At 64.1% G+C, this 56,308-nt stretch carries 52 protein-coding genes, 1 tRNA gene and 1 riboswitch (2 of these 54 only partly in view); of the genes, 14 read left to right on the top strand and 39 right to left on the bottom strand.

The genetic code is table 11. The features are described 5' to 3' along the window. On the bottom strand, positions 1 to 113 hold the beginning of the coding sequence (locus CIK76_RS08005; RefSeq protein WP_096285176.1) for a methyltransferase domain-containing protein. 679 nt of this gene lie to the left of the window's left edge; only the first 113 of its 792 coding nucleotides appear in the window; it begins with the start codon at positions 111 to 113; its stop codon lies beyond the left edge, outside the window. 77 nt (positions 114 to 190) lie between these two features. Between CIK76_RS08005 and CIK76_RS08010 the strand changes: the two genes are divergently transcribed. Together CIK76_RS08010 and CIK76_RS08015 are read left to right on the top strand one after the other, a co-directional pair. Beyond that, entirely contained in the window at positions 191 to 2,719 is a 2,529-nt protein-coding gene (locus CIK76_RS08010) for a DEAD/DEAH box helicase (protein WP_096285178.1), read from the top strand. Between the two features lie 244 nt (positions 2,720 to 2,963). Next, complete coding sequence (locus tag CIK76_RS08015) at positions 2,964 to 3,167, top strand: hypothetical protein (protein WP_096285180.1); 204 nt, start codon at positions 2,964 to 2,966, stop codon at positions 3,165 to 3,167. Between the two features lie 59 nt (positions 3,168 to 3,226). Here the strand turns inward: CIK76_RS08015 and CIK76_RS08020 are convergent, their stop codons facing one another. Next, positions 3,227 to 4,231 (bottom strand): NAD-dependent epimerase/dehydratase family protein, encoded by a 1,005-nt coding sequence (locus CIK76_RS08020; RefSeq protein ID WP_141393507.1) that lies wholly within the window; start codon positions 4,229 to 4,231, stop codon positions 3,227 to 3,229. A 150-nt stretch (positions 4,232 to 4,381) separates the two neighbouring features. On the opposite strand from CIK76_RS08020, the gene CIK76_RS08025 reads away from it, so the two are divergent. After that, positions 4,382 to 4,954 (top strand): dihydrofolate reductase family protein, encoded by a 573-nt coding sequence (locus tag CIK76_RS08025; RefSeq protein ID WP_096285184.1) that lies wholly within the window; start codon positions 4,382 to 4,384, stop codon positions 4,952 to 4,954. Here CIK76_RS08025 and CIK76_RS08030 read toward each other — a convergent pair. Beyond that, on the bottom strand, positions 4,951 to 5,703 hold the full coding sequence (locus tag CIK76_RS08030; protein ID WP_096285186.1) for a metal-dependent hydrolase: 753 nt from the start codon (positions 5,701 to 5,703) through the stop codon (positions 4,951 to 4,953). The two genes, CIK76_RS08025 and CIK76_RS08030, sit on opposite strands and share 4 nt — an antisense overlap. A gap of 62 nt (positions 5,704 to 5,765) precedes the next feature. Between CIK76_RS08030 and CIK76_RS08035 the strand changes: the two genes are divergently transcribed. The 3 genes from CIK76_RS08035 (at position 5,766) to CIK76_RS08045 (ending at position 8,391) form a co-directional block, all read left to right on the top strand. Continuing rightward, the gene (locus CIK76_RS08035; RefSeq protein WP_096285188.1) at positions 5,766 to 6,242 is read left to right on the top strand and encodes a GNAT family N-acetyltransferase; all 477 of its coding nucleotides are present in this window, start codon (positions 5,766 to 5,768) and stop codon (positions 6,240 to 6,242) included. Continuing rightward, positions 6,239 to 7,525, top strand: a complete 1,287-nt coding sequence (locus tag CIK76_RS08040) for an alpha/beta fold hydrolase (protein WP_096285190.1) — start codon at positions 6,239 to 6,241, stop codon at positions 7,523 to 7,525. Before CIK76_RS08035 ends, CIK76_RS08040 begins: the two co-directional genes overlap by 4 nt. Before the next feature lie 194 nt (positions 7,526 to 7,719). Further along, positions 7,720 to 8,391, top strand: coding sequence for a hypothetical protein (locus tag CIK76_RS08045; protein WP_096285192.1), 672 nt, complete (start codon positions 7,720 to 7,722; stop codon positions 8,389 to 8,391). Between the two features lie 74 nt (positions 8,392 to 8,465). Here the strand turns inward: CIK76_RS08045 and CIK76_RS08050 are convergent, their stop codons facing one another. The 6 genes from CIK76_RS08050 to coaE all read right to left on the bottom strand — a co-directional run bounded on the left by CIK76_RS08050 (position 8,466) and on the right by coaE (position 14,722). Beyond that, entirely contained in the window at positions 8,466 to 9,743 is a 1,278-nt protein-coding gene (locus tag CIK76_RS08050; protein ID WP_096285194.1) for an MFS transporter, read from the bottom strand. Positions 9,744 to 9,793: 50 nt separating this feature from the next. Beyond that, on the bottom strand, positions 9,794 to 10,246 hold the full coding sequence (locus CIK76_RS08055) for a MarR family transcriptional regulator (protein WP_096285196.1): 453 nt from the start codon (positions 10,244 to 10,246) through the stop codon (positions 9,794 to 9,796). A gap of 133 nt (positions 10,247 to 10,379) precedes the next feature. Beyond that, positions 10,380 to 11,438, bottom strand: coding sequence for a TerC family protein (locus CIK76_RS08060; RefSeq protein ID WP_096285198.1), 1,059 nt, complete (start codon positions 11,436 to 11,438; stop codon positions 10,380 to 10,382). A 292-nt stretch (positions 11,439 to 11,730) separates the two neighbouring features. Then, positions 11,731 to 13,812, bottom strand: coding sequence for an excinuclease ABC subunit UvrB (uvrB, locus tag CIK76_RS08065; protein ID WP_096285200.1), 2,082 nt, complete (start codon positions 13,810 to 13,812; stop codon positions 11,731 to 11,733). A 62-nt stretch (positions 13,813 to 13,874) separates the two neighbouring features. Then, entirely contained in the window at positions 13,875 to 14,132 is a 258-nt protein-coding gene (locus CIK76_RS08070; protein WP_096285202.1) for a hypothetical protein, read from the bottom strand. Continuing rightward, complete coding sequence (gene coaE, locus CIK76_RS08075; protein WP_096285204.1) at positions 14,132 to 14,722, bottom strand: dephospho-CoA kinase; 591 nt, start codon at positions 14,720 to 14,722, stop codon at positions 14,132 to 14,134. Before coaE ends, CIK76_RS08070 begins: the two co-directional genes overlap by 1 nt. A gap of 26 nt (positions 14,723 to 14,748) precedes the next feature. Here coaE and CIK76_RS08080 point away from each other — a divergent pair, with 26 nt between their 5' ends. The 3 genes from CIK76_RS08080 (at position 14,749) to CIK76_RS08090 (ending at position 18,217) form a co-directional block, all read left to right on the top strand. Further along, positions 14,749 to 15,420: a YigZ family protein gene (locus CIK76_RS08080; RefSeq protein WP_096285206.1), complete on the top strand. Its 672-nt coding sequence runs from the start codon at positions 14,749 to 14,751 to the stop codon at positions 15,418 to 15,420. Then, on the top strand, positions 15,417 to 16,535 hold the full coding sequence (locus tag CIK76_RS08085; RefSeq protein ID WP_176484133.1) for a methyltransferase: 1,119 nt from the start codon (positions 15,417 to 15,419) through the stop codon (positions 16,533 to 16,535). Before CIK76_RS08080 ends, CIK76_RS08085 begins: the two co-directional genes overlap by 4 nt. 62 nt (positions 16,536 to 16,597) lie before the next feature. Next, the gene (locus tag CIK76_RS08090; protein WP_096285210.1) at positions 16,598 to 18,217 is read left to right on the top strand and encodes an HNH endonuclease signature motif containing protein; all 1,620 of its coding nucleotides are present in this window, start codon (positions 16,598 to 16,600) and stop codon (positions 18,215 to 18,217) included. Here CIK76_RS08090 and CIK76_RS08095 read toward each other — a convergent pair. From CIK76_RS08095 to polA, 5 genes are all read right to left on the bottom strand, one after another. Further along, entirely contained in the window at positions 18,214 to 19,527 is a 1,314-nt protein-coding gene (locus tag CIK76_RS08095; RefSeq protein ID WP_096285212.1) for a hypothetical protein, read from the bottom strand. The genes CIK76_RS08090 and CIK76_RS08095 overlap by 4 nt on opposite strands. Before the next feature lie 227 nt (positions 19,528 to 19,754). Further along, entirely contained in the window at positions 19,755 to 21,236 is a 1,482-nt protein-coding gene (gene rpsA, locus CIK76_RS08100; RefSeq protein ID WP_096285214.1) for a 30S ribosomal protein S1, read from the bottom strand. A 218-nt stretch (positions 21,237 to 21,454) separates the two neighbouring features. Continuing rightward, the gene (locus CIK76_RS08105; protein ID WP_096285216.1) at positions 21,455 to 22,768 is read right to left on the bottom strand and encodes a GNAT family N-acetyltransferase; all 1,314 of its coding nucleotides are present in this window, start codon (positions 22,766 to 22,768) and stop codon (positions 21,455 to 21,457) included. A gap of 67 nt (positions 22,769 to 22,835) precedes the next feature. Then, entirely contained in the window at positions 22,836 to 23,738 is a 903-nt protein-coding gene (locus tag CIK76_RS08110; RefSeq protein ID WP_096285218.1) for a polysaccharide deacetylase family protein, read from the bottom strand. A gap of 101 nt (positions 23,739 to 23,839) precedes the next feature. After that, positions 23,840 to 26,542, bottom strand: coding sequence for a DNA polymerase I (gene polA / locus CIK76_RS08115; RefSeq protein ID WP_096285220.1), 2,703 nt, complete (start codon positions 26,540 to 26,542; stop codon positions 23,840 to 23,842). Here polA and CIK76_RS08120 point away from each other — a divergent pair. Then, a complete protein-coding gene (locus CIK76_RS08120; RefSeq protein ID WP_096285222.1) occupies positions 26,541 to 27,026 on the top strand; it encodes a hotdog fold thioesterase in 486 nt (161 codons plus the stop codon). The genes polA and CIK76_RS08120 overlap by 2 nt on opposite strands. Before the next feature lie 7 nt (positions 27,027 to 27,033). Here CIK76_RS08120 and CIK76_RS08125 read toward each other — a convergent pair whose 3' ends face one another. The 4 genes from CIK76_RS08125 to CIK76_RS08140 all read right to left on the bottom strand — a co-directional run bounded on the left by CIK76_RS08125 (position 27,034) and on the right by CIK76_RS08140 (position 30,053). Then, positions 27,034 to 27,579: a dihydrofolate reductase family protein gene (locus CIK76_RS08125; protein WP_096285224.1), complete on the bottom strand. Its 546-nt coding sequence runs from the start codon at positions 27,577 to 27,579 to the stop codon at positions 27,034 to 27,036. Between the two features lie 71 nt (positions 27,580 to 27,650). Further along, complete coding sequence (locus CIK76_RS08130) at positions 27,651 to 27,887, bottom strand: hypothetical protein (RefSeq protein WP_096285226.1); 237 nt, start codon at positions 27,885 to 27,887, stop codon at positions 27,651 to 27,653. Beyond that, positions 27,884 to 29,125, bottom strand: a complete 1,242-nt coding sequence (locus CIK76_RS08135) for an inorganic phosphate transporter (protein ID WP_096285228.1) — start codon at positions 29,123 to 29,125, stop codon at positions 27,884 to 27,886. Before CIK76_RS08135 ends, CIK76_RS08130 begins: the two co-directional genes overlap by 4 nt. A gap of 310 nt (positions 29,126 to 29,435) precedes the next feature. Further along, the gene (locus tag CIK76_RS08140; protein ID WP_096285230.1) at positions 29,436 to 30,053 is read right to left on the bottom strand and encodes a response regulator; all 618 of its coding nucleotides are present in this window, start codon (positions 30,051 to 30,053) and stop codon (positions 29,436 to 29,438) included. A gap of 188 nt (positions 30,054 to 30,241) precedes the next feature. On the opposite strand from CIK76_RS08140, the gene CIK76_RS08145 reads away from it, so the two are divergent. After that, a tRNA-Leu gene (locus CIK76_RS08145) sits at positions 30,242 to 30,323 on the top strand. 184 nt (positions 30,324 to 30,507) lie between these two features. Here the strand turns inward: CIK76_RS08145 and pyk are convergent. The 11 genes from pyk to hisI form a co-directional block, all read right to left on the bottom strand. Continuing rightward, positions 30,508 to 32,019, bottom strand: coding sequence for a pyruvate kinase (pyk, locus tag CIK76_RS08150; RefSeq protein WP_096285232.1), 1,512 nt, complete (start codon positions 32,017 to 32,019; stop codon positions 30,508 to 30,510). Positions 32,020 to 32,102: 83 nt separating this feature from the next. Beyond that, complete coding sequence (locus CIK76_RS08155) at positions 32,103 to 33,572, bottom strand: glutamate synthase subunit beta (RefSeq protein WP_096285234.1); 1,470 nt, start codon at positions 33,570 to 33,572, stop codon at positions 32,103 to 32,105. After that, the gene (gltB, locus tag CIK76_RS08160; protein WP_096285313.1) at positions 33,565 to 38,172 is read right to left on the bottom strand and encodes a glutamate synthase large subunit; all 4,608 of its coding nucleotides are present in this window, start codon (positions 38,170 to 38,172) and stop codon (positions 33,565 to 33,567) included. The genes CIK76_RS08155 and gltB overlap by 8 nt, the downstream gene beginning before the upstream one ends. Positions 38,173 to 38,687: 515 nt before the next feature. Next, positions 38,688 to 39,665, bottom strand: coding sequence for a prolipoprotein diacylglyceryl transferase (gene lgt, locus CIK76_RS08165; RefSeq protein ID WP_096285236.1), 978 nt, complete (start codon positions 39,663 to 39,665; stop codon positions 38,688 to 38,690). Positions 39,666 to 39,667: 2 nt separating this feature from the next. Further along, entirely contained in the window at positions 39,668 to 40,450 is a 783-nt protein-coding gene (gene trpA / locus CIK76_RS08170; protein ID WP_096285238.1) for a tryptophan synthase subunit alpha, read from the bottom strand. Then, the gene (gene trpB / locus CIK76_RS08175; protein WP_096285240.1) at positions 40,451 to 41,713 is read right to left on the bottom strand and encodes a tryptophan synthase subunit beta; all 1,263 of its coding nucleotides are present in this window, start codon (positions 41,711 to 41,713) and stop codon (positions 40,451 to 40,453) included. Between the two features lie 86 nt (positions 41,714 to 41,799). Beyond that, positions 41,800 to 42,624, bottom strand: a complete 825-nt coding sequence (gene trpC / locus CIK76_RS08180; protein ID WP_096285242.1) for an indole-3-glycerol phosphate synthase TrpC — start codon at positions 42,622 to 42,624, stop codon at positions 41,800 to 41,802. Position 42,625: 1 nt separating this feature from the next. Further along, positions 42,626 to 42,874: an HGxxPAAW family protein gene (locus CIK76_RS08185; protein ID WP_096285244.1), complete on the bottom strand. Its 249-nt coding sequence runs from the start codon at positions 42,872 to 42,874 to the stop codon at positions 42,626 to 42,628. A 146-nt stretch (positions 42,875 to 43,020) separates the two neighbouring features. Beyond that, positions 43,021 to 43,605: a Trp biosynthesis-associated membrane protein gene (locus CIK76_RS08190; protein WP_176484134.1), complete on the bottom strand. Its 585-nt coding sequence runs from the start codon at positions 43,603 to 43,605 to the stop codon at positions 43,021 to 43,023. Further along, positions 43,602 to 45,164, bottom strand: a complete 1,563-nt coding sequence (locus CIK76_RS08195) for an anthranilate synthase component I (protein ID WP_096285249.1) — start codon at positions 45,162 to 45,164, stop codon at positions 43,602 to 43,604. The genes CIK76_RS08190 and CIK76_RS08195 overlap by 4 nt, the downstream gene beginning before the upstream one ends. Positions 45,165 to 45,239: 75 nt before the next feature. Next, positions 45,240 to 45,641 (bottom strand): phosphoribosyl-AMP cyclohydrolase, encoded by a 402-nt coding sequence (gene hisI / locus CIK76_RS08200; protein WP_096285251.1) that lies wholly within the window; start codon positions 45,639 to 45,641, stop codon positions 45,240 to 45,242. 134 nt (positions 45,642 to 45,775) lie between these two features. On the opposite strand from hisI, the gene CIK76_RS08205 reads away from it, so the two are divergent. The 3 genes from CIK76_RS08205 to CIK76_RS19055 all read left to right on the top strand — a co-directional run bounded on the left by CIK76_RS08205 (position 45,776) and on the right by CIK76_RS19055 (position 48,102). Then, complete coding sequence (locus CIK76_RS08205) at positions 45,776 to 46,417, top strand: TIGR03085 family metal-binding protein (protein WP_096285315.1); 642 nt, start codon at positions 45,776 to 45,778, stop codon at positions 46,415 to 46,417. 134 nt (positions 46,418 to 46,551) lie between these two features. Then, positions 46,552 to 47,184: a DUF6318 family protein gene (locus CIK76_RS08210; protein WP_141393508.1), complete on the top strand. Its 633-nt coding sequence runs from the start codon at positions 46,552 to 46,554 to the stop codon at positions 47,182 to 47,184. Between the two features lie 78 nt (positions 47,185 to 47,262). Next, complete coding sequence (locus tag CIK76_RS19055; protein WP_141393509.1) at positions 47,263 to 48,102, top strand: hypothetical protein; 840 nt, start codon at positions 47,263 to 47,265, stop codon at positions 48,100 to 48,102. Positions 48,103 to 48,179: 77 nt separating this feature from the next. Here the strand turns inward: CIK76_RS19055 and hisF are convergent, their stop codons facing one another. The 10 genes from hisF to CIK76_RS08260 all read right to left on the bottom strand — a co-directional run. After that, a complete protein-coding gene (gene hisF, locus CIK76_RS08215; RefSeq protein WP_096285255.1) occupies positions 48,180 to 48,950 on the bottom strand; it encodes an imidazole glycerol phosphate synthase subunit HisF in 771 nt (256 codons plus the stop codon). Positions 48,951 to 48,976: 26 nt separating this feature from the next. Then, positions 48,977 to 49,825: an ATP phosphoribosyltransferase gene (hisG, locus tag CIK76_RS08220; protein WP_096285257.1), complete on the bottom strand. Its 849-nt coding sequence runs from the start codon at positions 49,823 to 49,825 to the stop codon at positions 48,977 to 48,979. A gap of 135 nt (positions 49,826 to 49,960) precedes the next feature. Then, positions 49,961 to 50,224, bottom strand: a complete 264-nt coding sequence (locus tag CIK76_RS08225) for a phosphoribosyl-ATP diphosphatase (RefSeq protein WP_096285317.1) — start codon at positions 50,222 to 50,224, stop codon at positions 49,961 to 49,963. Positions 50,225 to 50,295: 71 nt separating this feature from the next. Next, entirely contained in the window at positions 50,296 to 50,772 is a 477-nt protein-coding gene (ribH, locus tag CIK76_RS08230) for a 6,7-dimethyl-8-ribityllumazine synthase (protein ID WP_096285259.1), read from the bottom strand. Between the two features lie 30 nt (positions 50,773 to 50,802). Then, positions 50,803 to 52,026, bottom strand: a complete 1,224-nt coding sequence (gene ribB / locus CIK76_RS08235) for a 3,4-dihydroxy-2-butanone-4-phosphate synthase (RefSeq protein ID WP_096285261.1) — start codon at positions 52,024 to 52,026, stop codon at positions 50,803 to 50,805. Then, positions 52,026 to 52,649, bottom strand: coding sequence for a riboflavin synthase (locus CIK76_RS08240; protein WP_096285263.1), 624 nt, complete (start codon positions 52,647 to 52,649; stop codon positions 52,026 to 52,028). Before CIK76_RS08240 ends, ribB begins: the two co-directional genes overlap by 1 nt. A 12-nt stretch (positions 52,650 to 52,661) precedes the next feature. Further along, complete coding sequence (ribD, locus tag CIK76_RS08245; RefSeq protein WP_096285265.1) at positions 52,662 to 53,720, bottom strand: bifunctional diaminohydroxyphosphoribosylaminopyrimidine deaminase/5-amino-6-(5-phosphoribosylamino)uracil reductase RibD; 1,059 nt, start codon at positions 53,718 to 53,720, stop codon at positions 52,662 to 52,664. Further along, a complete protein-coding gene (gene pnuC / locus CIK76_RS08250) occupies positions 53,717 to 54,427 on the bottom strand; it encodes a nicotinamide riboside transporter PnuC (protein ID WP_096285319.1) in 711 nt (236 codons plus the stop codon). The genes ribD and pnuC overlap by 4 nt, the downstream gene beginning before the upstream one ends. Before the next feature lie 113 nt (positions 54,428 to 54,540). Continuing rightward, a riboswitch (FMN riboswitch) is annotated at positions 54,541 to 54,678 on the bottom strand. Positions 54,679 to 54,710: 32 nt separating this feature from the next. Further along, on the bottom strand, positions 54,711 to 55,373 hold the full coding sequence (rpe, locus tag CIK76_RS08255) for a ribulose-phosphate 3-epimerase (RefSeq protein WP_096285267.1): 663 nt from the start codon (positions 55,371 to 55,373) through the stop codon (positions 54,711 to 54,713). A gap of 41 nt (positions 55,374 to 55,414) precedes the next feature. Then, positions 55,415 to 56,308 carry the 3' portion of a transcription antitermination factor NusB gene (locus tag CIK76_RS08260; RefSeq protein WP_096285269.1) on the bottom strand. It continues 621 nt past the right edge of the window, so the window shows 894 of its 1,515 coding nt (coding positions 622–1,515); its start codon lies beyond the right edge, outside the window; the stop codon is at positions 55,415 to 55,417.

Below are 56,308 nucleotides of genomic sequence, written 5' to 3' on the forward strand. Positions count from 1 at the left end.
CCCAGATCGACAATCTGCTTGGGGATGATTCCGCCTAGCTGGCCCAGCAGGTCTTCGTAGGGTCGTCCGCGGTAATCCGCGAATTCAGCGTATTTGTTCGGGTTCCACTTCATATTTCCGAGCCTAGTACCACGGCTCAGCGTTCAGCTAGCCTCCGGTCGCAGTTCTCAACGGATAGGCTTAGAACATCATGTTGCTCACCGATTACCTGCCTGCAGATGCGAAGAACGTTTCCGACGACGAGATTTACGAGTCCTTTGGCCGCTGGGTAACCACCCGCGGCATCGACCTATACCCTGCCCAGGACGAGGCTTCGATGGCCTTGGCCGCCGGAAGCAACGTCATTTTGGCGACGCCCACCGGCTCGGGCAAGTCGCTGGTCGCCATTGCCGCGCACTTCTACGCGATGTCCCGCGACCAGATCAGCTTCTATACCGCCCCGATCAAGGCCCTGGTGTCGGAGAAGTTCTTCGACCTGTGCAAGATCTTCGGCGCCGAAAACGTCGGCATGGTCACCGGCGATTCCTCGGTGAATGCCGACGCGCCGATCATCTGCTGCACCGCCGAGATCCTGGCCAACATCGCCCTGCGCGAAGGCTCGCGCGCAGATGCGGGTGTGGTCATCATGGACGAGTTCCACTTCTACGCAGATCCGCAGCGCGGCTGGGCCTGGCAATTGCCGCTCATCGAGCTGCCGCAGTCGCAGTTCCTGCTGATGAGCGCCACCCTGGGCGACGTCAGCCGTTTCGAGAAGGAGCTTGAAGACCGCACCGGCAAAACCACCGTGACGGTGGCGCACTCCGAGCGTCCCATCCCGCTGCACTTCTACTACTCGATGGAACCGGTCCAGGAAGCCGTCGAGGAACTGATCAAAACCCAGCAGGTCCCGATCTACATCGTGCACTTCTCCCAGCTGGACGCCATCGATCGCGCCACCGGCTTGATGAGCGTCAACGTGTGCACCCGCGAGGAAAAGGACCGCATCGCCGAGCTGGTGGCCGGATTCCGCTTCGCCGCAGGGTTCGGCAAGACGCTGAACCGGCTGGTGCGCCACGGCATCGGCGTGCACCACGCCGGCATGCTGCCCAAGTACCGCCGGCTGGTCGAACAGCTCGCCCAGGCCGGACTGCTCAAGGTCATCTGCGGCACCGACACCCTGGGTGTGGGCATCAACGTGCCGATCCGCACGGTGCTGATCACCGCGCTGTCCAAGTTCGACGGCACCCGCACCCGCACCCTCAACGCCCGCGAATTCCATCAGATTGCCGGCCGCGCCGGGCGCGCCGGCTTCGACACCGCCGGCACCGTGCTGGTCCAGGCCCCCGAGCATGCGATCGAAAACCACAAGGCCATGGAAAAGGCCCTGAAGAAGCACGGCGAGGGCTCCTCAAAGCTCAAGCAGATCCCGAAGAAGAAGCCGCCGCAGAACTTCGTCACCTGGGGCGAGAAGACCTACGACAAGATCGTGCATGCCGATCCGGAAACGCTGAAGTCCTCCTTCCAGGTCTCCCACTCGATGCTGCTGAACCTGCTCGAACGCGAGGACAATGCCTTCGAAGCGGCCATGCGCCTGCTCACCGAGAACCATGAGACCCCCGCCTCGCAGCGCAAGCTGAAGCTGCGCGCCCTGGGCATTCTGCGCGAGCTGATCGCCACCGGCGTGGTGGTGCGGCGCGCGGAACCCGATGAATACGGCAACTACTACGAGCTGACCGTGCATCTGCAGCAGAACTTCGCGCTGAACCAGCCGCTGTCGCCATTTGCCCTGGCGGCCTTGGAACTCTTCGAACCAGAATCCCCCAGCTACGCGTTGGATGTCGTCTCGGTGATCGAGGCGACCCTGGAGAAGCCGCGCCAGGTACTTTCGGGCCAGGAGAAGAAAGCCCGCGGCGAGGCAATTGCCGCGATGAAGGCCGACGGCCTGGACTACGACGCGCGCATGGCGGCCCTGGATGAGGTCACCTACCCGCAGCCGCTGGCGGAGAAGCTCGAGGCGGCCTTCGAACAGTACCGTTCCGGTGCCCCCTGGTTGGCGGACTTCGAGCTTCAGCCCAAGTCCGTCGTGCGCGACATGTACGAACGCGCCATGGGATTCTCGGACTTCGTCCAGTACTACCAGCTGGCTCGTTCCGAAGGTGTGCTGCTGCGTTACCTCACCGACGCGTACAAGGCCCTGCGCCAGACCGTGCCGCAGGATTCGCTGCGCGAAGACCTCGAAGACCTCATCGAATGGCTGGGCGAGCTGATCCGCCAGATTGACTCTTCGCTGCTCGACGAATGGGAGGAGCTCTCCCGCGGCGAACTGCACGAGGAAACCGAGATCGCTCCCCCCGCCCCGGAGAAGTTGACCACAAATATGCGTGCCTTCCGGGTGATGGTGCGCAATGAGATGTTCCGCCGGGTCAAGCTCTTCGCCGATGAACAAGATCAGGCCTTGGGCGAACTCGATGGGCATAGCGGTTTTGCTGCCGAGGCGTGGGCCGAGGCCATGGATGACTACTTCGAGGAACACGAGGACATCGATGACGGCCCGAACGGGCGCGGCTCGAACCTTTTTGTGGTCACCGAGAAGCCGAACCGGATCTGGGAGGTCCGCCAGATCTTCGCCGATCCGGAAGAGCACCATGACTGGGGAATCAACGCCACCATCTCCTTGGACGACTCCGATGAACTCGGCGCCCCGGTAGTTACGGTCACCGCGGTCGGACGAATGGACTAGTTCTCCTCGGCAGTCGATTGCCTTGCCTTTAGCTCACCTAGTGGCGGTTGTCATACACCTGATTCAGGTGCATGAGAACCGCCACTTTTGTGGCAGCAGGGTTTTTCATATCTCCTAGTCCGACTGGTTATTAAACAAGGCTGGCCGGCTCTTGCCCCAGGGCAAACGCAGCCGATAAAAGTTTGGTGAAAATTAACCCGTCACGGCTAACCTTTTACGTGGATTCGACGGTATTGTTTGTCCCATGAATCCAATCAGGCTGCGCAAGATCGGCAGTTTCGTCATGTTCCTCGCATGGCTGAGTCTCATTAGCAATCACGCGGTGATGTTCACCGCCGAAGGTCTGCTGGCCACAGTGCTGCAGGTGGCGTTGACCGCGGCGGGTACGTGGCTGCTGTACCAGAGCTGGAAACCACGGTCCCAGGCGCAAGCGTTGCCTCAGCCCTAAACCGGCGAACCGCCCCCGTCCGGGGAAGAAATATTTCGTGGTTCGCTACGGCGCCTGGCCTAGCGGCTGGTTCCGCGCGCGGCGGCAGCCAAATTTTCCAGGACGCCTGCCTCCTCTTCACGGCTCAGACCGGTCCGTGCGCGGTCGGTTCCGTTGAGCCATTGAAGCGTGTCAAGACTCGTCCGCGCCAAAGGCCGGGTGCGCAGCCCCGCTTGCCGAGCCGGACGATGATCGCGATCAAGCATGCCGGCCACCGCCGGATCCGGGAGCCACAGCGGAAGCGAGTGTTCCCCGCTCCATGGCACGACGCCCTGCTCGTGCAGCAACGCAGCGTCGGCCCAGTGCACCCTTGGTTCGCCTTCCAGCGCCTCGAAGATCTGTGTGATGAATTCGCGGCGCGAGGTTGCCGGGCCCACCGCGTCAATGGTTCCGGTGCATTTATTCTCGGCGAGCTCGATGAGCCAGGTGGCCAGATCGCGCGCGTCCAGCACCTGCACCGGGTCTTCGGCGGCAAGCGGCACCAATAGTTCCAAGCCGTCCGCTAGGCTGCGCGCCGCATGCTCTGGCCAATAGCTGAACCTGCCGGTGGGATCCTTGGGCCCGATGAGCAGTCCCGGCCGGATGATCGCGGCCGGCGCGTGAAGTTCTCCAATGAGTTGCTCGCAGGCAACCTTCATCGCCCCATAGGACTCGGCCGTTGATTGCCCTCCGTCGCTTTCCAGCGGATCGAGCAGCTTGGTGTCGGCTGGTGTTCCGCCGGGGTGCGACAGATCGGCATACGCGGAAATGGTGGACACGAAGACCCAATGATCGGCGCGGAGCTCTTGCGTGGCCCGGCGCACGTGCGCCGGAATCCGCGACACATCGATCACCGCATCGTATTGCCGGGAGGCAAGTTCGGCTGGCGCCGGGTCGTTCCGGTCCCAAAAAATGAACTCGCTGCCCTGCGGAGCCACCCCGCTTTCCCCGCGGGCCGCGCAAGTCACCTGGTGCCCGGCATCCAACGCGAATTGGGCTACGTACTGCGATAGGAACATCGTTCCGCCAAGCACAAGAAGTTTCATGCTCCCAAGTACAGCAGTGGCAGAGACCACAACCAAGGGCTTTCACTCTGGGCACACCGCCAAGGCCCAGCTCCCTAGCCTCCGTATACCGTGCGTGTTAACATGTGAAAATTACCGGGCCGAGAAATGGTTCGCAGGAGGGTGTGCGCGATGAGTCGAAAGCTTGTTTATTATGTGGCGGTGAGCCTGGACGGTTTTATCGCGGCGCCCGATGGAGACTTTGCGGCGTTTCCCACCGAGGGAGACCACATGCAGACGATCCTTGGCGAATACGCCGACGCGGTACCCGCACATATTCACCGCGCCCTTGGTACCAGCGCTCCAGGCACCAAATTCGACACCGTGCTGATGGGCTGGAATACCTACAATCCCGAAATCTACGGCGGCCTCGACAGCCCCTACACCCATCTTCACCAGATTGTGGCGTCTCGTTCCGCGCGCTCGGTCCCGGAGCACATTGAACTCACCGGCGACCCGGTGGGCAAGGTACGCGAATTGAAACAGGAAGCCGGGCTGGACATCTACCTCTGCGGCGGCGGGCAATTGGCCGGAGCGCTCAGCGAGGAAATCGACACGCTCATCCTCAAGCGCTATCCGCTGGTCTTCGGCTCGGGAATTGCGGTGTTCGGCGCCGCCGGCTACGCAGCCTTGCCCTTTAGCCCGGTGCACACCCGGAGTTTCGACTCGGGCGTGAGCATCACCGAGTACGAGCGCAGGCGCTAAGCCAAGATCACCGCGACGGCTACATAGGAAGTCATCAGGCTGGCAAGGATCCATTCGGCTTTCGAACCGGTTTCGGCGAGGATCGGCAAGGCGACCCGCCCGTTGGCTTTCCAGCAGTCCCCGATGACCGGTATTCTGCGGAACCAACGCGGGGCACCGATCTTGATCGGCCACAACAGATTGCACCCGCCGATGGTGAGCATATCCCCCAGAATGTGCACGATCACCCCGGCGGTGACCGCCAGCGGGAACCAGGCCCGTTCGAGCGGAGCATTCATGCCGACGAACGCCCCGGCGGCCAGGGCAATCACCCAGCAAAGCAAGGGAGGCATGAATTTCACGCTTTTCACGGCGAAGGAAATCAGCAGGATCGCAAAGAGCGCTGCGCCGGGATACACCACCCCGAGCTGGGCGACGTCCATCGACCACGAGTCGGCCAGCCAGGCCACAAAAATGAAGAACAAGATGCCCAGGATCGAGTGCGTCCCGTTGCGGTGTCCGCCGGCGACCTTCCCGATGATCCGCGTGAGGATATTGGAGATCGGCGGCAGGGAACGGGCGATCGTGGCGTTGTGATGGTCGGCGTCGGGCAGCAGGGCCGCCCCGGCGCAGACGATCGCCCCCGCGAGGGTTTCCCACCGCTCCATGTGCAATGTGCCGAATCCCAGGTTCACGGATCCTACGGTCACCGGAGTTGTTATTGCTAGCCATGCGGCTGCGCCGCTCATGGCGTGGTGTCCACCCATCATGGATTCCACCTTAGGACTGGTCACCGACGTTATAGCCGCACGACGGCGGTAAGCTTAAGCACATGTCACGAATCAGAGAAGCGCGCCTCGCGGACTGCCCGCGAATCCTCGACTTGATCCACGAGCTGGCGGTGTATGAAAAAGAACCGGATGCCGTGAAGAACACCGTCGCGGACTTGGAAGAACACCTCTTCGGCGCGGATCCAAAGGTCTTCACCCACGTCGCCGAGGACGAGTCCGGGCAGCTTGTCGGAATCGCGATGTGGTTCCCGACCTACTCCACCTGGGAAGGACGCCACGGCATCCACCTGGAGGATCTGTACGTGCAGGAAAGCGAGCGCGGCAAGGGCACCGGCACCGCGCTGCTCAAAACCTTGGCGCAGATCTGCGTGGCGCGCGGCTACCGCCGGCTGGAGTGGGCGGTACTTGACTGGAACGCCCCGGCGATCGCCTTCTACGATTCGATTCTTTCGTCCACCATGGACGGTTGGAGCACCCGCCGCCTAGACGGCCCCGCACTAGAGGAGATGGCCCGATGATTCACTACCGAGGCATGGACGTCACCGAGCACCGCATCGAAGTCCCGCTGGAGCATGGGACCGCAGGCGGGGAGAAGATCACCGTCTTCGCCCGTGAAATCAGCACCGATGCGGGCAAGCCATGGTTGCTGTTCCTGCAGGGCGGCCCGGGCGGGAAAGCCCCGCGCCCCGGCTCCCTGTCCGGCTGGCTGGCCGAAGCGACCAAGCACTTCCGGGTGCTGCTGCTCGATCAGCGCGGCACCGGCCTGTCCACCCCGGCGACCCACCAGACGCTGGGTTTGCGGGGCGACGCGGCCGCCCAAGCGCGCTACCTCACGCACTTCCGCGCCGACTCGATCGTGCGCGACGCCGAGGCGCTGCGTGAGCAGCTGGGCATCGAGAAGTGGAGCACCTTCGGGCAGAGCTACGGCGGGTTCTGCACGCTGACCTACCTGTCGATGTTCCCCGAATCCCTCGAACGCAGCCTGGTCACCGGCGGGCTCGCCTCCCTGGATGCCGATGCGCAGACCGTGTACCGGGCCACCTACCAGCGCATGGCCGAACGGAACCGCGAATACTTCTCCTGGTACCCGCAAGACTTCGAGACCCTGCACAAGATCTACGAGCACCTGCGGCACAATGACGACGAGCTGCTGCCTGACGGGCGCAAGGTCACCGTGCAGCTAGTGCAAATGCTCGGCATGTTCCTAGGCGGCAACACCCGCGTACACCTGCTGCACCACGTCTTCGAGGAGGCCTTCGCACCGACTCCGGGAGGCCCCCGGCTCTCGGATGCCTTCCTGTCGACCCTGTACGCCCAGGCCTCCTTCGCCGCCAATCCGCTCTACGCGCTGATGCACGAAACCATCTACGCCCAAGGTTCGGCGACCCATTGGGCCGCGGAACAGGTGCTGGAGGAGTATCCGGACTTCGCCGAGCAGGCGGACACCCCGCTGCTCACCGGTGAGATGGTCTACCGCTGGCATTTCACCGAAGATCCCGCGCTGCGCCCGCTCGAAGAGGTGGCGCGGATTTTAGCCGAGCACGAACATTTCGGCCCGCTCTACGACCTCGACGTGCTGGCGCGCAACACCGTCCCGGTCGCTGCCGCCGTCTACCACGATGACGTCTATGTCGACCGCGAGCTGTCCTTGCGCACCGCTTCCCAAGTCAAGGGGCTGCAACCCTGGGTCACCGAGGACTTCCACCATGACGGAATCGGCGATGACGGTCCGGCCATCTTCCGTCGGCTGCTGGCGATGACCAACGGCGAAGATCCGGAAGCCGCAGCGGCCAGCGACTGAGCACTATCGCCGGTGCTCCGCGGTGGCTAGACTGGCACACAAGCAAAGGCGCCAACCAACCTCGAAGTTGCTTGGCGCCGTTGCTTTGGCGGGCCTTGGCGCAATTGGTGTGGCGGATGCTGTTCGCGCACACCGCGCGTGCTAGGTTTTCGCTCAAGGGCAACTAGCCCGATGTAAAGGTCGAAAGGAACACTATGGGAAACAGTACTAATGGTGTCGATGTTCCAGACGATCTGGTCTCGAAGGTCGAAGAATTTGACGGCATCATCGCAGCCGCACACCTGCCATACAACATGACGATCGATCGCGCCGATGAGGACGCGTTGGTCTACAAGTTCGTCGAGTCCGAGATTGACTTCGCCCTGGTTCTGCACGGTGAAGCAATTTTCGCCACGACCTCCGCACTGGATGATTCGGACGCTGATTTCGAGCCGGTTTATACCTTCGACCCGGAGTTCCCGCTCACCGCCGAGGACTTCGCCGAACGGCTCACCGACTTCGTGAACCTGGCGCAGAATTGGCAGGAAGTTTCCGAACTGCCTTTCGTGGCCGAGCACCCCGAGTACTTCGGCCCCTCGGACAAGCCGAACAGTGTGCTGCTCTACGAGGATGGCTACCGCTACGAGCTGCTGTTCGTTGAGAACGGCGACCATTTGGTTCTGGCACGTCCCATCGATACCGAGGCCTACGAAGTGGACCCCGAAGAGGACGAAGATGAAATCCCGTTGATCTACACCAACCACCACATGCTGCACCCCACCATGGGCGGAGCATTCATCGTGATGTTGGCGGAGACCTTCGGGCTGCCGGCCGAGGAAGAGGCGCTGCTCGCGCCACTGCGCATCATCCTCACTCCGACGAACTAAGTATCAGCTAAACACGGCTGGGGCCTGAGTTACCTTAAGTGGTAAGTCAGGCCCCAGCATCGTTTTAAGCCCGGCTAGCGGGTCGAACCGGTGGGAGCCACCGTATCGGCGGCGGCTATTTCCTCGGGCCCCGTGTGCGCCCCGGCACCGAGGTGGGACAGATGCCCACCGAGCAGTCCCAGCACCAGGATCGAGGCGAACACGGCGGCGGCGCCGAACCAGTAGGGCGCGCCGGCCCCCATGGCCGCGGCGATCGGCCCGGCCACCGCAGGGGCGATCGCTCCTCCCAGGAAACGCACTCCCGAGTAGGTGGAGCTTGCCACGTTGCGCGGCAGCTCGGTGGCTTCCATCACCGCCTCGGTCAGCGCGGTGTTGAGGATGCCCAACACCAGGCCGGCGACGACGATCAGCGCGATGAGCGCGCTCAGCTGCGTGTGCAACACCGCCATCGAGGCGAGCAGCAGTCCCAGCAGGCTCAACGCGGCAAACATGATGGGGCGCAGGCCGAAACGCCGGGTCAGCAACGGGGCGACGAGCACCGAGGTGATCGCCAGCGACAGTCCCCAGCCGAAGAACACCCAACCAAGCTCCGCGGCGCCAAATTCGATTCCCTGCGTCTTGGCGGCGGCCTCCAGCGGGTAGGGCGAATAGGCCAGCAGCACGAAGAACCCGAAGTTGTACAGCACCGCGGTGAGCGCCATGGTGCGCAGGGCGGGATTCCGCAGGGCCGCAAAGCTTGCCCACGGGGAGATCTTCAGCTGGCCCGCGGGCTTGTCCGGCAAGCTGAGGAACGCGAGGATCGCGATGAGTCCGATCGCCATCAGCGTGGCGGTGCCGAAGAACGGTCCGCGCCAGGACAGGCTGCCGAGCACCCCGCCCAGCAGCGGCCCCACCGCCATGCCCACGCCCAGCGCCGCCTCGTAAAGCACGATCGCCTGCCGGCTGCCACCGCTGGCGGCGCCGACGATGGCGGCCAGGGCCGTGGAGATGAATAGCGCATTGCCCAGTCCCCAGCCGGCGCGGTAGGCGAGGATCTGGTTGATCGAGCCGCTGGCCCCGGCCAGCGCGGCGAAGAGCACGATCAGCACCAGTCCGCCGAGCAGGGTCTGCTTCACGCCGATCAGCGTGGAGACCCAGCTGGTGAAGAACATCGCCAACCCGGTGATGAACAGGTAGCTGGTGAACAGCAGCATGGTTTGCGAGGCCGTGGCGTCCAGGTCCCGGCTGATCGCCGGAAGGATCGGATCGACCAGCCCGATTCCCATGAACGAGACCATGCAGGCGAAGGCGATGGCCCACACGGATTTTGGTTGGTGCAACAGCGGATTGCGCGGTTGAGTATTTTTCGTCATAAAGCCAGCTTCTGCGAATTATTAGTTGTTTTGGCAGGTGCGGCGCGGGGCTAGCGATCCAGGTTTTCGGCCAGTTCCAGCACCATGCGCTCGAGCAGCGGCAGCGCCCGGTTGAGCGTCTCCCGCTCCGGCTCGGTCATCGCTTCGATGCTGCCGGTCAACGCGTTGATCGCCCGTTGCCTATACGCCGTGAGCTCTTCTACCCCGAGCTCGGTCACCGAGACAAGCGAGGCGCGGCCGTCTTGCGGATCGGCGGCACGCTGCACCAGTCCGTCCTTTTCCAGGCGCATCACCAACCCGGTCATGCTCGGTTGGGCGATGCGCTGCTGCACGGCCAGATCCCCCACGCGCTGCGGTCCCTGCCGGTGGAGCACCGAGAGCACCCGCCATGCGGTGACCGACCGCCCGTCGCCAGCGGCCTGGCCGAGCAGCCGGGACATCGCCCCGGAAAAGAGCGTCAGGCCTCCCGCGAGGCCGGCCAGGGGATCTTCTTCGCTTGTCATAAGTACAACCTAGCAGATTTACATAGGCCACCTATGTAAATTGCGGCTTTATGTTACCCAGAGAACAGAAAACCCGCCGTATTCCATCGGTGAGGATGGAATACGGCGGGTGATTTCCCGATTCGGGTTCGGACTACTTGCCCGAGTCCTGATCGCGTTCGATCGAAGCATGGGAAGCAGCCTTTTCGGCCTCCGCAGCCTCGGCCTTGGCGGCCGCGTTGCGGCCCAATGGGGTCCAGAGCGAGAGCACCGTGGCAATAACGATGGTCGCCAGGATGACGATCAGCGACAGCGAGGTGCTGATGTCGAGCCATGGCAGGTCGATGTGCTGGCCGCCGTTGATGAACGGCAGCTCGTTCTCATGCAAGGCGTGGAATACGAGCTTGACGCCGATGAAGGCCAGGATGAAGCTCAGTGCGTGCTTCAGGAAGACCAAGCGGTTCATCAAGCCGCCAAGCAGGAAGTACAGCTGGCGCAGGCCCATCAGCGCGAAGATGTTCGCGGTGAAGACGATGAATGCCGAATCGGTCAGCCCGAAGATCGCCGGAATGGAGTCGACCGCGAACAGCAGGTCGGTCATGCCGATGGTAATGAAGACCATGACCATTGGAGTGAACAACTTCTTGCCGTTTACCACGGTGCGCAGCTTGTTGCCGTCGTACTCCTTGGCGAATGGCATCTTGCTGGTCAGCTTCTTGACCAGGCCGTTTTCGCTGCCCTCATCCTCATCGTCGTCCTTGAGCTGGTGCCAAGCGGTCCAGAGCAGGAAGGCGCCGAAGATGTAGAAGACCCAGGAGAAGTGCTCGATCATGGCCGCGCCGGCGAGAATGAAGATCGCACGCAGCACCAGTGCGATGATGATGCCGAACATCAGCACCTCTTGCTGGTACTTACGCGGCACCGCGAAGCGGGTCATGATGATGATGAAGACGAACAGGTTGTCGATGGACAACGAGTACTCGGTAATCCAGCCGGCGTAGAACTCCTGGCCGATCTGGGAGCCAGCCTGCCACCAGACAATGCCGCCGAAGATCAGCGCCAAGGTGATGTAGAAACCGACAAAAAGCCCGGCTTCCTTCATCGATGGTTCGTGCGGTCGACGCACGACGTACAACAAATCAAGCAGCAGGATGACGCACAGCGCCACCAAGGCAATGATTTCAAATTGGATAGTTAACCCTGTAGTGCCCACAGAAGAGCAGCCTTTCGTCGTAAGGGTAGGACAAAGATTCGCAAGTCTCTCCGCCGTCACAAATCAATTCGTGTTCGGCTGCTGCGCCCGGCGAAACTTCGATGGTCCGCGTGTTGACGTTCACAGCATTTGGGATACTCCCCTACGTACGAGATTCAATTGTAGCCTACAGGCGGTCTAGCGCGCGCCCCGGGCGGGGCACCCCACTGCCGCGCCACCACCCTTCCTGCACCTCCAGCGCCTGCATCCACGCTAGTCAGAGGGTACACGGACGGCGCTGATTAACATTGTGTTAAGCGTGCCCGGCGTCCTTCATCTGGCGTAGTTCCTTCTTCAGCTCCCCCACCTCGTCGCGAATGCGCGCGGCCAGCTCGAACTGCAGCTCGGCGGCCGCCGCATGCATCTGCTCGGTCATCTGCTCGATCTGCCCGAGCAGGTCTTCCGCCGGCGCGGCGGCCAGACCATCCTTGCGGATCGGCGCGGCCTTGCGCTTGGCGTCCTTGGCCAACCGGTTGTTGCTCAGCAGCTCCTGGGTGTCGGCATCCTCGCGGGCCAGCTGATCGGTGATATCGGCGATCTTCTTGCGCAACGGGGTCGGGTCGATCCCGTGCTTCTCGTTGTGCGCCCGCTGGATCTCCCGGCGCCGGTTGGTTTCTTCGATGGCCTTTTCCATCGCATCGGTGACCTTGTCCGCGTACATGATCACCTGGCCGGACACGTTGCGCGCGGCACGGCCGATCGTCTGGATCAGGCTGGTCGCCGAACGCAAAAAGCCCTGCTTGTCCGCATCCAGGATCGTCACCAGCGACACCTCGGGAAGGTCCAGGCCCTCGCGCAGCAGGTTGATGCCCACCAGCACGTCGAAGGAGCCCATGCGCAATTCGCGCAGCAGCTCCACGCGGCGGATCGTATCCACATCCGAGTGCAGGTACTGCACGCGGATCTGGTGCTCGGTGAGGTAATCGGTCAGGTCCTCGGCCATCCGCTTGGTCAGCGTGGTCACCAGCACGCGCTCATTGCGGGCCACGCGCACGCGGATCTCGTCAAGCAGGTCATCGATCTGCCCCTTGGTGGGCTTGACGATGATCTCCGGGTCGATCAGCCCGGTGGGACGGATGATCTGCTCCACGAAGCCATCGGCCTTGCCCAGCTCGTACTTGCCCGGGGTCGCCGAAAGATACACGGTCTGCCCGACGCGCTCGAGGAATTCATCCCACTTCAGCGGGCGGTTGTCCATGGCCGAGGGAAGCCGGAAGCCGTGCTCCACCAGGTTGCGCTTGCGCGACATATCCCCCTCGTACATGGCGCCGATCTGCGGCACCGTCACATGCGACTCGTCGATCACCAGCAGGAAGTCATCGGGGAAATAGTCGATCAGGCAGTGCGGGGCGCTGCCCGACTCGCGGCCGTCGATATGCCGCGAATAGTTCTCGATGCCGTTGCAGAAGCCCATCTGCTCCATCATTTCCAGGTCATAGGTGGTGCGCATGCGCAGCCGCTGGGCCTCGACGAGCTTATTCTGCGACTCCAGCTCCTTCAGCCGCGCCGCCAGCTCGTCCTCGATGGTCTTGATCGCCTTGTGCATGCGCTCGGCGCCGGCGACATAGTGGCTGGCCGGGAAGATGTACATTTCGGTTTCCTCGCGGATGACCTCCCCGGTCACCGGGTGCAGGGTGTAGATCGCTTCCACCTCGTCGCCGAAGAACTCGATGCGCAGCGCCTGCTCCTCGTACATCGGGATGATCTCCACGGTATCCCCGCGCACCCGGAAGGTGCCGCGGTGGAAGTCCATGTCATTGCGGGTGTACTGCATGGCCACAAACTGGCGCAGCATCGCGTCGCGGTTCAGCTCCTCGCCGCGGCGCACCGTGACCATGCCCTCCACGTACTCCTCCGGGGTGCCCAGGCCGTAGATGCAGGACACCGTGGCGACGACGATCACGTCCCGGCGGGTGAGCAGCGAGTTGGTCGCCGAGTGCCGCAAGCGCTCGACCTCCTCGTTGACCGAGGAGTCCTTTTCGATGAAGGTATCGGTCTGCGCGACATAGGCTTCGGGCTGGTAGTAGTCGTAGTAGGAGACGAAGTACTCGATCGCGTTATTCGGCATCAGCTCGCGGAACTCGTTGGCCAGCTGCGCGGCGAGCGTCTTGTTCTGCACCAGCACCAGGGTGGGGCGCTGCACCTGTTCGACCAGCCAGGCGGTGGTCGCCGACTTGCCGGTACCGGTGGCGCCGAGCAGCACAATGTCCTTCTCGCCGCCGTTGAGCCTTTGGGTCAGCTCCGCGATGGCGGTGGGCTGATCACCGGCGGGGGTGTATTCGCTGACGACTTCGAAGGGGGCGACGACGCGCTTGATCGGCTGTGCAAGGCTCATGCCTCCAGCATAACGAGGCGCACCGGCACTCGCCTACGCTCGGGGGCATGCCGATCGCGAAATTACTTGCCGCGGCCCAGCCGGGTGCCGGTGCGCACCGCATTGCGCGCCGCGGTCCGGCGGATCTGCGCGCCGAAGAACCCGACGGTCAGCGTGGTGGCGGCGATCAGCCCGAGCAGGGCGATCCAGCCGGAGAGATACACCACCGGCGAGTAGGGGCCCGCAGATCCGACGTATTCCGCCCGGCCTCCGAAGCCCAGCCAGAGCACCAGCGCGAGGGCGAAGCTCGCCAGCATCGTCCACTTCGAAATTTTCAGCATCAGCGGCGCAGTTCCTTCTCAAATAGTTCGGTCACCCGGGCGTTGAGCTCTTCGAGTGTCCCCTCATTATGCAGCAGATGGTCGGCGATCGCCGCGCGCTGCGCGTCACTGGCCTGGGCGGCCATCCGGGATTCGGCCTCCGCCTCGCTCCACCCGCGGTCCTCGACCATCCGGCGGATCCGCTCCGCGCGGGGGGCCTGCACAACGATGACGGTGTCGAAATCCTGTGCCTGCCCGGATTCGGCGAGCAGCGGAATGTCCTCCACCACGATCGCCTGCTGCCCCGCGGCCGCCCGCAGCTCCTGCGCCCGGGCGCGCACCAGCGGGTGCACGATGGCGTTGAGCTTGCGCCGCTGGGCCTCGTCGCCGAAGACCAGCGCACCGAGCGCCGCACGGTCCAGCGTCCCGTCGGCGGCGAAGACCGCGTCCCCGAAGGCCTCCAGGATCGCCTCCAGGCCCGGGGTTCCGGGCGCAACAACCTCCCGGGCGAGCTTGTCCGCGTCGATCAGCACCGCGCCGAGTTCGACCAGGCGCGCCGCCACTGCCGATTTGCCGGAAGCCACGCCGCCGGTCAGTCCCACATGGATCATGTCTACCACCCTATAAACTAAGTACGATGAACACCAACGACTCGGCCGCCACCCGCTACACCACGCTCGGCGGCGACAGCGTGCACGAGGTCGAGATCAAGCGATCCCGGTTCATCACCTACCTCTTCCGCGTCGAGTCCGAGGCCGCCGCCCGGACGCATCTCGCGGCGCTGCGCAAAACCCATTTCGACGCCCGCCACCACTGCAGCGCGTTCATCATCGGCCCGGATCGGATGACCCAGCGTTCGAACGACGACGGGGAGCCCTCGGGCACCGCCGGAATCCCGATGCTCGAGGCGCTGGCCAAGCGCGATACCGGCCACGGCGCTGACCTCTCCGATGCCCTGGCCGTGACCGTGCGCTACTTCGGCGGCATCAAGCTCGGCACCGGCGGCCTGGTCCGCGCCTATTCCGACTCCGTCTCCCAGGCGCTGAACCACGCGGCCCTGCGCACCCGCCAACGGCTGCGCCTCTTCGAGCTGCCCGCCGCGCATGCGCTGGCCGCCCGCTGGGAAAACGAGCTGCGCTCCGCCGGCTACCAGCTGGGCGACACGCTCTGGCGGGAGACCGACGCGGTGCTGCGCATCGGCATCAACGACGAGCCCGGTGACGCCCAGGCGCTGCGCACCGCCATCGCCACACTGACCTCCGGCGCCGGAATGCTGCGCCCGATCGACACCAGATGGGTGGACCTATGAGCCGCGAACTCCTGGCGCAGCTGCGCCGCTGGCCCGATATCGAGGCGGAGAACCTCTTCGCCGCCGATGCCGCGGACCGGCTGATCCTGGACACCGTCACGCACTGGCCGGAGACCGTGGCCGTGATCGGGGACCACTACGGCGCGCTGGCCCTCGGGGCGCTGGCCTCCGGCGCAACCCGGGTACAGGTGCACACCGACTCGCTGACCTCCGCGCGGGCGATCAGCGCGAACCTGCAACGGCTGGCCCCGGACTGGGAGGACCGTCTGGAATTCCGCGCGCTCGATGAGGTTGCCCGCGGCGCGGGCCTGGTGCTGCTCTGCCTGCCGCGCGGGCTGGACGTGCTTGACGAGCAGGCCGCCGCCATCGCCGCGCAGTGCGACGCGCACACCATCGTGCACGCCGGCGGCATGCTCAAGCATATGAACCGCACGATGAACGAGCTGCTGGCCAAGCGCTTTGCCGCCCTGGAGGTCTCGCACGCCCGGCAGAAGGCCCGCGTGCTCACCGTGCATACCCCCTTGCCCGGGGCACCGTCGGGCGTCTACCCGCTCTCGGCCACGCATTCGGTGAACGGAACCGAATTCACCCTGCGCGCCGGGGCGGCCACCTTCGGCGCGCAACGCCTGGACCCGGGCACCCGGCTGCTGCTGGAAAACCTGCCGGACCTCTCCGACCATGCCACGCTGCTCGATCTGGCCTGCGGCAACGGCTCCATCGGGGTGTACGCCGCACTCACCCACCGCGCGCTGCGCGTGGACGCCTCGGACCATTCGGCCTCCGCGGTCGCCTCCACCGCGCTTTCGGCCGCGGCCAACGCGCTCGAAGAGCGGATCAGCGCCGTGCAGGACGACGGCCTGGCCCGCCACGCCGCGGCCAGCGCCACGCTGGTCACGCTCAACCCGCCCTTCCACATCGGGAACACCGTCCACGCCGGCATCGCGCTGAAGTTGATCGACGAGGCCGCCCGCGTGCTGGCCGAGGGCGGGGTCCTGCTCTGCGTCTTCAACTCGCACCTGCGTTACCGCGGCGAGCTCACCCGGCGCATCGGCCCCACCGAGCAGCTCGCGCGCAACTCCACATTCACCGTCACCCGCTCCGTTCGCCGCCGCTGAACTTATCCACACCCCGGACCCGGGCCGCGTGCTTCGGGCCGCGCCGAAGGCACACTGGAGCCATGAGCACGAGGATCGAGCAGACCGTCGCGGATCTGCAAGCGCAGCTGGCCGGCTCGGGGGAACTTTCCACCCCCGAGCTGCTGGCCCTGTCCACGCTCGCCGCCGACATCCAGCCCGCACTGCGCACCGCCAGCATCACGCTCACCGACCCGCGGGCCGCGCTGGCCCTGAGCACGCACGCCGAACGGCTGGCCCATGAGGCGGTCCGCACCCAAACCCACTGTGCCCACTTGGTCGAAGCCAGCGGCGCGCACCGCTTGGACATCGCCATCCTCGACGCGCTGCGCGCGCAGGCCATCGACTATGCCACCGCCCCGCCCTTCGCCGCCTCCCGCCCCAGCTACAAGGGCGCGGCGGAACTCCTCGCCGCCTGGCTGAACCTCGACATTTTCGAGGCCCGCCGCCGGGTGGACGACGCGCACCTGGTCATCTGCCAATTCGACCAGCAGGGAAACCGCTGCCCGGCGCAATTCCCCCGCCTCGCCCAACGCTTCGGCACCCGCGGCACCGACCCGCGCGAAACGCTGAGCGCCGCCCGCCGGCTGCATAAGCTCGAACCGGCTCCGGGCGAATTCGAGACACCCGGCACGGCCTGCGCGCAGGATGCCAGCGGGCAACTGGTCGAAGAATCCGCCATGGAACTGCTGGAGGAGCCGGAACCGAAAACCCGGTCCAAGAAATTGAATCAGCTGATCAAGTCCGCGAAGGCCACCGCTGCCGAGCTCGAGCCGGAGTCCGCTGCCGGAATCTACCGCCAGGGCGAAAAAGACGGGCTCATCGTCTATCACATCCGGCTCTCCCCCTTGGACGCCGATGCCTTCGAATCGCTGCTTTCGCAGGCGGACAATCCGCGCACCGAGGCCGGCGCCGCCAGCCGCCAAGTCGAATCGGCCCACGCACCGGGCGCCGTCCCGGAGCACCCGGATTTCGTCACCGACGAACAGGCCTCGGCAAGCACCTGGAACCCGCTGGTGGAGGCGACCGTCGCCCGGCGGCGCCTGCAGGGGCTGATGAACCTATTGAAGGTCAATAGCAAGAAGCTCAGCCGGCTGCTGTCCGATCGCACCGCAAAAAAGCCCTCCGACGGCACACCCAACACAATGCTCGCCGAGGCGGAACCCGAGATCCCGGTGGTTCAGCCCACCGTCATGGTCCACCTGACCTTGGCCGAACTGACCGGATTGGCCAAAACCCACGGGGTGACCGACAGCGGATTTGAAATGCGGCCCACCGATCTGAGGCAGGCCCTGGCCAGGGCGAAGATCATTCCGCTGGTGCTCGGCGGCCGCGGAGAAATCCTGGATATCGGCCGCGAACAACGCAACTTCCCCAAATACATGCGCCGGGCGATCAAATCCCGGGACCGTGGCTGCATTGTGCCCGGTTGCACCGTGCCGCCAGAGCACTGCGAACTCCACCACATCTGGTGGTGGTCGAACGGCGGACCCACCGCCGTCTTCCTGGGTTGTTGCCTGTGCACCAGGCATCATCACGACGTGCATGCCGGGGTGCTGAAAGTGGTGTCCAACGGCGGGCTCCCGCAGATCATCCTGCCCAAATTCATCGATCCGTCGCAGCGGCCGCAACGCAACAGCATCAACGCCCTTCGCGCGGCCTAGCGCGCCGGGTGCTCGCAGATGAATGGCCGCCTGCTGCGCACCCGCACCGCATAGCCGTCGATCCCGGCGCCAGCCAGGGAGATCCGCTCGAACTCCGGCATCGTGTCCGGGTTGAACCGCTCGACCTCAATAGTGGAATCCGCCCCATCGCGCCATCGCAGACCTCGCGTCGCACGTTTGCGCGGTTCCGCGGCCCGGCGCGGCAGGTAGTTCGCGGCCGCTTGGCGGCCCTGGGCGAATACCGTGCGCACCTCCAAACGCACCGGTATCGAGTCCCAGCCGCTGAGCCCGGCGATCACCATCCGGTCCCCGCCCCGCACCAGAGCGTCGTTCACATGCTCGCCCCAGACCCATGGCTGATCGGCTACCCGCAAGAATTCGGCGGGGCTCAAGCTGTTGACCGCCGCGATCCCATGCACCCGGCAGCTGTCCAGGCATTCGACGAATTGCTCGTATTCAAGCGTCTTGGACTCCCGGTCCGGATTCGTGCAGTCGCATCCGCCCCCGGGCAGCGGCTCGGCCGGCACCACCTTGCCCACCGCGGTGAAGCTCAGCGGTCCATATCCCCGGGCCAGCGGGATCTCCAGTGCAAGGTTCCCGGCCAACTGTTGTTCGATGAAGCGCACGAGCACCACGACCAGGCACAAAGCCAATGCCGCGACTCCGATGACCAGGGAGTCGATGCGGTCTCGATCCAGCGCGTTGAACACCTGCTTCGCATCGGTGAAAAACTGCCAGGCCAGTTTCAGCATGGGGTAGATCATCGAGCCCAGCGCCAAATACCACAAGGATTTCGGCAATTGCCGGTAGGCGTGCAACCGCGCGCGCTGTTCGGGCGGAATCTCGACCGTGGAGGACGAAAGGGCACGCCAGCGACGCAACCGGGCGATGAAGCGCAGCTGATTGCACAGGCCCGTCAGCGCCAGCAACCCGAAGAAGGCGCCGCAGCCCAGCAGCACCAGCTGCGGCACACCTTCTGGCTGCAGGATCAGATACAGCGCGGCCGTCGCCGTCAAAGCCAGCCAGGGCGCGATCCGGCAGGCGGCCCACATCACCGCAATGCATGCGGCGATCACCGAAAAGGTCAGCAGTCCGCCCAGTTCGAGCTCTTCGCGATCGGGGTAGGCGAAGCGGAACAGATAAACGTTCAGCGCGATCAGCGGCAGCCAGCTCGCGAGCAGGACCATCACATTGGGGATGTCGCGCGGAATGCTGCGCCACTCTTCCTCGCTCACCGAGTAGAACGGCACAGGCTTGCTGTCCGCCGCCCGCGCACCGTCCGCGGCGTATCTCGCCTTCAACTGTTCCATTGCTTGTCCTCACGGCCTCGAGCACCCACTGACAATGGTTTAGTCTATAGGCCGGACTTTATGCTTGCACTCCACCTTTGGGTTGATTTTCAATAGGCACCCTACGCAGCATGAAGCGCATCTGGAAAAGAGCGGTTAAATGAAGGAAAGGCCCAACCCAAAGCGGGTTGGACCTTTCCTCTCAGTGCTTACCTAGCTTGACGCTAAGCTCAGCGCAGCAACAGAAATTAGTTGCCGGTCAGCTTCTCGCGCAGGGCAGCCAGTGCTTCGTCCGAAGCCAGGGTGCCTGCATCGGTGGCTGGAGCCTCCGAGGAGTACGATGCTGGAGCAGCAGCTGCGGCAGTTTCGCCGGCAGCAGCAGGCTCTGCTTCTGCATCGGCAGCGATTGCGGCAACAACCTGCTTCTTGTGAGCTTCCCAACGCTCCTGAGCGGCAGCGTACTGTGCCTCCCAAGCGGCGCGCTGGGTGTCGAAGCCCTCGAGCCATTCGTTCGACTCTGGGTCGAAGCCCTCTGGGTACTTGTAGTTGCCCTCTTCGTCGTACTCTGCGGCCATGCCGTACAGAGCTGGATCGAATTCGGTACCCTCTGGGTCGACGCCCTCGTTGGCCTGCTTGAGCGACAGCGAGATGCGGCGGCGTTCCAGGTCGATGTCGATGACCTTGACGAACAGCTCGTCGCCCACGGAGACAACCTGCTCGGCCAGCTCAACGTGGCGCACTGCAAGCTCGGAGATGTGCACGAGGCCTTCGATGCCGTCTTCGACGCGAACGAACGCACCGAATGGAACCAGCTTGGTGACCTTGCCCGGTACAACCTGACCCAGTGCGTGGGTGCGGGCGAAGGTCTGCCAAGGATCTTCCTGGGTAGCCTTCAGCGACAGGGAGACACGCTCGCGGTCCAGGTCGACCTCGAGAACCTCGACGGTGACTTCCTGGCCAACTTCGACAACCTCGGATGGGTGGTCGATGTGCTTCCAGGACAGCTCGGAAACGTGGACGAGACCGTCTACGCCGCCAAGGTCCACGAATGCACCGAAGTTGACGATGGAGGAAACGACGCCCGGACGAACCTGGCCCTTTTCCAGCTTGTTGAGGAAGGTCGAGCGGACCTCGGACTGGGTCTGCTCGAGCCATGCACGGCGGGAAAGCACAACGTTGTTGCGGTTCTTGTCCAGCTCGATGATCTTGGCTTCGATTTCCTGGCCGATGTACGGAGCCAGGTCGCGCACACGGCGCATCTCGACGAGCGATGCTGGCAAGAAGCCACGCAGGCCGATGTCCAGGATGAGGCCACCCTTGACAACCTCGATGACGGTACCGGTAACGACGCCGTCTTCTTCCTTGATCTTCTCGATGTCGCCCCAGGCACGCTCGTACTGAGCGCGCTTCTTGGACAAGATCAGACGGCCTTCCTTGTCTTCCTTGGTCAGGACCAAGGCTTCGACGTTGTCGCCAACGGTGACAACTTCACCTGGGTCAACGTCGTGCTTGATGGAAAGCTCGCGGGAAGGGATGACACCTTCGGTCTTGTAACCGATGTCGAGCAGAACTTCGTCGTGGTCAACCTTGACGACGGTGCCTTCGACGAGGTCACCATCGTTGAAGTACTTGATGGTGGCATCGACTGCGGCCAAGAAGTCCTCAGCGGATCCGATGTCGTTAATTGCGACAACTGGTGCGCTGCTGTTCTCGTTCGAGGTGATGGTCATGTAGTAGGGACTCCGATGTGGATAGATTTGATCAGTCGAAACCCCGGAAGTCCCGGAGTTTCGAGCGGGTAACGTTTACCAGCGGACACAGCAAAGCCGTGACACGCCTTCCTAAGTCTACGCGTCTAGCAGAGTTCGGGTCAAAGCAGAACCCGCTAACATCCTCGCAAGCATTTTGTGAACTTCGTCATATTTGCCGGTTAATGCGACCCGTCCCACTAGAAACCGTGCGGAGTGAATCCCTCGCAAGCCGTACTGAATAAGTCCAGCCACGGTCCTGCTGTTCCTCCGCCTTCCAGTTCAGCGCGTCCTGACGCAAGCAGGCGGTCCAGCTGAACTGTGCCCAGATACAGTCCTGCCAGATCCCGTTCGGACAATTTCACCGTAGGGACCGAGGCCGGAGCGTTTCCTGCTACAACCCGGCTCACCGCAGCCTGGGAATCGGACACGTCGAACAGGTAGGTTCCGGAGATCAGGTTCATCGGATCATTCACGCACAACAGCAGACGGCCGTCACGCTGGTAGCCGCGGGCTTCGAAGGCAGCGGCAACGTCAAGCACCCGAAGCCACAGCACATCATCGATCGAACGCACATGGTAGTCCCGCACGTTATCCAGTACATTGCGCAGCGGGTCCGCCACAGGGCCTTGGCCGTGCACTTCCTCGACCAGGTCATGGTTGCCCAGGTACTCGAAGAGCTTGAAGCGGGCGGCGTCGCTCGTGGCCACCAGCTTTTGCACGACCAGCTTTGCCTTGGGCTCATCCCATCCGCCGAACTTGTAGGCGGCGAAACCACCGAGCTGGCCGGCGCCGTCGTAATAAGCGGCGAAGCGCAGGTTCTTCGGCTTATCCAAGGTCTCCCAAGTGTCCCAGCGTCCCAGGGCGAAGCCGTTGTCGTACTCGGTGCTGTCCACGGAACCGAAGGTTTGCTCCAGCGCACGCACGGCCAGCGCAGCATACTCGGCCCCGAACTGCTTCGGATCGATGTCGATCACCTGTCCAGGCACCTGCACCCGCAGCTTGACCCCGTGGGAGCACTTGAGGGTGAATCGGCTTTGGTAGGTGGCCGGTTCGAAGCCGTACCGCCCGTAAATGGTCGCCTCCGACGCGGTCAACGCCGCAATCGGGAATCCCGCCTGCTGGGCATAAGCCAGGTCGGCAGTGATCTGCCTCGACAGGATTCCGCGCCGCCGATAGCTCGGAGCGACCGTGACCGCAGAAATCTTGTGCGCTGCAACGGGCACCTGGCCCCCGGCATTGAGCAGCCCTGGGAACGCGGCATAGGTGTGCACCGGGTGCGCGGCATGTCGCGAGTGCGGCTCCGCAGCTGGATCGAAGACCAGCGAAAAGCGCATTTTCTGCGCGTAGGTCAGATCCAGGTAGTTCGACCACTGGTTCTCCTCGGGCAGCTGCTCATAGAAGCCGATCCCGGTGCCCTGGTGGAACAGCTTGATCGATTCGTCGAGCTCGGGGCTGCGGACGGTGGCCTGGTAGGTCCGGGTTTCCAGCTTCGGCTGGCTTGCTAATTCCATCGCGCTCCTGAGCAGGGAATATGTCTCTGATCACAGTCTATGCTAGCGCCGGTGCGGCGCAAGGGGTTCACCAGGTTTCGGAGAGCTTAACGAACTCCAGTCCGTCCTGAAAGGCACCAGCCAGTCCGCGGGCGATCCCCTGGGCCGTGCCTGACGCCGGTTGGTTGAAATGCCCGATCCCCACGCCGCCGTCCTTCAGCAACTGAAATTGTGCGGCCACCGTTGCTGCCGGGAAGGTCGCGCCCGCATCCAGATTCACCGTGAAGTTCATCGGGATCAGTCCCAGCTGGCGGCACAGCGCCGCTGACACCTCATCCATATGCGCGGTGCCCGATCGGAAAAACCGCGCCGTCACCCCGAACTCATCGTTCAGATACCGCTGGTTGCCCATGACCTCGTCGTAGGCTTCGCCCACCGAACGAGTTCCGGATATTCCGTAGGCCGCTTGCCCGTGTGTGGTCAGTGGAACATGCGAGGTTCCATGATTTGCGATTTCAAACAATGGATCGTCCACCAGCTGCCCCAAGTATCGGCCGTTGCTCCTGGCCCATCGCTGGTTGACGAACAATGTTGCGGGCACCTCGCGCTCGCGCAAGGCATCGATCAGGGCATGGTCGATAGCCGAACCGTGCGCTCCCCCGCAGGCGTCAAAGGTCAGCGCCACCCTATTTTTCCCGGTGGGCATCGCCAGTTCGATCCCCTTGGCCTCCAAACCGAACTCGCCTGCCGGAGCATTCTTGAATTGCTCGATGATCTGCGCGCGCGTGGGGTACTGCTGCGCGGGGCTGGCAACGGACGAGGGCGCGTTGGTTGCAGGGGTACTGGTTGTCGAAGCAGGCGAGGATGCAGTCATCGATCCCGACGCACCCTTGGGCACCTGTGCAGCGCAGCTGCTAAGCAGCCCCGCTGCTGCTGCCCCGAAGCCCCAGGCTCCGGCCTTCAAAGCCCAGCGGCGCGAGCGCTGTTCCATGTTCGTCTCTTCCATCATGCACAGTGGTTCGCACCGAGGGGCAGGTGCACCATTAGATGCCCCTGCCCCTCGGTGTTTGCTTCGCTTCGGGAGCAGGGCTCCTAGTGCTCGGCCTCATGCCAGGACTTGCCGATGCCCGGCTGCACGTCCAAGGGGACCTTCAGCTCGGCGGCCCGGCTCATCTCGCCCGTCACCAGTTCCTGCACCGCGTCGAGTTCGCCGGCGGCAATTTCCAGCACCAGCTCATCGTGCACCTGCAACAGCATCCGGGATTTGTACTTCCCCTCGGCCAGCAGCTCGGCAATGTTCAGCATCGCGACCTTCAGCAGATCCGCGGCGGATCCCTGGATCGGCGCGTTCAGCGCGGCGCGTTCGGCGATATCGCGCAACCTGCGATCGGAGCTGTTGAGCTCCGGCAGGTAGCGCCGGCGGCCGAAGATCGTCTCGGTGTAGCCGTCCTTGCGCGCCTGGTCGACGACGGAACGCAGATAGGTGCGCACCGCGCCAAAGCGTGCGAAGTAGTCCTTCATCAGCGTGCGCGCCTCGTCGACGGAGATCTTCAGCTGCTTGGACAGCCCGAAGGAGCTCAGCCCGTAGGCCAGGCCGTAGCTCATCGCCTTCACCTTCGAACGCATCTCGCTGGTGACCTCTTCGGGGGCCACGTCGAAGACATGCGAACCGACGAACCGGTGCAGGTCCTCGCCGCTCTGGTAGGCCTCGATCAGCCCCTCGTCGCCGGACAGGTGCGCCATGATGCGCATTTCGATCTGCGAGTAGTCCACGGTCAGCAGGGTTTCGTATCCCTCGCCGACGACGAACACGTCGCGGATGCGCCGGCCCTCTTCGGAGCGGATCGGGATGTTCTGCAGGTTCGGGTTCAGGCTGGACAAGCGTCCGGTCGCGGCCACCGTCTGCGCATAGGTGGTGTGGATCCGGCCATCGTCGCCGATCGATTTGAGCAGCCCATCAACGGTCTGGCGCAGCTTGATCGCCTCGCGGTACGCCATCAGCGCCACCAGGAACGGGTGCTGGGTCTTGACCAGCAGATCCTGCAGGGATTCGGCATCGGTGGTGAAACCGGTTTTGATCTTCTTCGTTTTCGGCAGGTCAAGCTCTTCGAAGAGCACCACCTGCAGCTGCTTCGGGCTGGAGAGGTTCACCTCGTGCCCGATGGCGTCGTAGGCCTCCTTGGTGGCCTGGTCCACCTGCGAGGTGAAGTGCGCGTGCAGCTCGTCCAGGCGTTCGCGGCTCACCGCAATGCCCGCACGCTCCATCCCGAAGAGCACGTCGATCAGCGGCAGCTCCATGTCCTTGGCCAGCTCCGCGGCATGCTTTTCGGCGAGCTTGGTGGCCAGGAACGCGGACAGATCAAAAACCGCCTGCGCCTGGGCCAGCGTCGGCTCGGCCAGGTCCGCGGTGAGGCCCAGATCCAGTTCGCCCTTCTTCGCCGGCTTGAGCACCGGCACCGTGTACTTCAGGTGGTACTGCACCAGATCCACCAGCTCGTGGCTGCGCCGGTCCGGCTGGATCAGGTAGGCGCTGATCAACGTGTCATCGCCCAGGCCGGAAACACGGAAGCCACGCTCGTGCAACCGATGCATGGCGAGTTTCGCGTCGTGGAAGATCTTCGGCGCCTGCGCGTCCGCCAGGAAGTCGGCAAGCACCTTCTCGCTGTCTTCGCCCAGGCTGGACAGCTCCAGCCAGAGCGCCTTGCCCTCACGGAACAGCGCCACCCCGACGGCTTCGCCGGCGGCCACCGCCACTTGCACCGCAATCGGCGCCCCCTGGCCTTGGGCGATGAATTCGCCCAGCGCCTTCGCATCCTGCGCTTCAAGCCGCTCGAACGCCGCCGCTTCGGGCTGTTCTTCGTCCTCCTGCGCGGCAAAGAGATCGAAGAGCCGCTTGCGCAGGGTGTTGAATTCCAGGGCGTCAAAGAGGTTTTCGATCTCGTCGCGGTTCGGCGCGACCAGTTCGGCCTCGTCCAGGCTCACCGGCAGTTCCAGATCGTGGCGCAACTGGTTCAGCCGCCGGTTGCGGGTGACATTGTCCAGGTGGGCGCGCAGGCTCTCGCCGACCTTGCCCTTGATCGCGTCGGCGTTTTCCAGGATGCCGTTGAGGTCGCCGTAGAGGTTCAGCCATTTCGCGGCGGTCTTCGGCCCCACCCCGGGCACGCCCGGCAGGTTGTCGGCGGTCTCCCCCACCAGCGCGGCCAAGTCCGAGTAGCGCTCGGGGCGCACGAAGTACTTGGTCTCTACCGCTTCGGCATCCATCGGCGGGATATCGCTGATCCCCTTCTTCGGGTAAAGCACCATGGTCTTGTCGGTGATCAGCTGGAAGGCATCGCGGTCGCCGGAGACGACAAGAACTTCGAAGCCCTGTTCTTCGCCCTGGGTTGCCAGGGTGGCCAAGATGTCGTCGGCCTCAAAGCTTTCAAGGGTGATGCTGGGAATGTTCATCGCCTTCATGACCTCTTGAATCAGGTCGATCTGGCCATAGAATTCTTCCGGAGTCTTATTTCGTCCGCCCTTGTATTCGGTGTATTCCAGGGAACGGAACGTTGGGGTGTCCAGGTCGAAGGCCACCGCAACGTGCGTAGGCTTCTGCTGGCGGATCATCGTCAACAGCATGGAGACGAATCCGTGGACGGCATTGGTGTGCTGGCCGGTGCTTGTCGCAAAGTTTTCGGCTGGCAGCGCATAGAACGCGCGGAAGGCCATCGAGTGTCCGTCGATGATCAGAAGTTTCTTGTCCGACGTGAATGTCGTTTTGGTAGTTTCGCTCACACCTGAAAGCCTAGTTGCCATGAGCGACAATTTCACTTCTCACGACGAGCAATCTTCAGCACACCCCTTTGCCCAGCAATTGACCAGGCATGGTGTCCCGCAGGCGATGTGGCCTTTTCTCCACGGGCACGGGGTGGGCACGCTGGTCGAAAAGCTTGATATCCACTTCACCGAGTTTGGCGCCGACCGAGTCTGCGCGACCATGCCGGTAGCAGGAAACGCTCAGGTGGTAGGCATCCTGCATGGCGGGGCGTCTGCCGCGCTGGCCGAGACCTTGGGCTCGATGGCTGCGGCCCTGCACGCGCAGGGCAAGGCAAACCCGGTAGGAGTCGAGCTGAATGTCACCCACCACAAGGCCGCGCGCCAGGGACTGGTCAGCGCCGTGTGCACGCCGCTGCACTTGGGCCGGCGCATCACCACCCATGAGATCGTCATCACCAACGAGGCAGGCCAACGCGTGGCCACGGCCCGGATCACCAATATGCTCCTGCCCATCGAGGGCTAGCCGAGAGCTAGGAGACGGCGTAGCTTGAGGCGAAGATATCGTCGCCGAGTTCACGGATTCTCAGCCCGGATAGCTGCGCGTTGGTGTCGCGGCCGAAAATGTTCACCCCGCCGCCGAGGAACACCGGCACCGTCACCACGGTGAGTTCGTCGAGCATTCCGGCCTCGATGAAGCCGCCGGCCAGATCCGCACCGCCAACGAGCCAGACATCCCCGGCGCCGGCGCTTTTGGCAATGTCGCGGCTCCAGAAGCTGATTTCACCGCGGATGAAGGTCAGGTCCGTGTCCGGCAACGAGGGAAGCTCGTGGTGGGTGAAGATCCACACCGGCTTCGCGCCGAATGGCCATTGCAGGCGCCCTTCGCCGATATCCCGCACGATCGTGTCGTAGGTTTTGCCGCCGATGACCACCGCGCCGATGCTGTCGAAGAACTCGCGGAGGTCGGCCTGGTAGCCGGGCAGCTCGGTGAACGGGCGTAGCCAATGCGTGTCGCCCGAATGATCGGCCACAAAGCCGTCGATGGAGGCACCCACGTAGTACTTGAAGCTAGTCATAGCTCCAGTCTAGGGGTGCCTCCATCGAAGGCAATATCTAGTTTTTGCCGCCCACCGGGCGTGCCGGATGCTCAGAGGCCCAAGATCGCTTCGCTCAGCTGCGGAACGATGAGCACCACGCCGAAGAGCACGATCAGCCCGCACAGGCCGAAGCACAGGTAGGCGCCGTACTTATTAGCCTGGGTATTGCTGTGTTCGTCGCGGGCCACCGCCAGCAGGCGAACGCCGAAGGAGTATGCGACCACGATGCACATGGCAGCTACCCAGCTGACCAGTGCGACGATGAGAAAAGCTGACCAGTCGATCATGAGATATCCGCTTCCTTGTCCATGGCTTCCTGCGCAAGCTTCTGGGCGGTCTTTGCTTCGGCCTTGGCGCGGGCGCGACGCTCCTTCTTCGAAAGGATATTGACCGCCGCTCCCGAATTATCGATGTCGGACATCGCGGTATCGTGCCCTACATGGTCCTTGCGGGACATGTACCAGAACAGCAGCAGCGTTCCCACGCCGACCACGGCGACGATCCCGACGCCGACCGGGCCGATGTGGGTCAGCGCCGCGGCGGCACCGCCAACGATGGCGGCCGCCGGAAGGGTGAACAGCCACCCCAGGGCAATACGGCCAGCGGTGCCCCAGCGGACTTCGGCGCCCTTGCGTCCCAGGCCGGAACCGATGACCGAGCCGGATGCCACCTGCGTGGTGGACAAGGCGAAGCCCAGGTGCGATGAGGTAAGAATCGCCGAGGCGGTCGAAACCTCGGCGGCGAAGCCCTGCGCGGGTTTCACATCGGTCAGCCCCGAACCCATGGTTCGGATAATGCGCCAGCCACCGGTGTAGGTACCCAAGGCAATGGCCACCGCACAGGTAGCAACGACCCAAAGGTGCGGACCTGTCCCGGCGCTCTGCATCCCCGAAGCGACCAGAGTCAGGGTGATAACACCCATGGTCTTCTGCGCGTCATTGGTGCCGTGCGCCAGCGCCACAAGCGAGGAAGAGAAGATCTGTCCGTAGCGGAAGCCGCCACGTTTAGGCGAGGCACCGTTCTGCCGCTTCGTGATCGAGTACGCAAGCTTCGTGCAGAGGTACGCGGAAATACCCGCAATCAGCGGGGCGCACAATGCCGGCAGAAGCACCTTGGAGAGCAGCACACCGTAGTCGATGGCGCCGAACCCGGCACCGACGATCGCGGCGCCAACCAGCCCGCCGAACAGTGCGTGGGAGGAGCTTGATGGCAGGCCGAGCATCCAGGTGAATACGTTCCAGATCACCGCGCCCATAAGTCCCGCGAAGATCATTTCCGGCATGATCTGCACGCCGGTCGTGGGATCTTCGTTGATAATGCCGCCAGAAATGGTCTTGGCTACCTCCGTAGAGAGGAACGCGCCGACGAGGTTCAAGACCGCAGCGAGAGCTACGGCCTTTTTTGGAGTGATTGCTCCGGTTGCGATTGGGGTGGCCATCGCATTGGCCGTGTCATGAAAACCATTGGTGAAGTCGAAAAACAACGCCAAGGCGATGACTAGGACGACGATTAGCGTCAAATCCATTGAATACCAGCCTGAGGGTCGAACGGCAAGGAAAAAGAACTTGGGCCGAGAGCTGCGAAATCCAGCGAAGATAATGGCGTGCGGGATTGGGCTCAAAGCGCAATTTCAATCTTATGCCCCTGAACAGATACGTCAATCCGGCCAGTCAACCTACAGAAGGCAAATTCCACATGAACTTTTGGTGTCCAAGTAGGCAATTACCGCGTTCATGCCGGATCGCCCATTTGCGGGCATAGAAAATGTGCGCCAAACCATAGGTGGCTTGACGCACATTCACGCGGCTCGCTGCGCCGCAGGCAATGGTGGGAGGTTATTTAACCTGATCGATCACGGTGTCCGCGACCTGCCGCATGCTCAGCCGACGGTCCATCGAGGTCTTCTGGATCCAGCGGAATGCTTCCGGTTCGGTCAACCCCATCTTGGTGATGAGCAGGGATTTGGCCCGGTCTACGAGCTTTCGAGTCTCGAACTGCTCGGCTAGGTTGCTGACCTCGGACTCCAGCGCACGCAGTTCGTCGTTGCGCGAAATCGCGATTTCAATCGCTGGGGTCAGATCGGCCGGGGTGAAGGGCTTGACCACGTAGGCCATGGCGCCGGCTTCGCGCGCCCGCTCCACCAGTTCCTTTTGGCTGAAGGCGGTGAGCAGCACGACGGGGGCGATGCGCTCCTTGACGATCGATTCGGCGGCGGTAATGCCGTCCATCACCGGCATCTTGACATCCATCAGCACCAGATCCGGCTTCAGCTCACGCGCCTTCTCCAGCGCGCTCTGGCCGTTGTCGACCTCGGCCACCACGTCATAGCCTTCGGAGCGCAGGATCTCAACGATATCCAGGCGGATCAGCGTCTCATCTTCGGCTACGAGCACGCGTCGCGCCGCGGAGGGCGCTTCGGAAGGGATTTTGGTAATTTCTGGTAGCTCGCTCATAGGGCGCCTTCCTTAGTGGTCTGCGTACCTGCCTCGTTAGCCGGCAGAATTCAAGATGTATTTCGCGGCGAGCCGCGCTGCTCCCGTTTCGTATCTAAGCCTACTTGCATGTACTCTTATTAGGGCGATGACGCGAGGTTATCGATTAGGAAATCTACGAAACCTCTAGTAAACTCGTCAATGTGCTCGCCCAAGTGGCGGAATCGGTAGACGCGCCGCACTCAAAATGCGGTATCGAAAGATGTGTGGGTTCGAGTCCCACCTTGGGCACATCATGAATGTCGTCGGGGAAAGTGAGAGCTTTCTCCGACGACATTTTTCGTTTAACTATTCACCCAACTGTGATGCATCTCGCAGCGAAGAAAAATTGGCTCCGAACGCGAATGAGCCTGCCCGCAGGGTCGATGACACGACCTTGCGGGCAGGCTCATTTTTGTTGGCTAAAAGCTACGGCTTAGAGATCCTTGGGCGTCGAAACGTTCGCAGGATCCCATGGCCCGACAACTTCGCGCGTCGGCATTGGCTTGCCGTCGACCAGCTGACCGGCATCGGCCAGGTCTCCGACCTTATGCACGCGCAGCGAATTGGTCGATCCTGCTTGGCCCGGAGGGGAACCGGCAGCGATGCAGACCAGATCGTTGATCTGGGCCAGGCCTTCGCTGAGCAGCTGCTCATCGACCTGTGCGGTCATCTTGTCGGTGTGATCCGCATAGGCCACCAGGCGTGCTTGCACTCCCCACATCAAAGTCATGATGTTGTAGGTCTGCTGCAGCGGGGTGAAGGCCAGCACCGGGCGCTTCGGGCGCAGGCGGGAAAGACGTCGAGCGGAGTCACCGGACTGGGTGAAGGCGACGATGTATTTCGCGTCGAGCTGATCGGCGATCTCCACGGCGGCACGGGTAATGGCTCCGCCTCGGGTCTTCGGCTGCGAGCCGAGACGTGGAATGCGATCCAGGCCGTGCTGCTCGGTGGAGGAAATAATGCGCGACATGGTTTCCACGGTCTCCACCGGGTAGGCGCCCACCGAGGTCTCCCCCGAAAGCATCACCGCGTCGGCGCCGTCGAGCACCGCGTTGGCGCAGTCCGAAGCCTCGGCACGGGTTGGGGTCGGCGATTCGATCATCGATTCGAGCACCTGGGTGGCGACGATGACCGGCTTGGCCCAGCGGCGCGCGAGCTCCACCGCACGCTTCTGCACGACCGGAACCTCTTCCAGCGGCAATTCCACGCCCAGGTCGCCACGGGCAACCATGATCGCGTCGAAAGCGTTGATGATTTCTTCCAGCGCGGCGACTGCCTGAGGCTTTTCGATCTTGGCGATCACCGGCAGGCGGCGGCCTTCCTCGTCCATGATTTCGTGCACACGCTCGATATCGCTGGCATTGCGCACGAAGGACAACGCAATCATGTCGACGCCGGCACGAATGGCCCAGCGCAGATCGTCCTCGTCCTTTTCGCTCAGCGCAGGCACATTGACCGCAACGCCGGGCAGGTTGATGCCCTTGTTATTGGAGACCTCGCCCCCGACCACAACCTCGGAGCGCACCGCGGTGTCGGTGACCTCGATGGCTTTGAGCTTCACCTTGCCGTCGTTGATCAGCAGGAAGTCCCCGGGCTTCACATCGGTTGGCAAGCCCTTGAAGGTGGTCGAGCACAGGTTGCGCGTACCCTGGATGTCCTCGATGGTAATGGTGAATTCTTCGCCGACTTCCAAGATGTACTTGGCGTCGTCCTTAAAACGTCCCAGTCGGATCTTCGGTCCCTGCAGATCGGCGAAAATGCCGACCGCGCGCCCCACCTCGGTCGCCGCGTTGCGGACGTTTGCCAAGGATTGAGCATGCATGGAGTAGTCTCCATGGCTCATGTTCAGTCGGGCGACGTCTACGCCCGCTTGAAGTACCGCTACGGTGTTTTCATAGCTCGCTAGGGCCGGGCCCCATGTTGCCACAATTTTTGCGCGTCTCATACCGTCAGCCAAATGCCTTTCATGTTTGCATAGGCAAAATGCGGCGAACCCGTTCGGGTTCGCCGCATCAAAGCTTATGCCACTCAAATGATGCTGATGGCTCTATCTGTTGGAGCAACTGGTGCAGGAAGGTTCGTCGTTTCCATCAGGAACTTATCGACTCCGGCGGCGCAAGCGCGGCCTTCGGCGATAGCCCAGACGATCAGCGACTGCCCCCGACCGGCATCTCCGGCGGCGAACACCGATTCGGAGTTCGTCATGTAGTAGCCATCTCGGGCGACGTTGCCCCGGTTGTCGAATTCGATGCCGAGCTGCTCATCGAGCCCGGAAGGTTCCGGACCGGTGAAGCCTAGAGCCAGGAGAACCAGATCCGCTTTGATAACGCGTTCGGTTCCAGGCTTCGGCAGGCGCTTGCCAGCAACGAATTCTGTCTCTGCAACTGTAACACCGATCACCTTATTCTGCTCGGTTCCCGCGCCGGAAACGAAGTTCACGGTCGAGGCGAGATAGCTGCGTTCGCCACCCTCCTCATGCGAGGACTGCACCTCGAAGAGCAGCGGCATCGTCGGCCACGGCTGGGCGTCGGCGCGTTCGGTCGGCGGCTTCTGCCCGATGGCCAAGGTGGTCACCGAGGCGGCTCCCTGGCGCAGTGCGGTGCCGATGCAGTCCGATCCGGTGTCGCCGCCGCCGAGCACGATCACGTGCTTGCCCTTCGCATCGATGCGCGCAGCGTCCAGCGTTCCGGCCACCACGCGGTTGTTCTCGGTGAGGAACTCCATGGCGTGGTGCACCCCATCCAGGTCGTGGCCTTCAATGGGAAGCTCACGCGGGATGGTGGCGCCGGTGGCGACAATCACCGCGTCATAATCGCGACGCAATTGATCCCAGCTGATCTCCTTGCCGATCTCGATGCCGGTGCGGAAGATCGTGCCCTCCTCACGCATCTGGGCCAGCCGGCGGTCGATGACCTGCTTCTCCAGCTTGAAGTCCGGGATGCCGAAGCGCAGCAGGCCGCCGATCTGCTCATCGCGCTCGTAGACCGCCACGGTGTGGCCCACCCGGGTCAGCTGCTGGGCGGCAGCCAGTCCGGCCGGACCGGAACCGACGATGGCCACGCGCTTCTCGGTGTGGCGCGCCGGTGGCTGCGCGACGAAGTCCCCGGCGTCCATCAGGTGCTCGGCCAGCTCGGCCTCGACCTGCTTGATGGTGACCGCGGGCTGGTTGATGCTCAGCACGCACGCCGCCTCGCAGGGGGCCGGGCACAGCTTTCCGGTCAGTTCCGGGAAGTTGTTGGTGCTCAGCAGCCGGGCCGCGGCATCGTCCATCCGCCCGCGATAGGTCAGGTCGTTGAACTCCGGGATCAGGTTGCCCAGCGGGCAGCCCTGGTGGCAGAACGGGATGCCGCAGTCCATGCAGCGCGAGGCCTGCTGCTGCAGCGTGCCGGCCTGCTGGCGCTCAAGGACCTCCTTGTAGTCCATCAGGCGCACCGGCACCGGGCGCTTGGGTTGGGTGACGCGTTCGGTCACCTTCAAGAATCCGCGTGGATCAGCCACGGGTCACCTCCAAAATCTTGTCCCATACCTGCGGCGAATCCGGATTCTCTCCGGCGGCCGCCGCTTCGGCACGGATATTTTCAACCGCGGCGAAATCGCGCGGGATGATGCTGGTCAAGCGCTGGCGCGTCTGCTCCCAATCCAGGATCAGGCGCTGCGCCTGCGGCGAGGCGGTCAGCGCGATGTGCTCGGTGAGCAGCGCGTGGATCGCCTGCGCCTCGGCCTCGTCGATTCCGCGGACCAGCAGATCGCCGGCCGCGGCGGCCAGCGGATTCAGGTTCCTCTCCTCGAAGTCCAGCACCCAGGCCATGCCGCCGGACATCCCGGCACCGAAGTTGCGTCCGGTGGCGCCGAGGATCAGCACCCGGCCGCCGGTCATGTATTCGCAGCCGTGTTCGCCGATGCCTTCGGTGACGATCGTGGCGCCCGAGTTGCGCACCGCGAACCGTTCCCCGACCATGCCGTTGATGAACATCTCGCCGCTGGTCGCGCCGTAGCCAACCACATTTCCGGCGATCACTTGGTCCTGCGGGCTGGACAGGGTGGTGCGCGGCGGGTGGATAGCGATCCGTCCGCCGGAGAGCCCCTTGCCGACGTAGTCGTTCGCGTCGCCGGAGAGCCCGAGGGTGATGCCGGCGGGCAGGAAGGCGCCCAGGGACTGGCCCGCGCGCCCGGCCAGGTTCACCCGGATGGTGTCCGCGGCCAGTTCTTCGAGCCCGAAGGTCTTGGTCACGTGGTGGCCGAGCAGCGTGCCCACCGAACGGTCGGTGTTCACGATGTCCGCGTCGATCACCACCGGGATCCGGTCCGCCAGGGTCTGCGCGGCGGCGGCCAAGAGCCGCTGGTCCAGATGCTTGTCAAGACCGTGGTCCTGGCCGATCCGGCGGCGGCGTGCGGTGAGTTCCACGTCGGGCACGTGGGTGATCGCGCCCAGGGCCAGGGACTGGACCTTGTCGTGGGCGCCGTCCTGCGCGCCGCTGAGCAGCTCCACCCGGCCGATGACCTCCTCCAGGGTGCGCGCACCCAGGCTGGCGAGCAGTTCGCGGACCTCTTGCGCGATGAACTCGAAGAAGTTCACCACGAATTCGGCCTTGCCGCTGAAGCGTTCGCGCAGCGCGGGGTTCTGCGTGGCCACGCCCACCGGGCAGGTGTCCAGGTGGCACACGCGCATCATGATGCAGCCCGAAACCACCAGCGGGGCGGTGGCGAAGCCGAATTCCTCGGCGCCGAGCAGCGCGCCGATGAGCACGTCGCGCCCGGTTTTCAGCTGGCCGTCCACCTGCACGGTGACGCGGTCGCGCAACCCGTTGAGGATCAGCGTCTGCTGCGCCTCGGCCAGGCCGATCTCCCACGGGGTACCCGCATGCTTGAGCGAATTCATCGGCGAAGCGCCGGTGCCGCCATCGTGCCCGGAGATCAGCACGACGTCGGCCTTCGCCTTGGCCACGCCGGCCGCGACGGTGCCGATGCCGGACTCGGAGACCAGCTTCACATGCACGCGCGCCGCCGGATTGGAGCACTTCGCGTCGTGGATCAGCTGGGCCAGGTCCTCGATCGAGTAGATGTCGTGGTGCGGCGGCGGGGAAATGAGTCCCACGCCCGGGGTGGAGTGCCGGGTCTTGGCGATCCACGGGTAGAGCTTCTGGCTCATCAGCTGGCCGCCCTCGCCGGGCTTCGCTCCCTGGGCCATCTTGATCTGGATGTCGTCCGCGTTGGTCAGGTACAGGCTGGTCACCCCGAAGCGGCCCGAGGCGATCTGCTTCACGGCGCTGCGGCGCACCGGATCGAGCAGCCGCTCGGGATCCTCGCCGCCCTCGCCGGTGTTGGACTTGCCGCCCAGCCGGTTCATCGCGATGGCCAGGGTCTCGTGCGCCTCGGCGGAGATCGAGCCGTAGCTCATCGCCCCGGTGGCGAAGCGCTTGACAATCGAGCTGACCGGCTCCACCTCGTCGATGGGGATCGGGGTGATGGACTCGGTGTTGAACTTCAGCAGCCCGCGCAGGGTTTTCAGCTCGGAGGCCTGGTCGTCGACGGCCTTGGTGTACTCCTTGAACACGTCGTAGCGGCGGGTCCGGGTGGAGTGCTGCAGGCGGAACACGGTCTGCGGGTCGAACAGGTGCGGCGGTCCTTCGCGGCGCCACTGGTATTCCCCGCCCACCTCCAGCTCGTTGGGCTGGCTCGCCCCGGAGTGCTCCGGGTAGGCGCGAGAATGGCGGGCCGCGGCCTCGGCGGCGACAACGTCCAGCTCGATGCCCGAGAGCTTGGTGGTGGTGCCGGTGAAGTACTGGTCGACCACGCGCTGGGAGAGCCCCACGGCCTCGAAGGTCTGCGCCCCGCAGTAGGAGGACACCGTGGAGATGCCCATCTTGCTCATGATTTTCAGCACCCCCTTGCCCAGGGACTTGATCAGGTTCGCGGCGGCGGCCTGCCCGGTGATGCCCGGCAGCGAGCCTTCCTCGGCCAGCTGCTCGACGCTTTCCAGCGCGAGGTACGGGTTGATGGCGCTGGCGCCGTAGCCGATGAGCAGCGCGATGTGGTGGACCTCGCGGGCGTCGCCGGACTCGATGATCAGCGACACGCGGGTGCGGGTCGAGCTCTTGAGCAGGTGGTGGTGCACCGCGGAGGTCAGCAGCAGGGATGGGATCGGAGCCCAGGCCGCGGAGGAATCGCGGTCCGAGAGCACGATGTAGCGCACCCCGCGGTTCACCGCCGCGGAGACCTTTTCGCAGATTTCCTGCAGCCGGGCGCGCAGTTCGGACTCGCCGCCGGCCGGGCGGTAGAGCCCGCGGACCTTCAGCGAGTACTTGGCACCCGACGCGTCGCGCAGGTTCACGATCTTCGCGACCTGGTCGTTGGTCAGCACCGGGTAGTCCAGATCGATCTGGGTCTGCGCCACGCGGTCCAGGGAGAGCAGGTTGCCGTCGGGTCCGATGGAGGTGCGCATCGAGGTGACCAGCTCCTCGCGGATCGCATCCAGCGGCGGGTTGGTGACCTGGGCGAAGGACTGCGTGAAGTAGTCGAAGAGCAGCCGCGGGCGCTGCGAGATCGCGGCGATCGGGCTGTCGGTGCCCATGGCGCCCAGCGGCTCGGCGCCGGTGGTGGCCATCGGGGCCAGCAGCATGCGCAGCTCCTCGGCGGTGTAGCCGAAGGTCAGCTGGCGCTGCAGCACGGAGGCCGAATTATGGCGCACATGCTCCAGGTCCGGGAAGTCCTCCAGGGACTTGATATTCGTCCCGACCCATTCGCGCCACGGCTTCGCGGCGGCGACCTCGGCCTTGATCTCGGCGTCATCCACGATGCGTCCGGCATTCAGGTCCAGGGCGAACATCTTGCCCGGGGCCACGCGGCCCTTGGAGACGATATGCTCCTCGGCGATGTCGATGACGCCGACCTCGCTGGCGAGCACCACCAGGTCATCGTCGGTGACCCACCAGCGCGCCGGGCGCAGCCCGTTGCGGTCCAGCACCGCGCCGGCCAGCTGGCCGTCGGTGAAGCAGACCGCCGCTGGGCCGTCCCACGGTTCGATGAGCATCGAGTGGTACTGGTAGAAGGCGCGCAGGTCGGCATCCATCTGGGTGTCGTTTTCCCAGGGCTGCGGGATCATCATCATGATCGCCTCGGTGACCTTGCGCCCCGAGAGCATCAGCATCTCGGCGACCTCGTCGAAGCTCGCGGAGTCCGAGGCGCCGGGGGTGCAGATCGGGAAGAGCTCCTCGGGCACCTCGCCGAGCAGCTTGGATTCCAGGGTCGACTGGCGGGCGCGCATCCAGTTGCGGTTGCCCTTGACGGTGTTGATTTCGCCGTTGTGCGCGATGGTGCGGAAGGGCTGGGCCAGCGGCCACGACGGGAAGGTGTTCGTGGAGAAGCGCGAGTGCACGATGGCGCAGCGGCTGGTGAAGCGCTCGTCGGACAGATCCGGGAAGAACGGCTCGAGCTGCGCGGTGGAGACCATGCCCTTGTAGACGATGGACTGCGCGGAGAAGGAGGCGAAGTAGACGCCGATCTTATTGTGCGCGCGGCGGCGGATGCGCCAGGCCGCCGCGTCCAGGGCCCGGGAGTCGAGCTCGCCGGAGGCCGCGCTGGAGGCGACGAAGAATTGGGTGATATGCGGCATGACCGCACGGGCGGAGGCGCCGAGCACTTCCGGATTCACCGGGACGGTGCGCCAGCCGAGCACGGTCAGCGACTCTTCGGCGGCGAGCTCTTCGAGTTCGGCCTTGGCGAACTCCAGCTCGTTCTGCGCCGCGGGCAGGAAGCCCATGCCGACCGCGTAGCGCCCGGGGGCGGGCAGCTCGAATTCGGTGACGGCGCGCAGGAAGGCATCGGGCAGGTGCAGCAGGATGCCCGCTCCGTCGCCGGTCCCCTCGTCGGCGCCGATGGCCCCGCGGTGTTCCAAGCGGCGCAGCGCGGTCAGCGCGTGGCTGACGATCTCATGAGTTGGGTGGTTCTTCAGCGATGCAATCATCGCCAGTCCGCAGGCGTCCTTTTCGGCGCTCGGGTCGTATAGACCCTGCGCCGGCGGAATTGCCGCGAATCGGGTATAGGGCGAGGGGGCGGCCTCGCCAAATCCGGGCGAGGCGTTCAACTGGACTCCGGTCATGCTCATGAGCGTGCCTTTCGTGGTTCATGCGGCGGAAAAAGGCGAACCGGCTCCCACCTTGGGGATTCTCGAAGGTGCGTCAGCCACCGGTCGCCTTAACCTCGTGGCCAGCTGCGCCGCCGGCGGGGTATGGCCGAGCGGGTGCGCTGCTTCGAAGGTTGAAGGATCCACCGCGTTGTGGTTCCTGCGCCTCGCCCGGGTCATGGGGTGTGGACTCCCGGAGAGGTGCGTAGATTCACCTTACGCCCCCTATGTTTCCCGCTTTCGCGCGGTTTTGTTTCGAAAATGTTAAAACGGTCACGCGCAGCGCCAGCTAAAAAGCAGGTTTATTCGTGGCGGCGCTGGCCGTTTCCATGGTTTCGTCCGGGGTTGTGCCGATTTTAAATGTTTCGCGCAGATTGCGTACCGCCCGCCCAAGGGGCAAAAAAGTCCTGCGTTAACGCCGAAACGGGGACCGAAAAAACACGCGCTGGTGTTTTTCGATCCCCGTTTCAGGTGCGGATGCAGCTCCGCGATCAGCCCGGCGGGTGCTCGTCGTCCTTCGTGATCTGCTGCTCTGAGTTGCTCTGCGACGTGCCGTTCGACGGAGCGTCGGTGCCCGCCGCCGCGGCGCGGGCCGCCGGCTCGCGCCCGGGCAGGAAGAGCGAATCCTTGCCTTCGCCACGCAGCTTCGCCAGCACGTAGGCCAGCGCCAGGGAGCCGAAGACGACCAGGGCGATGGCCAGCCACTGGTGGATGCGCAGGGACAGCGGGCCGATGCTGATGATCTCCGCCGCGTCCAGGCGCAGCGACTCGGTGAAGGTCCGGCCGATGCCGTACCAAATCACATAGCAGCAGAACAACGCTGTGCGGCGCAGCGCGAACTTCTTATCCAAGGCCAGCAGCACCACCACGCCCAGCAGGTTCCACAGCGACTCATAGAGGAAGGTCGGGTGGAAGAGCGTCTCGGCGGGCAGCGAGGCCGGGAAATTGTAGTGCTCCGGGTCGATCTCAAGTCCCCAGGGCAGGGTGGTCGGCGCGCCGAAGAGCTCCTGGTTGAACCAGTTGCCCCAGCGGCCCACGGCTTGGGCCAGCAGCACGCCGGGGGCGACGGCGTCGATGAAGGCCGAGAGCCGCACCCCGGTCCGCCGGCAGCCGATCCAGGCGCCGACGATGCCCAGCGAGACCGCACCCATAATGCCCAGTCCGCCCAGCCACAGCTGCGGGATCTCGGCGAAGTGCGATTGCTGCCCGCCGAGCCCGAAGTAGTACATCGGGTCGGTGATCAGCACATGGTAGAGCCGGCCGCCGACGATGCCGAAAGGGATCGCCCAGATGACGATGTCCCAGAGCATGTCCGAGTCGCCGCCACGGGCACGCATGCGCCGCCCGGTGAGCCACAGCGCCAGTACGATGCCCAGCAAAATGCACAGCGCGTAGGCGTGGATGGTCAGCGGGCCCAGGGAGAGCTTGGAAAATTCCTCGGGCGGAGACGGGATGGAGACCGGGAGCATGCCTAGGCCCGTCCGCTCAGCTCCGCGGCGAGGCGGCCCACGGCGGGCACTCCCCCGTCACGCAGCGCGGCGACCAGCGCGGTGCCCACGATGACCCCGTCGGCGTAGCCGCCGATCTCGGTGACGTGTTCGCGGCGCGAAACGCCGAGTCCGACGCAGGCGTTCGCGGCGCCGGCGGCATGGGCGGCGTCCACCACTGCCTGCGCGGCGGAGGAAACCTCGCTGCGCGCACCGGTGACACCCATCAGCGAAACGCAGTAGACGAACCCGGAGGAGGCCGCGACGGTTTGCTTCACGCGCGCCTCGGTGGAGCTCGGTGCGATCAGGAACACCCGTTCCAGGTCGTACTTCTCGCTTGCGGCCTGCCATTCGGCGGCCTCATCGGGCACCAGGTCCGGGGTGATCAGCCCGGCCCCGCCGGCCTCGGCGAAGCGCCGGGCGAACTCGTCCACGCCCAGGCGCAGCACCGGGTTCCAGTAGGTCATCACCATCACCGCGGCGTCGGTGCGTTCGGTGATTCCGCGCACGATGTCGAAGATCTGCGCGACGCGGAAGCCATTGGCCAGCGCGTGGTTGGTCGCTTCCTGGATGACCAGCCCGTCCATCACCGGGTCCGAGTAGGGGATGCCCATCTCGATGACATCCACCCCGTTTTCGGCCAGCGCGACGGCCGCCTCGATGCTGGTTTCCACGTCCGGGAAGCCCGCGGGCAGGTAGCCGATCAGCGCCGGGCGGCCTTCGGCACGCGCCGCGGCGATCTTTTCTGCACTAGTGACACGCGACATTTACTTGCCCTCCGGGGTGTTCTCGGCGGCCTCGGAATCGAGCATGCCGAACCATTGCGCGGCGGTGGACACGTCTTTGTCCCCACGGCCGGACAGGTTTGCGATGATGATGGTTTCCTCGGGGACCGCGCCCGCTGCGAGCTTGCGCGCAGCCAGGCGGATGGTTCCGGCCAGCGCGTGCGCGGATTCGATCGCCGGCAGGATGCCCTCGGTGCGGCACAGGATCTTGAACGCATCCATGGCCTCGGTGTCGGTGACCGGTTCGTAGCGCACGCGGCCGATGTCGGCCAGGTAGGCGTGCTCCGGGCCGACGCCCGGGTAGTCCAGGCCCGCGGAGATCGAGTGCGACTCGATGGTCTGCCCATCGTCGTCCTGCATCAGGTAGCTCTTCGCCCCGTGCAGCACCCCGGGCTTGCCCAGCGTGATGGTCGCCGCGTGGCGGTCGGTGTCCACGCCGTCGCCGCCGGCCTCGAAACCGTAGAGCTCCACCTCCTTGTCGTCCAGGAAGCCGTGGAAGATGCCGATGGCGTTCGATCCGCCGCCGATGCACGCGGTGACCGCATCGGGCAGGCGCCCGGCCTGCGCGATGATCTGCTCGCGGGCTTCCTCGCCGATGACCTCATGGAAGTAGCGCACCATGGCAGGGAACGGTGCCCCGCCGGCGGCGGTGCCCAGCAGGTAGTGCGTATTGCCCACGTTGGCGACCCAGTCGCGCAGCGCCTCGTTGATCGCGTCCTTCAGGGTCTGGGAGCCGACGGTCACCGGGATCACCGTGGCGCCGAGCAGCTGCATGCGCGCGACGTTCAGCGCCTGCCGGCGGGTGTCTTCGGCGCCCATGTAGACTACGCATTCCAGGCCCATCAGGGCCGCGGCGGTGGCCGAGGCGACGCCGTGCTGGCCGGCTCCGGTCTCCGCGATGATGCGGGTCTTGCCCATGCGCTTGGCCAGCAGCGCCTGGCCGAGCACGTTGTTGATCTTGTGGCTGCCGGTGTGGTTCAGGTCCTCGCGCTTGAGGAACACGCGCACCCCGCCGCAGGCTTCGGTGGAGAAGCGCTTCGCCTCGGTCAGCAGCGAGGGGCGGCCCGAGTAGCTGCGGTTCAGCTCCTTGACCTCTTCGATGAACGCCGGGTCGGCCTTGGCCGCCTCGAAAGTCTCGTTCAGCTCGTCCATGGCCGCCATAAGCGATTCGGGCATCCAGCGTCCACCGTACTGCCCAAAGTACGGTCCGCTGGCATGTTTCAGCGAGTCATCCGATGCGTTCATCGATTCCCTCTTCTCTTGAATTTTTTAGCGGTGCCCGGCCAGGAAGCAGACCCTGGCCGGGCACCGAAGATCTGGGTCCGGTTCGCCTAGCGCGCCGGCTTGGCTGCGGTACCCGCCGCGATGAACTCCGCGACGGTGGCTTGCGGGTCGGCGTGCTTGACCAGCGCCTCTCCGACGAGGATCGCGTCCGCCCCGGCCGCAGCGTAGATTTCCACCTGTTCGGCCGATTCGACACCCGACTCGGCAATGAGCACCGCGTCGCTTGGCAGCAACGGGGCCAACGCGCCGAAGGTAGCCACGTCCACCTCGAGGGTCTTCAGGTTGCGCACGTTCACTCCGATGATCTTCGCCCCGGCCTTCACGGCCCGCGCGATTTCTTCCTCGGTGTGCGTCTCCACCAGCGCGTTCATTCCCAGCTTGTGGGTCAATTCTAGGAAAGCGGAGAGCGTTTGATCATCCAGCGCCGCAACAATGAGCAATACGAGGTCCGCGCCGTGCGCCCGGGCCTCATAGATCTGGTACTCGTCGACGGTGAAATCCTTGCGCAGCAGCGGAATCGAGACCGCCTCGCGGACCGCGTCCAAATCGGCCAGCGAACCGCCGAAGCGCCGCTGTTCGGTGAGCACGGAGATCACCGAGGCGCCGCCGGCGGCGTACTCAGCGGCGAGCACCGCAGGTTCGGGGATCTGCGCCAGCGCGCCCTTGGACGGGGACTTGCGCTTCACCTCGGAGATCACCCGCAGCGTGGTGTCGCGCGCGGCGGAACCGGCCTGGCCGCCGAGGGCCGCGAAGCCATCGCGAGCCTCCGGCATGGCGGCCGCGGCGGCCTTGACCTGCGCGAGGCTGGTGATGGCGCGACGGGCGCCCAGGTCTTCCCGGACGCCCGCGATGATGTCATCAAGAACAGTCAATTTAGTGTGCTGCTCCGCTGCGCGAACCGCCCACGCCGAAGCCGGCCTTCTTCATGATCCAGCCGACGATCAGGCCGAGCACCATAATGCCCGCGCCCGCGTAGACGATGGCCGCGTTGTGGAACGCGAAGGCGACGCCGCCGACGATCGAACCGACGATCATGGTGCCGACGCAGGCCCAGGCTGCGATCGAGTTGCCGTGGCCGATTTCTTCGTTGTAGACCGGGTCGATCTCGGTGTTCTGCGACATTGCTGGATGTCTCCCTTTTGCTCTTCAGGTTGCGCGCCGCCCCGGCGGACCGGTCGGCGCGATGGACTTCGCTTACTATTCTGCCACTTGGACTTGATGATGGCCTATTCCACGGCGCTTCGTTGCGTCCCGGTGGGCCGAATCACCTATTGCTGGCCGCTGGTGGGATCCTCACCCTTGGAGAGCTGCTCCCAGTCGGAGATCCCGCGCGATTGCGCGTCCTTGGCCGCGGGGGCCACGGAGACCTCCCGGTCGTACTTCGAGTTCTTCTTCCACCCGCCGCAATAGATCAGCACCAAAATTCCCTGCAGCACGATGATCGCCCCGGCCACCACGGTCAGCGAAGGCCAGAGCGAAACGGTGTACTGCCCGGCGCCGCTGGTCAGCCCGGTGGCCTCGGCCACCGCGCCGGCGGCCGCCGCCTGCGGGTTGGTGACCGCATTGACTCCGGCGGCGATCACCGCGATGCCGGCCAGGAGGGTGATCAGCCCGATCAGGTAGCGGGCGATCTTCCCGGCGATCAGCAGCGCAAGCGCCCCGGCGAGCACCGCCACGCAGAGCGCGGTGACCGAGGCGGCGGCGGTGGACCCGTCGACGATGATCTCCGGGACCTGCACGGTGCCGGATTCGACCTGGACCACCACCCAGGTGCGGGTGGCAGTCCACAGCCCGGCCAGGGCCCCGAGGATGCCGAGCAGTGCGGTATTGCGGGCGGTGAGATGTTTTTTCACTTGGTTCCACCAGTTTCGGTATTGGCTGGGCGCATCGAGCCGGCGGCCCACACCGCGCGCAGCGGGGCGGCGGCCTTGTTGACGGTTTCCAGGGCTTCGTCGGCGAAATTCGAATCGTTCACGATGCCGCCGCCAGCCTGGACGTAGGCGCGGTGATCCTTGAGCAGCGCGGAGCGGATCGCGATGGCCATGTCCATGTCCCCGGCGAAGTCCAGGTAGCCCACCACGCCGCCGTACACCCCGCGGCGGTAGGGCTCGTACTCATCGAGCAGCTGCAGCGCCCGGGGTTTGGGCGCCCCGGAGAGCGTGCCGGCCGGGAAGGTGGAGGCGAGCACATCGTAGGCGTCGACGTCCTCCCGGGCCTTGCCGACCACGTTGGAGACCAGGTGCATGATGTGGCTGAAGCGCTCCACCTCCATGAACTGGGTGACCTCCACGGTGCCGGCCTGGCACACGCGGGAGAGGTCGTTGCGCGAGAGGTCCACCAGCATCAGGTGCTCGGCGCGTTCCTTCTCGTCGGCCAGCAGCGACTTCTCGTGCAGCTGGTCTTCCTCGTAGTTCGCCCCGCGCGGGCGGGATCCGGCGATCGGGTGGGTGACCACATGCGCGTCGTTGACCGTGACCAGCGCCTCCGGGGAGGAGCCGACGATCTGGAAGGGTTCGCCGTCCTCGTTCTCGAAGTTGAACAGGTACATGTAGGGGCTCGGGTTGGTCGCGCGCAGCACCCGGTAGACGTCCAGCGCGTCCGCCTTGGTCTCCAGCTCGAAGCGGCGCGAGACGACGATCTGGAACACCTCGCCGTCGACGATGGCCACCTTCGCCTTCGCCAGCGCCTCCAAATACTCGTTTTCGGCCCAGGAGTGGCTGACCGCTTCCATCAGCGTTTCGCGCGGCACGTCGGTGCCCTGCAGGGTGATGGCCGTGGAGTCCAGCGGGGTGCCGAGCTGGTCGAGCATCTTCTGCAGCCGCGCCACCGCGGCATCGTAGGCCGCCTCGGCGTGCTCTTCGCGGCCATCGAAGTTGATCGCATTGGCGATCAGCGTCACGGTGCCCTCGGTGGCGTCATGCGCGGCCATGTCGGCGACCAGGTTCATGCTCAGTTCGGGGATGTTCAGGTCATCAACCGGCGGATTGGGCAGGCGCTCCCAGTGGCGCACGCACTCCCAGCCGATGAAGCCGACCATGCCGCCGGTCAGCGGCGGCATGCCCGGGACCGGTTCGGTATGCAGCGCGCGCACGGTGTCGCGCAGGACGTCCACGCTCACCCCGCCGGTGGGCAGCCCCTCGGGTACATGCCCCTGCCAGTAGGCCTCTCCGCCGCGGGTGCTCAGCGTCGCGGGCGAGTTCACCCCCACGAACGAGTACCGGCTCCACACCCCGCCGGGGGCGGCGGACTCCATCAGGAAGGTGCCGGGCCGTCCACCGGCCAGCGAGCGGTACAAGCCGATCGGGGTCAGCGAATCGGCGAGCACCGAGATGGTGACCGGAATGACGCGGCGGTTGGGTGCCATGGCCAAAAAGGCCTCGCGGGAAGGGGAAATCTTGCCTAGGGTTTTCATTCAGCTTCTTTTCAAACGCGTAAACTTTGCGGACGCCCGATGCTTGCCGGGGCGCTCGTGGGCTGCAAGCCCGGACTATTCGGGGCGGTGGCCGACGGTGGCGGGCAGCTGGCGGTCGGTAAAGCAGGACTCGGTGCCGGTATGGCAGGCGGCTCCCACCTGGTCGACCATCAGCAGCAACGCGTCGCCGTCGCAGTCCAGGGCGGCGGACTTCAGGTACTGCCCATGCCCCGAGGTATCTCCCTTGCGCCAGTATTCCTGGCGCGAGCGTGAGTAGAACGTGACTCGCCCGGTGGACAGCGTGCGGCGCAGCGCTTCGTCGTCCATCCAGCCGAGCATGAGCACCAGCCCGGTGTCATGCTGCTGCACGATCGCGGCGAATAACCCGTTCGCATCGCGCTTCAAGCGCTGCGCGATCTGCGGGTCGAGGTTTTCTGGTTCGGGGCTCGGATTCGAGCCGCTCTGAGAAGTAGACATCCCCTTTAGCATACTGGGTCTCCCGCGTTCAGCTCCCGAGCGTGACGCACCGCTTAGAGCCAATCGCAACCGCTTGGCGACACCCGCGGATGATTACGCCCATCAATCGCCGACCCGTGCTAGTTTCAGAGGTGATGCACCTAGTACAAGCTTCCAGATTGGCGTTGGCCGAGACCCTGCTAGCAGCGGGCCCCAGCGCCGACACTCTGTGCGCCGGTTGGCAGACCCGCCACCTCGCCGCGCACTTAGTCCTCCGCGAAAATTCTCTGCTCAGCGCCGGCGTCGTGCTGAAGCCGCTCGCCACGAAACTCGATGTGCGCCTGCAAGAACTCGCCGAGGACGCGCAAACCCCCGAACGGTATGCGGCCCTGGTGCGCCGTTTCCGTGCCGGGCCCAAGGGCTACTCCCCCTTTTCCTTCGAAAAGCTGGACAAGGCGCTGAACCTCAACGAATTCTTCATCCACACCGAAGACGTGCGCCGTGCGCGCACCCAGTGGGCTCCCCGGGTACTGGACAAGGAGTACACGGAGCTGCTGTGGCAATCGCTCATCAAGACCTCGCGCTTGTTCTTCCGCAAGGCGCCCGTGGGCATCATCCTGTGCCGTCCGGATGGGCAACGCCACGTAGCGAAGAAGGCTCCCAACGCCGTATCCATCAACGGCCCGGTCACCGAGCTGATGATGTACGCCTCCGGACGCACCGATGAATCCCTGGTGACCTTCGAGGCCGGTCAAAGCGCGCTGCAGATTATCCGCGGCTACCATCCCTCGATCTAGCGCTCGTCACTAATTCCTGGCTCGGCCTGACGGCCTCGAGTTATCCACACATTTCACGCATGCTCTCCCAATAACTGCGCGAGGGGTCTAGGATATCGCTCAAACGCGATCCTCGACATGCTCGGAGAGTTCACATGAACACTCGGAAAATTGCAGTGGCACAATCTGTCGTTTTGGCTTGTGCATTGACGGTTACGGCCTGCGCGGGTGGCGCCTCCCCGCCGGACCCCTCAGAGTCATCTAGCCCGGTGGTGCAAGAATCGAAAACCACCACGCCAAGCCCGTCCCCGGCGAAGCCGGAATACGAGCCGGCAACCGCAAAAGGGCCCGCGAAAAATGTTCCGAAGCCGCAGATGCCCGAGCTGGCCAAAAAGCAAAATGAAGAAGGCGCCATTGCCTTCGTCAAGTACTACTTCGACTTAGTTAATTATTCTCTCGAAACTCATACTGTCGACGACATAACCAAAATAACGATGCGTAGCTGCAAGGTCTGTGGCGACAACCTAATCGATCCAGTTAGTAGTCGAGCAAAGCTCAAGTACTGGCAGGTCGGCGGTCAGTACGATGCAGATGTTGAAAGCGTCAAGAAAACGAGCAGTACCGAAGCCATCCTGTCTTTTTCAGCAACAGCCGAGAAGACAGAGATTTATTCAGCACCCAGCGAGCTTGTCGCGCGTGGCACTGCCTCAGAAGAACCGATAACGGGGATCACAGTTCTTCGTTGGGACGATGGGTGGAAAATGTTCGATTTGAAATTCTCGGAATAAGACATGCAACACCATATATTGATCTCTGCTTTTGCGTTGTTCTTAGGTTGTACAGGTACACAGTCCATTAACTCGAGCATGTCGATTGCTGATGTTGCCGAGTCACCACTAATTTGTCCATATCTAAATCAATTTCACAATAACCAAATTGAAGTCTTAGTTGAGGAATGCGATAAAAATTATGTCGAAACCGACCCTTATCACCAAGACCAGCCTGACCTAATAAATCAACAGCCAAAACAACGTTATGAAGTAGAATATCTCGACGGTTGCGTTATCGGATTAGAACGATTTCGAGGCTGCAATCAGAATCCGGACTCCGTACTTTGCGAAGACGGAACGTCACCGTATTCACGCATAATAAGGTTCACCGGAGGACCGCGTGATGGAGAAACACAAATCACACATCAATTGTGTCCAGAAGACAATACACCAATTGATCTCAGAGATGGGGAGCTAGTTGAACGACTAGTAATCACACCTTCAGAATTCAGAAAATTCCCCATTCGTGGTTCGAATCTGAAGAGTGATCCCCATAAATTTTCGCTTCGAAACGGCCACACACACCTGTGGGCTGAAGGTGATACTCAAGATTTCAACACGGACATTAGAGGCATTCCCACGAAACTAAGGGCTATCCCAGTTGGCTGGAATTGGAATTATGGTGATGGAAATACCCGGAACCTGGATTTCCCAGGCGAGCCAGCACCGGAGCATACCCTTCGAGATAAAACACCGACAAGCCATTCCTACACAGAAACGGGCACCTACGGTGTCGGGCTCACCACGTTGTTCCGCGGAGAATTCAGCGTCGATGGCGGCCCGTGGCAGGCAATCCCGGGACAAGCCGCCGTGCCAAGCGACCCTATCGAAATTGATGTCTGGCGAACTAAGAAGCAACTCATCGCTACGGATTAGCATTTGCCGAGGCTGCGATCTTGCGGACACAAAAATGGGCCAGTTCAAAATGAACTGACCCATTAGTTGTTTGATGCCTAGCGTACCGGATAGCCCGCTTCGCGGATCTTCTCCTTGACCTTAGCGATCATATCGGTGGGTCCGAAGTGGAAGATCGAAGCAGCCAACACCGCATCGGCTCCGGCTTCGATTGCCGGCGGGAAGTCCTCCGGCTTTCCTGCACCGCCGGAGGCGATCAGCGGAACCTTCACGGCCGCGCGGACGGCGCGAATCATTTCCAGATCGAACCCGTCCTTGGTGCCGTCGGCATCGATCGAGTTCAGCAGGATCTCGCCCACGCCACGTTCGGCTGCATCCTTGGCCCACGCAACCGCGCACATGCCGGTGCCCGTGCGGCCACCATGGGTGGTGACCTCATAGCCCGAGGCGATCGACGGATCGTTGGTCCGACGGGCGTCCAGGGAAAGCACCAAGACCTGCGAACCGAAGCGTTCGGTAATCTCGTTGATCACGTCTGGCCGAGCCACCGCCGCGGTGTTGATCGATGCCTTGTCTGCGCCATTGCGCAGCAGGCGATCGACATCCTCCGCCGCGCGCACGCCGCCGCCAACGGTCAATGGGATGAAAACCTCTTCGGCCGTATGGCGAACGACCTCGAAGGTCGTCTCCCGGTCCGAGCTGGAAGCGGTCACGTCGAGGAAGGTGAGTTCATCGGCACCGGCCAAGTTGTAACGCCGGGCAAGTTCCACCGGGTCCCCGGCATCGCGAAGGCCTTCGAAATTAACGCCCTTGACGACGCGTCCGGCATCGACGTCGAGGCATGGAATAACACGGATTGCTACGCTCATGAGCTGAATCTCCTAGGGTGGCGTAACTAGATGCGGCAGGCGTGGATCTGGCTGACCAGAATCGCGCGAGCGCCAACGTCGTACAGCTCATCCATGATGTTGTTGGTTTGCGACTTCTTCACCATGGCGCGCACGGCGCACCAGTCCGAGTTCGCCAGGTCGGAAACGGTCGGCGATTCCAGACCGGGAGTCAGCGCGCAGGCCTCTTCGACCTGAACGCGGCGAATGTCATAGTCGAGCATGACGTACTGGCGGGCGACCAGCACGCCGGACAAGCGGCGGATCAGCAAGTCAAGACCGGCCGGCTTGTGGCCGACTCGTCCGATGAGCACCGCTTCCGACTGGAGCAGCACATCGCCGAAGATTTCCATGCCGGCGGCCTTGATGGTGTTTCCGGTTTCGACCACATCGGCGATCGCATCGGCCACACCGAGACGCACAGAGGACTCAACCGCACCATCCAGGCGGACGACGCTCGCATCGATCCCCTGCTTCTTCAGGTAGTGGTCCAGAAGAATGTCATAGCTGGTGGCGATGCGCTTGCCGTTGAGCTCTTCGACGGAGTTGAACGCTCCGACCGGGGCAGCAAAGCGGAAGGCGGACTTGCCGATGCCAAGGGATAGCTGCTCCTCGACATCGTCGTCGACATCTGCATCGAGGTACAGGTCACGACCGGTGATTCCGACGTCAAGGATGCCGCGGCCTACATAGACGGCGATATCGCGCGGACGCAGGTAGAAGAATTCAACGTTGTTCTCTTCATCGACCAGAACCAGTTCGCGGGTGTCGCGGCGCTGGAGATAGCCGGCTTCCTTGAACATGGTGGAGGCTATTTCGGAGAGGGCGCCTTTGTTGGGCAGGGCTACGCGAAGCATTTATTTACTCGTTTCATGAGTGTGGCGCCGGGCGATAAGCCAAAAACAAGCGCCAAGGATTTAATTGGCCGTTGTTACTGCCGCCGAGCGGTGCCTGCGACCGGGTGCGATGACCCGGTCGCAGCAGCGCGACGGCTATAGATGCTTGTAAACGTCGGCCAAGGACAGACCCTTGGCAATCATCAAAACCTGCAAGTGGTAGAGCAGCTGGGAGATCTCCTCGGCTGTTTCCTCGTCACTTTCGTACTCGGCGGCCATCCAAACTTCGGCGGCCTCCTCGACAACTTTCTTGCCGATGCCGTGGACACCGGAATCAAGTTCGGTGATGGTACGAGAGCCTTCCGGGCGGGTTTGGGCCTTGAGCGACAGTTCGCTGAAGAGCTCGTCAAAAGTTTTCACGTCTACAAGACTAACGTTTTTCCGGCTGGTGCCCGAATTTTCCATGCCTATTGTGACGTCCGAAGCGGCCATTAGCGTAGCGCTGCGACGGTCATCACAGCGGCCGAGAAGGCTTCGTAGCCCTTATCCTCGCTGGAACCTTCCAGGCCTGCGCGGTCCAGCGCCTGCTGCTCGTCGTCGCAGGTGAGCACGCCGAATCCGACCGGTACACCGGTGTTCACCGAAACGTCGGTCAGCCCGTTCGTGGCGGCCAGGCAGACATAGTCGAAGTGCGGGGTCCCGCCGCGAATCACCACGCCGAGGGCGATGATCGCATCGTAGGACTTAGCCAGCGCGCTTGCGGCCACCGGGAGTTCGAAGGTGCCGGGCACGCGGATCAGGCTCGGATTCTCGATCCCCGCGTCGCGCGCGGCTCGCTGCGCGCCGTCGATGAGGCCGTTCATGATGACCTCGTGCCAGCTGGCGGCAACGATCGCGACTTTCAGTCCCGACAAGTTCAGCGCCTTGAGCTCGTCGGCGACATTTGTCGGGGCTCCATGCTTGCTCATGTGATATTCCTTAAGGTTTGCGTTGCTGTTCTAGAAGCTGGTTTTGGTGTTCGGCAGTTGCAGGTCATGGCCGAACCGGGCCTGCTTGGTGCGCAGGTAGCTTTCGTTTTCGCTGCGTGGTGCGATCCGGCTGGGCACCAATTCGGTCACCGCCACCCCGGCCTGGGCGAGCTTGGCCTGCTTGTCCGGGTTGTTGCTCAGCAGGCGGATCTCATCGATCCCCAGGTGCTTCAGGATCGCGGCGACCGCGAAGTACTCGCGCGCGTCGGCGGGGAAGCCCAGGTGGAGGTTCGCGTCGAGGGTGTCCACGCCGGTTTCCTGCAGCGCGTAGGTGCGCAGCTTGTTGAACAGGCCGATGCCGCGGCCCTCGTGGCCGCGCACGTACACCAGGTGCCCGCCCTCGGCGGCGATCTGCTCCAGCGCCGCATGCAGCTGTTCGCCGCAATCGCAACGGTAGGACCCGAAGACGTCGCCGGTGAGGCATTCGGAGTGGATGCGCACCAGATTAGTGGCCCCCTCCAGCGTGGGGGCCGGGTGGCTGAGCACGATGTGCTCGTGGCCCTCCACGCTGGCGGCCCGGGCGCTGAAGGTGCCAAAGGGGGTAGGCAGCGAGACGGCTTCGGTCAGCGAGATTTCGTCGTTGACGCGGCGCCAGCGAGCCAGATCGTCGATGCTGACCAGCGGCAGCTCGTGGGTTGCGGCGAAGTCACGCAGGGCATCGAGGCGCATCATCGAGCCGTCGTCGTTGACGATCTCGCCGATCACGCCCACCGGTTCCAGATCAGCACCGCGGCAGAGGTCCACCGCGGCTTCGGTGTGGCCGCGGCGTTCCAGCACGCCTCCGGCAGCGGCGCGCAGCGGGAAGATATGCCCCGGGCGGCTGAGCTGAGCGGCCTCGGCGGCGGGATCCGCCAGCAGCCGGGAGGTGACGGCCCGGTCCGCGGCGGAAATTCCGGTGCTGATTCCGCTGACCGCGTCGCAGGAGACGGTGAATGCGGTGCCTTTGGAATCCTGGTTGATGCCGACCATCGGGGCCAGGCCCAGCTCGTCGGCGCGCTGCGCTTCCAGCGGCACGCAGATGACCCCGGAGGTGTAGCGGATGGTGAACCCCATCAGCTCGGGGGTGGCGAATTGCGCGGCGAAGATGATGTCGCCCTCGTTTTCGCGGTCTTCATCGTCCACCACCACCACGGCCTTGCCCGCGGCCAGGGCGGCCAGCGCGGTGGGGATCGAGTCCAGTTCCTTGCGGGCCATTACTTGCCGCCTCCAAATGCGTTCAGCCGGGCCACGTATTTTGCGAGCACGTCCACCTCGATATTGATGGCGTCGCCGACCTGGCGGGAACCCATGGTCGTTTCCTCCAGCGTGATCGGGATGATGCCGACCTCCACCCAATGGGCTCCGGTGGCGGATGCCGCGGAGACGGCGGTGATGGTCAGCGAGATGCCGTCCAGCGCGATGGAGCCCTTTTCCGCGGTGAGCGGGGCGTATTCATCGGGCAGCGCAATGCGGAAGGTGGTCCACTGGCCGTGGTCTTCGCGGGCCAGCACCGTGCCGACGGTATCAACGTGGCCCTGCACGACGTGGCCGTCGAGCCGGCCGCCGGCCGGGGTGCAGCGCTCCAGGTTCACGATCGAGCCGGCGCGCAGCTGACCGGTGCTGGTGCGGCGCAGGGTTTCGCCCATCACGTCCACGCTCAGCGTTTCGCCCTCCAGTTCGGTGGCGGTCAGGCAGACGCCGTTGACCGCCAGCGAGCCGCCCAGGCCCAGCGCCTCGGTGTGGCCGGGCGCCTTCAAGGTGAGCACGGCAAGGTCTTCGTTCGGGTGGTTTTCGATGCCCAGCACCGTGCCGGTGCCGGTGATGATTCCGGTAAACATTTTTTGGGTCCTTTAAAGTGTGTGGGGTGTGCGCTCGGGCAGCGGTTCCAGATGCATCAGCACATCCGCGCCGAGGCGGGTGAGCGCGTCGGGCTGGTGGGCGTCGAGCCTGAACTGGCGGGCCTGGGACAGGGTGGTCACCGAGCCGATATTCACCGAGGTGCCGCCGGCACCGATGATCACCGGTGCTTGGTAGCAGTAGATCTCATCGGCCAGGTCGGCCTCGATGAACGCCGAGGCGATGACCGCACCTCCCTCGATGAGCAGGTGGTTGAAGCCCAGTTCGGTGGCGCGGTGGATCAGGTCGTGGACCTCGTGGGTGCGCAGCTGCTCCCAACGATCATCGTAGGCCAGCGCCAGGTCCTCGGGCAGCGCCCGGTGGCCCAGCACGAATCGGTAGGGCTGGTGCTCGTGCAGTCCCCCGGCGGCGGTGCGCGCGGTCAGCCGCGGGTCGTCGGCGATCACGGTATTCGTGCCCACGACGATCGCGTCCACCCGGGAGCGCAGCCCATGGGCGTGGTTGCGCGAGGCGTCGCCGGTGATCCACTGGCTGCTGCCGTCGGGGGCGTTGATCCGCCCGTCCAGGGACTGCGCGGTTTTCACGGTGATGAACGGGCGGCCCTGCGCCTTGGCGCGGAACCAGCGGTGATTCAATTCCCAGGCGACCAGATGCTGCTCGCTTTGGCTGACGGCGACCCCGCGCGAGCGCAGGTAGTCCGCTCCCCCGCTGGCGGTGGCGGTTTCATCGCTCATCGCGTAGTGCACCTGTCCGATGCCGGCGTTGGCGATGGCCTGCGCGCAGGGGCCGGTGCGCCCGCGGTGGTTGCAGGGCTCCAGGGTGACCACCATGGTCAGCTCCGCCGCCTGGCTGCGGTCCATGCGGCCCAGCCTGCGCAGCGCATCGATCTCCGCGTGCGGGTTGCCGGCGCCCAGGTGGAAGCCGGTGGCGATCACGCGTCCGGCCCCGTCGAGCACGCACGCGCCGACCAGCGGATTCGCTCCGCGGGCTCCGCGTTGTGCTGCTTCCAGTGCGGTGCGCAGCGCCTGGTCCAGTTCTCCTTGGCCGATCATGGTTGCCTTCCTTTGATCGTAGGGTCCAGCATTTCGGTTTCGATCTGCGGTTTTTCATCCTTTTTCGCCCTCATCCAGACGAAGAAGCCGACGATGGTGAAACCGCCGTAGAACAGGTACATGAAGGCGCTGGCGTAGTAGCCGGCGGAGAAGAGCAGCGGTACGCCGACCGCGTCCACAGCCACCCAGATGAGCCAGAATTCGACCCAGCCCTTGGCCATGCCATAGGTGGCCAGCAGCGATCCGACGAAGGTCCATGCGTCGGCCCATACCGGATCGTAGGATCCGAGCATCCTGAACAGCGGGGTCACCGCGATGGTGCCGACGATGAGCACGGCGATCATGCCAATGCGTTCATTGCTGGTAGCCCATTTCGGGGTGACCGCGTGGCCGCCGTCCACCCCGTCGCGGGCCTGCTTCCAGCGCACCCAGCCGTAGAAGGAGACCGCGATGAACATGATCTGGCGGCCGGCTTGGCCCCACAGATTGGCGGTGTAGCCGGTGTCGAAGATGCTGCCCAAAAAGACCGTCAGGAGCAGCAGGTTGCCGATAATGCCGACTGGCCAGGCCCAGACCTTGCGGCGCATGCCGCCTAGCGCGCTGGCCAGGCCAAAGATATTGCCCACGACCTCGCGCACCAGAAGTGCCGAGGAGCCGATCGCAATTTGTGAATTAAAAGCTTCAATGAGCCACCGCAGAATATCCATCATTCACCCTTCTCGAAGCGGCGGCTCCGGGGGTGTGCAGTTGATGGGCCTATGGCTAGGCGTTCGTTCGGCTCGCTCGAGCGGAACGGTTGGCTAGGCCATGGCAAATCAAACCCGTGCTTCTCCCATCCAGACTTTAACTGTCGGTACCGGAATTTCACCGGCTCAACCGCTTCCTTGGCTTGTGGCCTTGGTTGCGGGTCGCGGACTATAACCGCCGGTTCGGACTTACACCGACCCCGGAGCACGTATTCGTGTTTACTAGTGACTAGTTTGGCATATTTTAATGGGCGATGCGTGCAAGATTTCTTAATGCGTCGATTTCTGCCGCCGGTTCCGGCGCGGAGTAGACGGCCGAACCGGCGACAAACACATCGGCCCCGGCTTCGGCGGCGCGCAGAATCGTCTCCCGCGAGATGCCCCCATCCACCTGGAGCGCGATCGGCTTGCCGGTTCCGGCGATGGCCGCACGGGTGCGCTTGATCTTGGGCAGCACCAGATCGAGGAACTTCTGCCCGCCGAAACCCGGCTCCACGGTCATCAGCAGCACCATGTCCAGCTCGCCGAGCATATCCAGGTACGGTTCGATGGGGGTGGCCGGGCGCAGGGCCATCGCCGCCTTCGAACCGGCGGCGCGCAGCTCGCGGGCCAAGCGGATCGGCGCCGCGGAGGCCTCCGCATGGAAGGTGACCGAGTCCACCCCCAGCTGGGCGTATTCCGGAGCCCAGCGGTCGGCGTCCTCGATCATCAGGTGCACGTCGATGGGCAGGTCGCTGACCTTTTCAAGCGCATCGACCACGGGCAGCCCGAGGGTCAGATTCGGCACGAAGTGATTGTCCATCACGTCCACGTGCACCGCATCGGCGGTGTGGATGCGCGCCAGTTCGCTGGCTAGGTTCGCGAAGTCAGCGGACAAGATCGACGGATTGATACGCGGGTTGCTCATCGGTGCTCCTTGGGATGGGACGCTGGATTTCGGTGCGCGGGCTACGCGCTTTTGGTGATGATCGCCATGAACATGGCGTCGGTGCCGTGGATATGCGGCCACAGCTGGGCGGTGCTGCCGCCGGCCAGCTCGTGCCCGGCGGCGGGAGTGCCGTCCAGGGCCACGGCGGACACCGCGGCTCCGGTGTCCAGCAGCGTGGCGGCGGGATTCGACTTGAGGAAATCTTCGACCACCAGCCGGGTTTCGGCCATATGCGGCGAGCAGGTCACAAATCCGATGACCCCGCCGACGCGGACCGCGTTGAAGGCGGCGGCAAGCAGTTCGCCTTGCAGGCTGGTCAGCTCCGGGATGTCCCGTGGCTGTTTGCGCCAACGCGATTCCGGGCGGCGGCGCAGCGCACCGAGCCCGGAGCAGGGGGCATCGACCATGATCCGGTCGTAGTCTCCGGCGAAGTCGGCGGTGCCGAACTCGCGGCCGTCCTTGGTGGTGACCATCCAGTAGTCCCCGGGAACCGCGGACATCGACTGCTCGACCAGCCGTGCACGGTGTTCGGTGGGTTCGTTCGCCGTCAGCCGCGCGTCGCGCTGCACCGCCAGCGCGCCGAGCAGCGCGGCCTTGCCGCCGGGGCCGGCGCACAGATCCAGCCAGTACTTGTCTTCGCCGGCCACCGGGAGCTGCACCGCGGCCAGTGCGCGGGCCACCAGCTGGCTTCCGGCGTCCTGCACGCGCACGGTTCCTTCGCGCACTCCGGGCACGCGGGCCACGTCCCCGTGCTTGTAGGTGGCCGAGTCCTCGACCACGGTGCCCGGCTCGGCGCCGGCTTCGAGGGCGGCCTCCAGGGTGCCCAGCCCGGGCAGCGCGACCAGGTTGACCACCGGAGCCAGGTTATCCGCCTGGAGCAGCTCGGGCAGCTCGGCGGCATCCCGGCCGTGGGC

It is taken from the genome of Glutamicibacter sp. BW80, assembly GCF_002332385.1.
In the GTDB taxonomy this organism is placed as follows: domain Bacteria; phylum Actinomycetota; class Actinomycetes; order Actinomycetales; family Micrococcaceae; genus Glutamicibacter.

What these genes read in the sequence shown, in the direction of transcription:
- CIK76_RS08010 (WP_096285178.1), top strand. Translation starts at nt 191, where the DNA reads ATGTTGCTCACCGATTACCTGCCTGCAGATGCGAAGAACGTTTCCGAC.
- CIK76_RS08015 (WP_096285180.1), top strand. Translation starts at nt 2,964, where the DNA reads ATGAATCCAATCAGGCTGCGCAAGATCGGCAGTTTCGTCATGTTCCTC.
- CIK76_RS08020 (WP_141393507.1), bottom strand. Translation starts at nt 4,231, where the DNA reads ATGAAACTTCTTGTGCTTGGCGGAACGATGTTCCTATCGCAGTACGTA.
- CIK76_RS08025 (WP_096285184.1), top strand. Translation starts at nt 4,382, where the DNA reads ATGAGTCGAAAGCTTGTTTATTATGTGGCGGTGAGCCTGGACGGTTTT.
- CIK76_RS08030 (WP_096285186.1), bottom strand. Translation starts at nt 5,703, where the DNA reads ATGATGGGTGGACACCACGCCATGAGCGGCGCAGCCGCATGGCTAGCA.
- CIK76_RS08035 (WP_096285188.1), top strand. Translation starts at nt 5,766, where the DNA reads ATGTCACGAATCAGAGAAGCGCGCCTCGCGGACTGCCCGCGAATCCTC.
- CIK76_RS08040 (WP_096285190.1), top strand. Translation starts at nt 6,239, where the DNA reads ATGATTCACTACCGAGGCATGGACGTCACCGAGCACCGCATCGAAGTC.
- CIK76_RS08045 (WP_096285192.1), top strand. Translation starts at nt 7,720, where the DNA reads ATGGGAAACAGTACTAATGGTGTCGATGTTCCAGACGATCTGGTCTCG.
- CIK76_RS08050 (WP_096285194.1), bottom strand. Translation starts at nt 9,743, where the DNA reads ATGACGAAAAATACTCAACCGCGCAATCCGCTGTTGCACCAACCAAAA.
- CIK76_RS08055 (WP_096285196.1), bottom strand. Translation starts at nt 10,246, where the DNA reads ATGACAAGCGAAGAAGATCCCCTGGCCGGCCTCGCGGGAGGCCTGACG.
- uvrB (WP_096285200.1), bottom strand. Translation starts at nt 13,812, where the DNA reads ATGAGCCTTGCACAGCCGATCAAGCGCGTCGTCGCCCCCTTCGAAGTC.
- CIK76_RS08070 (WP_096285202.1), bottom strand. Translation starts at nt 14,132, where the DNA reads ATGCTGAAAATTTCGAAGTGGACGATGCTGGCGAGCTTCGCCCTCGCG.
- coaE (WP_096285204.1), bottom strand. Translation starts at nt 14,722, where the DNA reads ATGATCCATGTGGGACTGACCGGCGGCGTGGCTTCCGGCAAATCGGCA.
- CIK76_RS08080 (WP_096285206.1), top strand. Translation starts at nt 14,749, where the DNA reads ATGAACACCAACGACTCGGCCGCCACCCGCTACACCACGCTCGGCGGC.
- CIK76_RS08085 (WP_176484133.1), top strand. Translation starts at nt 15,417, where the DNA reads ATGAGCCGCGAACTCCTGGCGCAGCTGCGCCGCTGGCCCGATATCGAG.
- CIK76_RS08090 (WP_096285210.1), top strand. Translation starts at nt 16,598, where the DNA reads ATGAGCACGAGGATCGAGCAGACCGTCGCGGATCTGCAAGCGCAGCTG.
- CIK76_RS08095 (WP_096285212.1), bottom strand. Translation starts at nt 19,527, where the DNA reads ATGGAACAGTTGAAGGCGAGATACGCCGCGGACGGTGCGCGGGCGGCG.
- rpsA (WP_096285214.1), bottom strand. Translation starts at nt 21,236, where the DNA reads ATGACCATCACCTCGAACGAGAACAGCAGCGCACCAGTTGTCGCAATT.
- CIK76_RS08105 (WP_096285216.1), bottom strand. Translation starts at nt 22,768, where the DNA reads ATGGAATTAGCAAGCCAGCCGAAGCTGGAAACCCGGACCTACCAGGCC.
- CIK76_RS08110 (WP_096285218.1), bottom strand. Translation starts at nt 23,738, where the DNA reads ATGGAACAGCGCTCGCGCCGCTGGGCTTTGAAGGCCGGAGCCTGGGGC.
- CIK76_RS08120 (WP_096285222.1), top strand. Translation starts at nt 26,541, where the DNA reads ATGAGCGACAATTTCACTTCTCACGACGAGCAATCTTCAGCACACCCC.
- polA (WP_096285220.1), bottom strand. Translation starts at nt 26,542, where the DNA reads ATGGCAACTAGGCTTTCAGGTGTGAGCGAAACTACCAAAACGACATTC.
- CIK76_RS08125 (WP_096285224.1), bottom strand. Translation starts at nt 27,579, where the DNA reads ATGACTAGCTTCAAGTACTACGTGGGTGCCTCCATCGACGGCTTTGTG.
- CIK76_RS08130 (WP_096285226.1), bottom strand. Translation starts at nt 27,887, where the DNA reads ATGATCGACTGGTCAGCTTTTCTCATCGTCGCACTGGTCAGCTGGGTA.
- CIK76_RS08135 (WP_096285228.1), bottom strand. Translation starts at nt 29,125, where the DNA reads ATGGATTTGACGCTAATCGTCGTCCTAGTCATCGCCTTGGCGTTGTTT.
- CIK76_RS08140 (WP_096285230.1), bottom strand. Translation starts at nt 30,053, where the DNA reads ATGAGCGAGCTACCAGAAATTACCAAAATCCCTTCCGAAGCGCCCTCC.
- pyk (WP_096285232.1), bottom strand. Translation starts at nt 32,019, where the DNA reads ATGAGACGCGCAAAAATTGTGGCAACATGGGGCCCGGCCCTAGCGAGC.
- gltB (WP_096285313.1), bottom strand. Translation starts at nt 38,172, where the DNA reads ATGACCGGAGTCCAGTTGAACGCCTCGCCCGGATTTGGCGAGGCCGCC.
- lgt (WP_096285236.1), bottom strand. Translation starts at nt 39,665, where the DNA reads ATGCTCCCGGTCTCCATCCCGTCTCCGCCCGAGGAATTTTCCAAGCTC.
- trpA (WP_096285238.1), bottom strand. Translation starts at nt 40,450, where the DNA reads ATGTCGCGTGTCACTAGTGCAGAAAAGATCGCCGCGGCGCGTGCCGAA.
- trpB (WP_096285240.1), bottom strand. Translation starts at nt 41,713, where the DNA reads ATGAACGCATCGGATGACTCGCTGAAACATGCCAGCGGACCGTACTTT.
- CIK76_RS08185 (WP_096285244.1), bottom strand. Translation starts at nt 42,874, where the DNA reads ATGTCGCAGAACACCGAGATCGACCCGGTCTACAACGAAGAAATCGGC.
- CIK76_RS08195 (WP_096285249.1), bottom strand. Translation starts at nt 45,164, where the DNA reads ATGAAAACCCTAGGCAAGATTTCCCCTTCCCGCGAGGCCTTTTTGGCC.
- hisI (WP_096285251.1), bottom strand. Translation starts at nt 45,641, where the DNA reads ATGTCTACTTCTCAGAGCGGCTCGAATCCGAGCCCCGAACCAGAAAAC.
- CIK76_RS08205 (WP_096285315.1), top strand. Translation starts at nt 45,776, where the DNA reads ATGCACCTAGTACAAGCTTCCAGATTGGCGTTGGCCGAGACCCTGCTA.
- CIK76_RS08210 (WP_141393508.1), top strand. Translation starts at nt 46,552, where the DNA reads ATGAACACTCGGAAAATTGCAGTGGCACAATCTGTCGTTTTGGCTTGT.
- CIK76_RS19055 (WP_141393509.1), top strand. Translation starts at nt 47,263, where the DNA reads ATGTCGATTGCTGATGTTGCCGAGTCACCACTAATTTGTCCATATCTA.
- hisF (WP_096285255.1), bottom strand. Translation starts at nt 48,950, where the DNA reads ATGAGCGTAGCAATCCGTGTTATTCCATGCCTCGACGTCGATGCCGGA.
- hisG (WP_096285257.1), bottom strand. Translation starts at nt 49,825, where the DNA reads ATGCTTCGCGTAGCCCTGCCCAACAAAGGCGCCCTCTCCGAAATAGCC.
- ribH (WP_096285259.1), bottom strand. Translation starts at nt 50,772, where the DNA reads ATGAGCAAGCATGGAGCCCCGACAAATGTCGCCGACGAGCTCAAGGCG.
- ribB (WP_096285261.1), bottom strand. Translation starts at nt 52,026, where the DNA reads ATGGCCCGCAAGGAACTGGACTCGATCCCCACCGCGCTGGCCGCCCTG.
- CIK76_RS08240 (WP_096285263.1), bottom strand. Translation starts at nt 52,649, where the DNA reads ATGTTTACCGGAATCATCACCGGCACCGGCACGGTGCTGGGCATCGAA.
- ribD (WP_096285265.1), bottom strand. Translation starts at nt 53,720, where the DNA reads ATGATCGGCCAAGGAGAACTGGACCAGGCGCTGCGCACCGCACTGGAA.
- pnuC (WP_096285319.1), bottom strand. Translation starts at nt 54,427, where the DNA reads ATGGATATTCTGCGGTGGCTCATTGAAGCTTTTAATTCACAAATTGCG.
- rpe (WP_096285267.1), bottom strand. Translation starts at nt 55,373, where the DNA reads ATGAGCAACCCGCGTATCAATCCGTCGATCTTGTCCGCTGACTTCGCG.